Here is a 57671-nt window from a genome sequence, read left to right as displayed (position 1 = left end):
CAGTTGCAGTAGAATCTCTCCATATATTGCTTGGGGAAACTTATCTATAAGACAAGTGTTTCAAAAAGCACAACACTTAAAAGCAGAAACTAAAGACAAACTTCATATTGGTGCATTTATTTCGCGCTTACGCTGGCAAGCCCACTTTATTCAAAAGTTTGAAATGGAACATACCATGGAAAATGCAAGCGTCAATAAAGGCTATCACAAGCTAAAGAAAAACTTATCTAATAGCTATCAAAAAGCATGGAAAGAAGGCCAAACAGGATTTCCTTTAGTTGATGCTAGTATGCGTTGCTTAATTGAAACAGGTTACGTAAATTTTAGAATGCGTGCCATGTTGGCATCTTTTTTTACACATATCTTATGGCAACCATGGCAGTTTGCAACCACTCATTTATCACAGCAATTCTTAGACTTTGAACCAGGCATACATTTTCCTCAATTACAAATGCAAGCTGGTGAAACTGGCATCAATAATCTAAGAATTTACAACCCTACTTTAAATGGATTAAAGCACGATCCTGATGCTGTTTTTATTAAAAAATGGGTGCCAGAATTGGCACAATTAGATACTGCATTTATTCACGAGCCTTACTTAATGACAGAGTTAGAACAAGGTTTTTATAACTTTAAACTTGGTGAAGATTACCCAATGCCTATAGTAGATATAAAGGAAAATCGTAAGCGCGCAAGTGATATTCTATGGAATATGAAAAAAGATCCTGAAGTCATTAGTGAAAGTTTTAGAATACTAAAACGACATACTTTACAAGACAGAAGGCGAATGTTAAGAAGTGATTAATTCCTAAACCACTACAACCTAGATTTTATAGTCATAATTATCTGTTAATTTTTGTTTAACTATTTAAATAAATAATTAAACATTGTGTATATTTGGATAGTTATGATATTAAACACTACACATTATAATGCTGAACACAAACAAATTATTGCTGACCTCGTTGGCAGTTCTTTTAGTTTGGTACAAAAATTGAAAATGAATGGTATAGGATCTAAACGCATGATTATTGATGAAGTGAGTCCAAATATGCAGTCGATGATGAATTTGGTTTCAGATGTTAATTATGGAAATATTGAATTAAGACCTAAAGGAATTCTACTAAGAATTAATAAAGGATTAAAAAACTTTACTTGGGTTATTCCTTATTACCATCTTGTTATTTATAAAATCAATGGTTCTAGTATACATGCACAAGGGAAATTTGTGCATTTTAGAGCTAATAAAACTTTTAAAGAAAATAAGAAGTTTTTTGATAAGTTATTAGATGAAAAAGTAAAATACGATATGAAACACGCAATGCCTCAAGGACTATGAGTTTAGAACTAAAAGACATTGATAGAATTATTGAAATGGCATGGGAAGATAGAACACCATTTGATGCTATTACGTTTCAATTTAACTTAAAAGAACAAGAGGTTATTAATTTAATGCGACGCGAATTGAAACCAAGTAGCTTCAGATTATGGAGAGCCAGAGTGCAAGGCAGAGCTACAAAACACAGTAAAAAAAGAACGTTTGACGAAGGCAGATTTAAATGCTCTAGACAAAGAACAATAACAAACAACTCTATTTCAAAACGTTAACACGTGCTTTGATTTAAGCTTGGAGTACTTAAAGACAGCACATTAAAAAGATTTTATGAATACAGAAACAATTTCCAAAAAAAATGGTCACCAATTAAAAGGCTTTAGTGCAGAAGATATTGGAGACGACCATTTATTTACAGGTTTAGAAACACCAATGAAGCCTAACGCTTTTGAAATGTCTAACACTGAAAAAAAAGAACGCATTTCCATTTTATTTTCTGAAATAATGGATGTTATGGGTTTAGATTTAACTGATGACTCCTTACAAGGCACACCAGATCGTGTAGCCAAAATGTATATTGAAGAAATTTTCTCTGGATTAGACCCTAGAAACAAGCCAAAAGTGGCATTATTTGATAATAAATATCAATATAATCAGATGTTAGTAGAAAAAAATATTACCTTCTACTCTAATTGCGAACATCATTTTGTTCCTATAATAGGAAAAGCACATATTGCATACAAGTCATCAGGGAAAGTTATAGGGCTTTCAAAATTAAACAGAATAGTGCAATATTATGCCAAACGTCCTCAAGTACAAGAGCGATTAACAAATCAAATCGCTAACGAATTAAGGACTGTTTTAGAAACCGAAGATGTTGCCGTAATTATAGATGCTAAACACTTATGTGTATCTTCTAGAGGTATACAAGATGATACATCTACAACAGTAACAACATATTATGGAGGCGAATTTAATAAGGCCTCAAAAATCGCAGAATTACAAAACTATATAAACAATTAAGCTATGAAAACAATAGAAAAAGCTTTAGAATTTGAAAACAGAAAGTTTGTATTTAAAACAACAAGTGATAGAATTTTAGCAGCAAGAGAAGCTAAAGATTTAATATTAGAAGTCAACGAATTATACAAAGAAAAAAAGGATTCTAAACTTATGGATCTTATGAAGCGCCTTACGGTTATTAAGCAAAAAATAGAAAAACGATTAAAAGGACGCCCTTTAACAGCATCGTAGATATGAATACTATAATCGTAATTGGAGGAAGCAAAGGTATAGGCAATGCAATTGTTACATCTTTGCTTTCTTCGCATAAAGTCGTAAATATTAGTAGAACAGAACCTGAGGTTTCGCATGAGAATTTAACACATTACCATTGTGATGTGCTCAATGATGAACTGCCAAATATTGAGGCTGCAGATGGTTTAGTTTATTGTCCTGGTAGTATAAATCTTAAACCAATTAACAGATTGAGTTTAGATGATTTTAAAAATGATTTTGAAATCAACGTGCTTGGAGCGGTAAAAGCAATTCAAAAATATTTACCTATTCTAAAAAATGGTAATAAGCCATCTATATTACTATTTAGTACAGTGGCTTCTAAATTAGGTATGCCGTTTCATGCAAGTGTAGCAGCTTCAAAATCTGCAGTAGAAGGACTTACAAAATCTTTAGGCGCAGAATTAGCACCAACTATTCGTGTTAATGCCATTGCGCCAACTGTAACTAATACAGAGTTAGCATCAAAATTGTTACGAAATGAAAGGATGATTGATAATATGAATGAAAGACATCCGCTTAAAAAATACTTAGAACCACAAGAAGTTGCTGATATGGCTACATTTTTACTTTCTGAGAAAGCAGCCTCTCTTTCAGGTCAAATTTTTGAAATGGATTGCGGTATTGTAAGTTTCAAAATATAAATATGAATCCATTAAAAGCATTTATAAGTACATTATCAACTACAGACGTTAGTGTAAAACAGAATGCGCTAAAATCTATTTATGATGTCAAAATAAATACTCTTCAAGGTCAGCCAATTCAGCTCTCTGAGTATAAAGGCAAAAAGATATTATTTGTTAATGTGGCATCAAAATGTGGGTTCACACCTCAATATAAAGAGTTACAAGAGTTACAAGAAACTTATAAAGATAGCTTAATTGTCATTGGCATACCATGTAATCAATTTGGTAAACAAGAACCAGGACAAGCCGATGAAATTCAAGAATTTTGTGAGGTGAATTATGGTGTATCTTTTCTAATGACAGAAAAGATAGACGTAAAAGAAGCTTCTCAACACCCACTTTATCAATGGTTAACGAAGAAGGCTTTTAATGGTAAAAAGAACTCTGTTGTTAAATGGAATTTTCAGAAGTATTTAGTAGATGAAGATGGTGAATTTTTAGACTACTTCTACTCGATTACAAAACCAATGCATTCACGTATTACTAAATATTTAAAATAACATATTATGTTCGGATTATTTAAGAAAACATCTGAAGTAGAGAAACTTCAAAAAAAGTATAAAGAACTCATGGCAGATTGGCATAAGCTTTCTACAACAAACAGGTCTGAAAGCGACAAAAAATATGCTGAAGCCCAAATAGTTGCTGATAAAATAGATAAGTTAAAAGTATCTTAAGTTGAAAAAATTATATCTCTTCATAGTATTCTTAATCATCAATTTTGGTGCACTAGCGATTGGCAGCTGGTTAATGGGAGATGCAGTTTCAGGCGAATGGTATTCTAATTTAAACAAAGCACCTTGGACACCTCCAGGTTGGGTTTTTGGAGCGGCTTGGACATTAATTATGCTTTGTTTCTCAATTTACTTAAGTTATTTATTCTCCATCCGTAATTCAAAATTTGTAATTGCCGTATATACTAGTTCTGTTTTATTAAATGTAAGCTGGAATTACTTTTTTTTCAATCAACAATTAATAACATTAGGATTAGTAAATATCGTTTTACTAACCTTGTTAATTATATACTTCTTTATCACTTTTGGTGATGATAAATTGAGCCGATTAAAATATCTCTTACTGCCTTATATCATTTGGCTGTGTATTGCAACCTCTTTAAACGGTTATGTTGTATTTAACAACTAAATAAAATAGCGGTTGTACAGTCTTATTTAAAAAATTCTAAAGTCATAAACTTCCATGAAAATATATACGCTACACAAAAAACAAAATTTACCCATTTCAGTTGATGAAGCATGGAAATTTTTATCAGATCCTAGAAATTTAAAAACCATTACCCCAGATTATATGGGTTTTAATATTCTTTCTGGTGCAGATAGACCTATGTTTCCTGGGCAAATCATTCAGTATATTGTAACACCTGTTTTAGGCATTAAAACAAAATGGGTTACAGAAATTACACATGTTAAAGACAAAGAATATTTTGTAGATGAACAACGCTTTGGACCATATGCGTTATGGCATCATAAGCATTTTATTAAAGAAATTGAAGGTGGAGTTGAAATGGAAGATATAATAGATTATAAAGTACCTATGGGAATTCTAGGCCAAATGGTTCATCCCTTTTTGGTTAAACCAAAACTTGAAGAAATTTTCAATTACAGAACAACTAAACTTGAAGAACTTTACGGAAAATACTAATTTATGAATTCTACTATTAATATTTTTTGGTTTAGAAGAGACTTAAGGTTAGACGATAATGTTGGTTTTTATGAAGCATTAAGAAGTGAAAAATCGGTGCTTCCTATATTTATCTTCGATTCTGAAATTTTAGAACAATTGCCTAAAGATGATGCTCGTGTTACTTTTATACACCAGACTCTTCAGAATATGAGGCAAACATTACAAGACCAACACGGAAGCAGTATTGCATTGTATCACGGTAATCCACAAGATATCTTTAAAAATTTGCTACAAGACTATAAGATTAATACCGTTTTCACAAATCACGATTACGAACCTTATGCAAAAACACGAGATGAAGAAATTAAAGCGCTTCTAAATAAAAATGACGTAGAGTTTAAAACCTTTAAGGATCAAGTTATTTTTGAAAAGGATGAAGTTGTAAAAAATGATGGTAAACCATACATGGTTTATACGCCTTACATGCGTAAGTGGAAAGAAAAATTTAAAACTATTGACTTAGAAATTTACTATACTAATACTTTTCTAACTAATTTGGTTGAACACTCCAGATTACCAAATTTAAGCTTATCAGATATTGGATTTAAAAAATCAATTCAAGAAATACCTTCTTTTGATGTAACACCAACTTTAATTCAGCAATACGAAGACACCCGAAATTTCCCAGCTAAAGATGCGACTTCTAAATTAGGACCACATTTACGCTTTGGAACAGCAAGTATCCGTAAAATGATAAAAAAAGCCATTGCAGAAGACAATGAAATATTTTGGCAAGAACTCATTTGGAGAGAATTTTTTATGCAAATATTATGGCATTTTCCACATACACCAGACCATGCTTTTAAACCAAAATATGACCGTATAGAATGGAGAAATAACGAAGCTGAATTTAAAAAATGGTGTGAAGGCCAAACAGGATATCCTTTGGTAGATGCCGGAATGCGCCAACTTAACGAAACTGGTTTTATGCACAACCGTGTGAGAATGCTAGTTGGTAGTTTTCTTTGTAAACATTTATTAATAGACTGGCGTTGGGGAGAAGCTTACTTTGCAGAAAAACTACACGATTACGAAATGGCAAGTAATGTAGGTAATTGGCAATGGGTTGCAGGTTCTGGCGTAGATGCCTCTCCTTATTTCAGAATTTTTAATCCGACTACTCAAATTCAAAAGTTTGATAAAAATTTAGAATACATAAAAAAATGGGTGCCAGATTTTCAAGAGTTATCTTACCCTCAACCAATAGTTGAGCATAAAATGGCCAGAGAACGCTGTTTAGAAACTTATAAATCTGCATTGAATGAATAAAATTGCTCATATTAAGCAATAAATCAAACTATATACCGTTGCTAAGTACAAGACCACTAAGGTCTTAACTGAAATAACCATTTTCAACAAACAATTTTCTAAAGCTCTGATTAGTCATCAGAGCTTTTTTATTGAATTTTGTTTAATTTATCATAAGTCATTAAAGTTTTTGTTAACTTTAAAGCACTAATATAAAATCAGAATCATTATGAATACTTGGGGAGTTGCTAAAAAATGGAAAGAAATGTGCGAAAAAGGTAAAAACTTGGAGTGCATTAACGAGCTTTATGCTGATAATGTGGTTAGCAAAGAAATGCCAGGTATGCCTGGAGAAAGTATTACAGGAAAGCAAAATGTATGGAATAAAAACAAAGAATGGTTAGATAATGTTGTAGAATATCATAGCAGTTCTATAAGCGCACCTATTGTAGCTGGAAATCACTTTTCAACAAAAATGCATTTCGATGTTACGTTTAAAGACAGAGGCAGACAACAATTAGAAGAACTTGCTGTTTTTGAAGTTAAAGATGGCAAAATTACTAATGAGCAGTTTTTATATACTATGGAATAATCTCTACATTTTAAAACATAAAAAAAAGCTTCAAGATTACACTTGAAGCTTTTTTAATTTATCATATCCCGTTTTAATTATTGTTTCCAAAAATAAACCGGGTTTTCTTTTTTAATTTCCTTCTAATCGTTCAATTTTTGCACCAATAGCTCTTAAACGTTCTGCAATATTCTCATAACCTCTATCTATTTGTTCAATATTATGAATAATAGACGTTCCTTTTGCAGATAACGCAGCAATCAATAAAGATACACCTGCTCTAATATCTGGAGATGTCATGGTTGTTGCCTTTAATGTCGATTTAAAATCGTGACCAATAACGGTTGCTCTATGCGGATCACAAAGAATAATTTTAGCTCCCATATCAATCAATTTATCAACGAAGAACAAACGACTTTCAAACATTTTTTGATGTACTATTGCGCTTCCTCTGGCTTGAGTTAAAACGGTTAAAATTATACTCAGTAAATCTGGAGTAAATCCTGGCCAAGGTGCATCAGAAATAGTTAAAATAGAACCATCAATATAACTTTGTACTTCGTAACCATCAGTATGTGCAGGTATATGGATATCATCTCCTTGTCTTTCAACAGTGATTCCTATTTTTCTAAATACATTTGGTATTACACCCAAATCATCCCAACTTACATTGGTAATTGTTAATTCACTTTTAGTCATTGCTGCCAAACCAATCCAGCTACCAATCTCAATCATATCTGGTAACATTCTGTGATCTGTACCTCCAAGGGAATCCACACCTTCAATCACTAAAAGGTTAGAGCCAACACCAGAGATTTTTGCTCCCATGCGGTTTAACATCTTACATAATTGCTGTAAGTATGGTTCACAAGCAGCATTATAAATAGTAGTTGTTCCTTCTGCTAAAACGGCAGCCATAACAATATTAGCTGTTCCTGTAACCGAAGCTTCATCCAAAAGCATGTATGCGCCTTTTAGCTTTTTTGCTTCAACTCCATAAAATAAATCTTCTCTATTATAACGGAATTCTGCTCCTAGTTTTATAAAACCTTCAAAATGCGTATCTAAACGACGACGACCTATTTTGTCACCTCCAGGCTTAGGAATATATCCTTTACCAAAACGCGCTAATAAGGGACCTACAATCATTATAGATCCTCTAAGTCCTTTACCGTCTTCCTTAAATTCAGCAGATTCTAAATATTTTAAATTAACCTCGTCTGCCTTAAACGTATAACAACCTTTACCTAGTTTATTGATTTTAACACCCAACTTTTTTAATAGTTCGATGAGTTTATTAACATCAATAATATCTGGAATGTTGTCTATTTTTATTTCTTCTGCAGTTAAGAGCACTGCACATAAGATTTGTAAAGCTTCGTTTTTTGCTCCTTGAGGCTGAATTTTACCTTTTAATTGGTGACCTCCTTCAATTTTAAATGTACCCATACATTTTAGTAACGTTTTCTGTTATTGGAATATTTCTTCTTATTTGTGTTGTTGCTCTTTTTATTTGAATTGCTTTTACCTCCGTATTTAGATTTAGTACGCATCAAACTTGTAGCATCACTAAGATCTTCTTCAGTATTTTTTAGGTCTATTTTACCTCCCGAAAGTTCAAATAAATGATTGTAAATAACATCATCTTCAACAGTATCTTTATTCCAATTAAGGAAACACTTTTTCATGTGGTTAGCAATGGTGTAGGTTAAAGCTTCTTTTAGCTCACCATCTTCCCATCCTACAGCAACATCAATCATCGTCTTTATGTTATTACCATAAAAACGATATTTCGGAAAATTCTGAGGATATTTTAAAGGTTCTGGTCTTGCCTGAATTTCTTCTCTAGAAGGTTCACCATAAGGAGAATCTACGTCGATATTAAAATCAGCCATAATAAACAACTGATCCCATAATTTATGTTGAAAATCTGGAACATCTCTTAAATGAGGTTGCAAATTTCCCATTACCGAAATAATAGCTTTGGCTACTTTATTACGTTCTTCTTTTGTTTCGCGAGTCTTAGCATAATTAATCATCTTTTGTAGATGGCGTCCATATTCTGGAATTATTAAATGCTCGCGCTCTGTGTTGTATTCTAAATCGTCAATCAAAATTGTAAAATGTGTGTAGTATATAGTTTTAAACCTGAAGTCTCTAGGTTTTGTTGCAAAATACAAAAAATTATGAAGCCTAAAGGGAAATTTATAAGGAAATTACACCTTCTACATTTTCTGCAATACTTTTATATTTAGCAATGACTTCTTCTGGGTTTTTCATTCTTACATTAATAGAAACACTTGTGTATTTTCCATTCTTAGATTCTGTGGTTGTAATCACAGCACCTAAATTGTCAAAAAGCGCCTCAATATGATTAACTCCAGAGCCATCTGTAAGCACTATAAATTTATATAAATATTCCGTTGGCCAAAGCGCTGTATCGTATAATTGTACTTTAAGTTTTTCGTAAAATTCTTCTGTTTTTCCTGAATTATCCATGTTCATTTTTTTTCAGTTGCTAAGATACATTAACTTTAGATTTTTTGGTTTAATTTATTATCACGAATTTTACATCATAAACATTATCAATTTGAATCCAAAAAAAATCGTCATTGCAGGTGGTCCTGGCACTGGTAAAACTACCATCATTAATGAATTAAAGGCACGTGGTTATTTATGCTACGATGAAATTTCTAGGCAAATTACCTTGCAAGCCAGAAAAGATGGTATTGAACAACTTTTTTTAACTGAACCTTTATTGTTTAGTGAAAAACTTCTAGAAGGACGAACAAAACAATTTTCTGATGCAGCTAAAGAATCTGAGTCTATCGTTTTTTTAGACAGAGGTATACCAGATGTTGTTGCTTATATGGATTACATTGGAGATACTTATCCAGATCAGTTTGTAGAAGCCTGTGAAAATCATAAATATGATTATATCTTTGTTTTAGCACCTTGGCAAGAAATTTTTACAAGTGATAGCGAACGCTACGAAAACTTTGAAGAAGCCATTGAAATTCACCACCATTTAATGCAAAGTTATATTCGTTTTGGTTATCTTTTAATAGATGTTCCCTTCGGAAGTGTTAAATCTAGAGCTGATTTTATTCTAGAGTCCTTAAATTTGCAGTAATGCATCCTATAGAAGTTTTAGAACGGTATTGGCAGCACACGTCTTTTAGACCGTTACAAGAAGAGATTATCACTTCGGTTTTAAACCAAGAAGATACCTTTGCCTTGTTACCAACTGGAGGTGGAAAATCGGTTTGTTTTCAAATTCCGGCTTTAATACAAGATGGTATTTGTATTGTTGTTTCTCCTTTAATTGCTTTGATGAAAGACCAAGTGAATACCTTAAAAGAAAAAGGTATTAAGGCCATTGCCCTGACTTCTGGTATGTCTTACAAGGATTTAGACACACAATTAGACAACTGCATTTATGGTAATTATAAGTTTCTATACCTATCACCTGAGCGCTTACAGCAAACATTAGTACAAGAGCGCATTCAACAAATGAAAGTAAATTTAATTGCCGTTGATGAAGCGCATTGTATAAGTCAATGGGGAAATGATTTTAGACCTGCATATAAAAATATTACCATATTACGGCAAATGCATCCTCATGTTAGTTGCATTGCTTTAACAGCAACAGCAAAACATAACGTAGTAGATGATATTGTTGAAAATTTAGATTTCATAAATCCTAAAATATTTAAAGCTTCATTTGCTAGACCAAATATTGCTTATAATGTAATCCATACAGACGATAAATTATTTCAATTAGAACTATTATTAAAAAAATACCAAGGGTCATCTATTGTATATGTGAGAAATAGAAGAGCAACTACAGACATTCATAACTTTCTTAAAGCAAAAGGGTTTTCTTCAAGTTTTTATCATGGAGGCATTACCAATAAAGAAAAGCAAGAACGCTTATACCAATGGTCTAACGGACAAGTAGATATTATGGTTGCAACTACAGCTTTTGGAATGGGAATTGATAAGGCTAATGTAAAAAACGTTATTCATTTTAATTTACCAGAAAGTTTAGAAAGTTATTACCAAGAAGCAGGCAGAGCTGGAAGAGATGGAGAATTGGCACATGCTATAATTTTAAAACAGCATATCGATGAAAACCATTTACGTAGTCAGTTTTTAAATACGTTACCTTCGGTAGCCTTTGTAAAAACAGTTTATAATAAGTTGTGCAATTATTTTCAGGTGTCTTATGGAGAAGGAGAAAACACGTTGCATCAATTCGATTTTAAATCGTTTTGTAACCAATATAAATTAAGTGCAAGTATCACCTATAATGCATTATTGTTATTAGACCGAAATGCAATTATTACATTAACGCAACTTTTTAATTTTAGAACAAAAATTCAATTTGTAACCACAAATGCTGTTTTGTTTAAATATTTAGAAACGCATCTAGATTTAAATATTTTAGTTAAAGTGCTTTTAAGGACCTATGGTGGCATTTTTGATTATGAAACGAAAGTTAACCTCAGTTTAGTAATTAAGAAGTCTAATCTATCCGAAAAACAAGTTATAGCGCAGTTACAGCGTTTAGAAAAAGACGAAGTCATTAGTTTACAAATGGCAAACACAGATTCTGAAATTACGTTTTTAAAACCACGTGAAGATGATATTACCATAAACCCTATTGCTAAAACCATAGAGCAGCAACATACTTTAAAACATCAACAAATTGAATCTGTTTTGAGTTATATACAGAATGATTCTGTTTGTAGAAGTCAGCAACTCCTACTCTATTTTGGAGAAACATCTAAGCAACCTTGTGGTTTATGTTCGGTTTGTGTAGCTAAAGCTTCTAATTTAGATAACACATCAAATGAAGCCATATCGCTTCAAATTATAAAAATTCTAGAAACTGAAGCCTTGTCATCGAGACAATTATTGCTTCAAATAAAATGTTCTGAAACAGTTTTTTTAGATAGCCTTTCAGAATTAATAGCACTCAAAAAAATAAAATTAACACCAACTAATACTTACACACTTACATGACTAAAAAACGTGAATTACACATTGTTTTTATGGGCACACCAGATTTTGCCGTTGCCACTTTAAAATCTCTTATTGACCATGATTATAATGTGGTTGGTGTCATTACAGCACCAGATAGACCTGCTGGTCGTGGACAAAAACTAAGAGCTTCTGCTGTTAAAGAATTCGCATTAGAGCAAAATTTAAATATTCTGCAGCCCACTAACTTAAAAGCAGAATCTTTTATAGAAGAATTAAAGGCACTAAATGCCAATTTGCAAATTATTGTAGCGTTTAGAATGTTACCAAAAGTAGTATGGCAAATGCCTGAGTATGGTACATTTAATCTCCATGCATCTTTACTACCGCAATATAGAGGTGCGGCACCAATCCATTGGGCTATTATTAATGGTGAAACTAAAACGGGAGTGACCACATTTTTTATAGATGAAAAAATTGATACAGGAGCCATCATTAAAAGTGAAGAAACTGCTATAGGAAATAAAACAACAGTTGGTGAATTACATGATGATTTAATGACTATAGGAAGTGCCTTAGTTATTAAAACAGTAGAACAAATTGAAAGTGATACTATTGAAACTAAAATTCAGCCACAAACCGAAGATTTAAAAACAGCTTATAAGCTGAATAGAGATAATTGTAAAATAGATTGGACACAGCCTATTGATACAATATATAATAAGATTAGAGGCTTAAACCCGTTTCCTACAGCTTGGTGTTATTTAGATAATAATGAAAATAAGCCTTTATCTGTAAAAATTTATGGTGTAGAGAAAGTAGAAGAACATCATACTATTGAAACAGGAAAACTAATTGCAACGAAGGATGAGTTAAAGGTCGCATGCCAAGGAGGTTACATCAATTTAATGGAAATTCAACTACCAGGAAAGCGAAAAATGGATGTAAAATCACTATTGAATGGGTTTAATTTTTCTGAATCTGCTAAACTGCTCTAAACCCTTATTATCATTGGTTTTACAAAAAACCCGATGAAATGCATAACCTTTATTAACAAATGTTAGAAGTTATTAACAAAAAGCCGTATTTCCCTTGCTATTCCTTGTATAGCTTAATATTCCTAATAATTTTGTCTAAGGATTTTAATAACAATAATTTTAAAACCGATTTTTTAACAATTAAAAATTAATATTTATGAACAAAACAGATTTAATCAACGGAATGGCAGAGAATGCTGGAATTACTAAAGCAGCAGCAAAAAAAGCATTAGACTCTTTATTAGTTGATATCGAAGGATCTTTACAAAAAGGGAATAGAGTATCTTTAGTAGGATTTGGTTCTTGGTCAGTTTCTAAAAGAGCTGCAAGAGATGGAAGAAACCCACAGACTGGTAAAACTATCAAAATCAAAGCTAAAAATGTAGTAAAATTTAAGGCAGGTTCTGACTTAAGTAGCGCTGTAAACTAAGACAGTTTTTATTTAAAAATACATAAGTCTGCTCATTGAGCAGGCTTTTTTTTTGCTTTAATGTAATGCGCTTCTTTCTCTGATTATTATAATCCAAGTTATAATATATTTTGAAATAAGAAAACAAATGCTTCAAAGTGATTGAAATTCTCAACCTAAAATGAGAACCTAAATTAAATTATAAAGAAAATTATATTGCACAATAAATTAGAATTAGTTGTTTTTTTAACAAAAAAAACATAGATTTAGTAATCTTTAAAACAGAAAAACCAAAATGAACAAACCCGAAAAAGGCAATTTACTAATTGCTGAGCCATCTATTATCGGAGATCTTTCATTTAATCGTGCTGTGATTCTTTTAGCAGATCATAACGCGCTCGGTTCGGTTGGTTTTATATTAAATAAACCCTTAGATTATAATCTTAAAGATCTTATTGAAGGAACCGACTCTGAATTTCCTGTATATAATGGTGGACCTGTAGAGCAAGACAACCTCTACTTTATTCATAAATCACCAGAACTGATACCTAATAGTGTAGAAATATCTAATGGTATATTTTGGGGAGGTGATTTTGGCGTGGTGATTAACCTAATAAATGATGGCGAGATTTCCGCACAAGATATTCGTTTCTTTTTAGGATATTCTGGTTGGAACGAACAGCAATTAGATAACGAACTACAATCTAATGCTTGGTTAGTTTCCGAAAACATATACAATAAAGAGATTATATCTAAATCTTGTGTTTCCTTTTGGCGAGAAAAAATGCTAGAACTTGGTGGCGACTATAGCATATGGTCTAATGCACCTGAGAATCCTAGTTATAATTAGACAAAACACTTCTTAAGGTTTAAAACTTATAACTACAAATTTCACCAACTTAATCACATTGTTACAAAAAGCATCTAGGCACTAATACATAAACATTATGCTATACCAACCTCAACTTAGCATTGAGTTTAGCAACAAGACTTTGTGCAAACTCACTCTCATAGGTTTTTTTACGATACTTGGTAATAGGGACAATGCCTTTAATAACATTTGTCACAAACAATTCATCTGCCTTTTGAAGTTCAAACGGACTTATAGAAGCTTCTTCTACAATGACATTAACATCTTTTGCTAATAATTCTAAGATTTGCTTTCGCATCACACCTTTAAGACAGCCATCTTCTAATGGTGGTGTTTTTATTGTATCACCTTTCACTACAAACAAATTACCGTTTAAGGCTTCAATGACACTTTTATTGGTATTTAAAACTAAGCAATTATCGAAGTCATTTTCCTTGGCGTAAATGCTTCCAATAACTTGAATGGCTTTATTGTTGGATTTTAATCCTGATAATAATCCTGGTGCAACAAAATAATCTTTATATAAATCTACAATGTAACTGTTATCGCTATCAATGCTGTAAAATGGATCATTATGTGGCTCTACACTAATATTAAAATGAACTAGCGCTTCTTTACTAGGAGCATATTTGCCACCTTCTCCTCTATCTACATTCAATCTTACACGTGCGGAAGCGTTTAACAAGACATTAGCCTCGAGTGTTTTTAAAATTTCAGATTCTAGAAATTCCATAGTAAAGTTCATCGGAATATCCATTCTAAGAATACGCATTGAGGACATTAATCTAAAATAGTGATCTTCCCAAAAGAAGATTTTACCATTAACGACCTTTAAGGTTTCAAAAAGGGCATCACCATATTTGTAACCTCTATTATTAACTGTGAGTTTTGAATCTGTTTGCGAGAGCAGTGTACCGTTAAAATTTATCATAAAAAAAGTCTCGATTTAGTTTTAAAATTAAATCGAGACAAATATATAATAGAATATCTTTTTATACCATTTATTAGCTCAATTAAACCAATAATAGCATTTAGATTTTATGCTGATCCTAGCACTTGCTTAAGACTAGAAATTTGGTTGGTCCAAAGCATTTTACCTTCTTCAACCTCATCATCTTCAGCAAAATCTGTAATCATTAAAGACACATCTTTTGTAATTTCATCAACTTGTATACGAATTTCAAAATAGCAAGTAGAACCATCTTCGTCATCGCTTAACCAACGAAACTTAATACGTTCACCACTTTTTTTACTTAATAATTTTGCCTGCTCTTCTGAACCGTCCCAAATGAAAGTGAATAGTTCTCCACGAGAGTTAACGTTATCTGCAAACCACTCTGACAAGCCAGAAGGTGTTGATATGTAAGTATATAGTAGTGCTGGTGATGCTTGGATCACAAACTCCATTTCAAATTTTTCTTTATCGTCCATAATTGTTAATATTATTTGCTCAATATATACATTTTATGGCTCAGATTTAAAGATTAAATTAAAATTATTTTTTTTAGTTTTTATTGTTTGCTGTCGTAGAAAATGTTTTTATATTTGCAGCCGCAATTACGTGTATGTTCAGATTGCTTATTTGAACTTCTATATTATAAATTGCGAATTATGGCGAGGTAGCTCAGTTGGTTAGAGCGTTGGATTCATAACCCAGAGGTCACGAGTTCAAATCTCGTTCTCGCTACACATCTTAATTGGTTGCAAATAAACGGTTTAGTTCACTCTAAACCGTTTTTTTATGCTTACAATTAATGAATTCCTTACCTTTGAACACGATTTGGAACACGATTTAGAACACGATTTGGCACACAAAAGAGATTTTTCACCACCTAAAATTTACACCGCAAATGGTGATATATCTAAGCGCTGGTATGTGTATTTCTCATTCAGAGATCCTAAGACAAATAAGCTCAAACGTCAAAAAAATATCTATGGCAATGCTAATACCTTTAAAAATAAAGAAGACCGTTTAGCCCTATTAACACGTTATCGTAGAAGACTTTTAAAATTACTTCAACAAGGTTTTAATCCATATATCAATAACACTGAACTTTATAAAACTAAAATTTTAAAAAGCCAATCCGCTAATCTAAATAATATACTAAAACCTAATAATGAGACTCGAGTTGAGGATCAAACTATAACTCGTTTACAGAACATAATACAGAACACGAAGCCGAACACGGAAAGCTCAAAACCGAAAACCGAACCTATTGAGGAAAAAGGGATGACTTTGCGTGAAGCTTTTGATTATAGCTTAAAGTTAAAAGAGAATCAAATTAGCCCAAGATCCCTAAAAGACTATGAATATACGACAAATGCATTAGTGAAATGGGTAGCAAAAAATTGTCCTGATATAAAGACGATTAACCAATTTGATAAAAAAATAGCTTCAAACTTTTTGAATTCTATTTTAATGGCTACGAGTTCACGCAATAGAAACAATTACAGACTTAATTTAAGTAGTTTGTGTCAAGTGTTAGAGAACAATGATATTATTCCATCTAATCCTCTAAAAAAAATAGATGCGTTACGTAGCATTCCTAAACGAAATAAATCATATACCTCGTCAGAACACAAGAAAATATTTGAATACTTAAAGAAAGAAGACCCTTTACTTCTACTCTACATTAAGTTTATTAGTTATAATTTTCTAAGACCTGTTGAAGTGTGTCGTTTAAAAATAAAGGATATAAATATTGAAGATCAAACCCTTCAATTTAAAGCGAAAAATAGTCCTTTAAAAACAAAATTGATTCCTCAAAAAATAATTAATGAATTACCTGATTTGTCTAAATTAGATCCTGAATTCAGTTTATTTACGCCAATAAAAATTGGAGGTGAATGGGCAACTAGTGAAACCAATAAGACTAATTATTTTTCTAAACGCTACAAAACAGTTGTAAAAGAACACTTTAAATTAGATAAGGATCAAACGCTTTATAGCTTTAGGCACACATTTATATCCATATTATACCATGCGTTACTGAAAGGCTCATCACAATTTGCTGCCAAAAGTGAACTTATGGAAATCACTGGTCATACTACTATGACTGCATTAGACAAGTATTTAAGAGGGATTGATGCTAAATTACCTGATGATTATTCAGACTTATTATGAGCCTAACTAACGACATATTAGAATTAAGTACCCAAATATTACGTCCTATTATTTTTTATATTTCTCAAGAAACGTTAAAAGATTTAGAAACGGAACATACAGAAATACTAGAGAAAATAGAATTCACAAATTCATTAATACTCCTTGATATTAATGGAGACCCGCATTTCTTTGAAGATAAAATTGAACAAATAGAACTTCTAAAAAAAGAAAAAGTACTAAAATCGAATACATTAAAACTTATTGAATTTAAGGCAAAATATGATATTGAAACCTTTAAATATCATTTTGAAGAATACATCAAAGATTTAGAAGCTTGGATAGAAGTCTCAGATTATATTAGATTAAATGCAAAAACCGAAGCTAGAAATTATTTTAAGGAGATTCAACTTTACCTTCAATTGCAATACGACAATTTAAAACAACATCATACCGAGCTAAAACAGCGCTTTGCAAACGTAATATTTAAACCATTACAAACAGAAGTACTCGTAAAAACCAATATAAATGTCCCTAAGTTTCAATCTTCAGAAAAACCTAAAAAAGGAAAAAAGAAACGGATATTACCTAATGACAATGAAATTGATAATTTCTTGTTTGAAAGCGTTTTCGGTTTAGATTTATTGAAAATAAACAATAAAAAAACGAAATAAACCGTAATTTTACGTCAAACAAACGTTTATTTGACGCAAAATGAAAAATCTAAAATTTTACACTTGCGAGTATTGTTATAAGGAATTTGAGCCAAAACGGAGACGTGTGCAGAGATATTGTAGCAATACTTGTCGATCTAAGGCTTATCATGCTCGAAAAACAAACACTCTAACGACATCAAAATCAGAAGACATTGCTATCACTAATAACGACAACAGTTCGCAGAAAGAAACGATGTCTTTAGCAGGTATTGGGAATGCAACAGCAGGAACATTAGCTGCTGATGCTATAAAGTCTTTACTTACCAAAGAATCAAATAAACCTGCTACTAAAGGAGATCTTACTCAACTCTTAGAAAAATTGAATGGCAGATATCATTTGGTTAAAAACATGAATCCAAATATTAAAGGTGAATATCCTTATTTTGATATGGTTGAGGGTAATGTTGTTTATTCACCATACAATAACTAGACAAAAAAACACCTGTTTTTAGTATTAGATACTATTTAACTTCCAAAAAAAGAAAGATTAAACCCACTTTTAAATATGATAAAAAAAAAAAACAGAATTCAATTCTGTGCCCAATCAACCAACTTATTAAATGAATTTCTCATATTCCCTATCCCTAAAATTTCAACATCTAAAGTGTTTTTTTTATGAATTCCCAAATTATATCTAAACTGCGCATCATATGTTTGAAAAATTGGATTCACTTCATTAAACCACCTGCATTTTTCAATTCCTTTTGAAAAAAGAGATTTATAGCCTTTTTCTTTGGCTAACCAACCAAAATTAAAACCATTTTTAAAGAAAGAACGATAGTTATTATTATATAAGTGTTTGTTTATTATGTAATACAAATATAACTGTGTTTTTACATCCCTTATTTCTTCGAATACATCATACTTTTTAAGTAGTTGAAAAATAAATTCCTTTTCTAGTTTTATTAGGTACTCATCCAAAACTAGGTTACTTTTCAATAACATATAATCTTTTGCGAAAAGAATAATAGCAGCACATTTATCATAATTTTTATCATAGACCAACCTAGATTCATTTGTTTGGGTATAAAGACTAGACGTAATTAGATTACCCCAAACTAAGTTAAAATCATCTTTAGAGATCTCTTTATAAGTTATTAATGTATTTTTAAATTCTTTAAAATTAAAACGTTCTATATCTAAATCCTCAAACTCTAATTTTTCATACTCTTTTTCATTTATTGAAAAATTACTAAATATTAAACTTGAAATATTGCCTTTAAAGTTTTTATTATTTTCTGCCTCTAAAACGATTTTCTTTTCTGTAGAATATTTTAGAATAAGAGCAGCTTTAAATACCTCTTCTTTTCTTTGTGGAACATAAAAACCATCTAAAGAATCTGAAAAATTCTCAATTAATAAAGCTTCATAAATGTTATTACTTACAATCATACTCTCTACGGAATTAATAAGTTTAGACCACTCACGACGAGAATTATCATTTGTATTACTAATTAAATTTCTAAGAACCCTTATAAAGTCATAAAAGTCATCTGATGATTTATCCTGATAAAAATACGAGATACTTGAAAATAAAATAAAGAAATCATTAATGTCAGGTTTCCCATTAATCACTTTAATAAGAACATCTTGTAATGTTGAATTTACTTCCCAAAGAATATCAACTTTATTATGATTCTCTTTAACTTCCTTAATAAAATCTAGAGCAAAAATCAAAAACTTTAAATTATACTCTTTAGAATAAATCAATTTCAACAAATGAAAGTCTAAGAAATCAGATTTGTATTTAGCTGATGATCTAAATTCTGCTTGCTTAAAATATAACATTTCCGTAATGAAGCTTAAGTACTTCATAAAAGGCATATCCACTACATAAACATCCTGTTCTTTAAAATCCCATAAGTTTTCTACCCAATCATATTCAATTTTTTCTTTTACGATATTTAAAAGGGAATGATTCTTATTTATAATCTTATAGAATTCTGATTTAAAATTTTCAAACTCAGTTAACATTTTACCTCTAGCATTCATTCTAATGTATAAGTTTTCTGTCAACCCAAATTTTTCTAGAGGAATAAAGTAAAATGAAATTAATTGATTATCTTGATTTATTAGAGAGTTTAGCAATTGCTTCTTAGAAGATATTAACTGTTCATTTTTAGCAAAAGTATCTAGCATATTTAACATACCTGAAACTGTAGGGTCATTCTTCCACTCCTCATTATACCATTCAGAATCAATTATTTCAAATTTAATATTCTTTAAATCTTTAACATCAAACATCCTAATTAATTTCGTGCAAAAATCATGTGCAGAAGGTCTTGTTTCGTAGGTAAATTTGTTTAATACATGTCTAATCTCATTTATTTTTTTTTCTTTTAATGCTATAAAAAAATGTAATAAAAACAATGTAGTTAGTCTCTGCTGTCCGTCTAGGGGTATAAAAATATCCTTGTTTTCTCCATCTTTATTTTCTGATAAAATCGAGCCATAAACAAAATCTAATTCCACCTTTTCCCCATTTAACAAAGAGGTAATTAAAAATTCATTTATAAATTTATTCCTTACCCTAATCACCTCTGGAGTGTTTCTTCCTTGAGCGTAATCTCTTTGAATAATTGGAACTTCGATTTTATCATATATATTACATAAGGTCCAAAATGTATGTTTATTACTCATTGAATGTATTGTTAATTTAAATAGTCACTAATAACCTCTTTGATATTGTTAAAGTAACTTTCTTTATCTGATTTACTCCAGTAAAATGGTTGTTGATCGGAATTACTGTAAAACTTTAAGAACATATTTCTTGTGCATATTGGAACATACCTACCCCCTTTCTCCAATTGAATAATTTTATTCCTTTTAACAGGAAAGATTGAATTATTTAAAGTAGAATTATCTATTTTTGATAGTAGAGCTAAATTGTCTAATTCATGAACAGACTCAGATTCAAAAACCATGATTAACTCATCCTTTAATAGATTAAATGATTCTATATCAATATTTTTAGATTGAATTAGTTTTTTTAACTGTGGTTTTATACTAATATCAAGGTCTATAACTTCTGTAATGGGATTTTTAGGATTTTGGCTATAATTGACTTTTTCAATAATTGAAATGTTATCTATTGCTTTATAACTTTCATTTAACCAAAACCGAATTGCTTTCTCATCCTTCATTAGTTGAGATTGTTGCGCGTGAATATGCTCTATACTCCAACCAGAATCATTCTTAATTTCTTTATATAAATGAAAAGGAAACTTTTGATTTTGAGAGCTATTAAGTTTTTCTGTGGTTAAAACATTATGAAGCAGAAAGATTTTAAGAATATCAGGATTATTTTTATTATAATTTAAGTCTTCTAGATTAATACCTACTAAACTTTCTTTTACTTTTTTTATCACCCAAATTTTAAAATCAGATTTTGAACAATTAGAGTTATTAAGAATATTTTTTAGAGTGTTTTCACTATTACTAGATACAGATAGTAAATAACCAATAAAATGGTACAATGAATTATCATTATACCAATATTTTATTTTATTGTAGAAATCTTTGGTTTTACTCCATAATGCAATAGCATTAGCTCTTTCTTCATTTTCATTATTATCTGATCTAATCTGTTTTTCAAACCACATATAAGTTGAATATTTCTTAGTGCTATCCTTAGCACTAGCTTTTGCCATCAAACTAAATATTTGCTCTATAGCTGATGAAATATTATCTTTTGATTTGTTATTAATAAAATACCAAAGCTCATCTGTTCTTAAATCCGTTTCTATCTGATGCCATTCATTAGATATTTCTGCTTGTCTCATTATTGACTCTCTTTCAGACAAACCAAATTTAATTTTAGATAATAATAAAGCTCTTATTAATTCTGCATCTGTTAAAGGTATTTTACCAATGTTTAGTCTATTAAAAATATCAATTTTCTTGTTTTCAATTTCATCAATGGAATCGTTATTTTCAGAAAAAACTAACTCTTTCACTTCATACCAAATAACCTGAACTTTTTTGGTAATACTCGAATAAAAATCATCAATATAACCAACATCATTTCTCGTCTTTATTTCAAACCATTCTTTAACAACTCTATAAGCCTCACTTATAAAATGAAAATCTGGATTATCATGATTATATGTATTGTGATTTAAATTCTTTAAAAAAGAAGTACTCTTATTTCTTTGACCAAAAACTACTGAATATCTTGGTTTATTCAAATATTGAAAAATTATATACATGGTAATTAATCGTTGTTGACCATCTATCACCTCCCATATATTGTAACCTTCTTCATCTTTATTTGAAACTACTACAATAGGTTGTAAACAATAGTTTTCTTCTTTGGATTGAATAAAATTATGAATATCATCTAATAATGCCTGAACATTTTCAATATCCCATCGATACCCTCTTTGATAATATGGAATTAAATAGTGCTCAAATCTCGACTCTCTATCTGCTGTATTTTCGTTTAAAATTACTTTTCCTATAGATTTTGTTTCAATTAGATTCATAACTTTATTTCTAATGTTTATATTTTACTACCTGCCAATCCCTCTAACTTCACGATCATAAAACTCTTTAAACATCATCGATTTAAAAAGCGTATTGGCTTTATCATCTGTCATTTTATTATAAAAATCCAACTTGGTATTTATAAAATCTAAAAACTCACTATCAACTACTTCTTCAAACTTATCTTTGATATTACTTTTAGAGTTTTGTTTATTGAAATAAGACATTAACTCTTCGTTGTCATAAAGGTTTTTCTTAACACGATTAAAGTCAACTTTGTCTTCTTCTGATAGCTCTAAACCAAAAGTATCATTCAATACTTTTATTATTTTAGTCAAGAAATCTATTTCTTCTTCTTTTTCTTGACCAGCTCCTCCAGGTGTCATTCCATAATCTTCTCCATCTTCTGAGACTAGGTCTAGACTTGCTGTAAACTTATGTTGAATTTTATAACTATCTAATTCAATATCATTTACGACATCTACAGGTAAATCACTTTTAACGTACGGTAACTTTTTAAGTAAAGCAGAAAGAAACACGTACTTTTTTTCTAAATCCACATCTGTAAACTGAATAATCTGACTTAAAAAGCGATAGATTTTAGTATAAGACTTTGCAGCTGCTTTAAACGCGTTTTTATCTTCATCCTCAAGCTCATTATCAAAACGTTTAGCAATGTTTCCTAATATAGGCTGAATAGCCTCCATGTTGTCATCTGGCTTAAAGAATACCTCTGCAAATGCTCCTACTTCTGTATCATAAAACACATTAAAGCTATCTACTAGATCTAAAATGGTATATAAACTATTAGGATCGGTTTCATTTTCTTCTTCCATATAGTTTTTTCCATAGAAATGCTGAAAATCTGCACGTACTAATTCTGGATCATTAACAAAATCTAAAACCATAGTAGAGTCCTTTCCTCTTCGGTTTCTGTTTAATCGGGATAAAGTTTGTACCGTACTTGCTCCTCCTAATTTTTTGTCTACAAACATGGTGTGCAGTAAAGGCTCATCGAAACCTGTTTGAAATTTATTAGCAACAATTAATAATCTATTTGCTGGCAACTTTAGAGCTTCAGGTATACTTATTTTACCTTCTAAATTATTCATACCGTTTTCTGTAAACTCTTCATTAGAGTCCGGATCTTTTACAGTTCCTGAAAATGCTACCAACGCTCTGTAAGGCAAATTCATTTCTTTAAGAATAGTATCAAACTTCAGCTTAAAGCGTACGGCGTGTAAACGCGATTTTGTTACCAACATGGCTCTAGCTTGTCCCTGTATTTCGTTTTGCGTTTGGCTTGTAAAATGCTCTAGCATAATACGTGCTTTTTTATCTATAGCATGATCTTGAAGATCTACATAATTTCCTAAAACGCGTACTGTTTTCTTCTTATCGTATTCCTTATCTTCAATTTCTGTACGTTTCACTAATTTGTAATAGCGTTTAAAAGACATATAGTTTTGCAATACATCTTTTATAAAGCCTTCCTTAATGGCTTCCTCCATGGTGTACTCATCAAAAGGTTCAATTTTACCATTTATTTTTGTACCAAATAACTCTATTGTTTTTTGCTTTGGTGTTGCTGTAAAAGCAAATTGCGAAATGTTTGGTTGTTGTCCTTTTTTAGAAATTTCTTCAGCAATAATCTCATCAGCGGTTTTAATATTAGCTTCGTCTTGCTCTGCTTCCTCTAGGCTTAACGCTTTACGCATTTGTCTTGACGATTCTCCCGATTGTGAGCTATGTGCCTCATCTATTAAAATAGCATATTTTCGATCTGGATAATTAGTTACATTTTGTGCTATTACTGGAAACTTTTGAATGGTTGTAATTATAATTCGTTTTTTATCTTCAATTGCATCTTTTAAATCTTGAGACGTTGATCTTTCGTCTATATAAGCAACAACACCAGGCGTGTTATCTAGTTGACGAATATTATCTTGTATTTGCTTGTTTAACACACGTCTATCTGTAACTACAATGATAGAATCGTATAATGCTTTTTCATCGGTATAGTTTTGATAAAAATTAGCTAATCTATATGCTAGCCAAGTAATGGTATTTGATTTTCCTGAACCTGCAGAATGTTGCACCAAATAGTTTTTACCCGTACCATCTGTTTTTAAAGCTTCTATAATGCGTTTAACTGCTCTACGTTGATGAAAACGAGGAAACAGTAATTTGGTAGATTTTTTATCTTCTAGCTTCTTTGTTTTTGGGTTATATACTTTTTCCTTATCGGTTTGTACACTAATAAAGTTTTGCACTAAATCTAGTAAAGAATCTTTGCGCAATACATCCTGCCAAAGGTACTCTACTGCAAAACCAGTATCTGAGTGATTTGTTAACCCAGTATTAAATGGTAAAAAGTAAGTCGATTTTCCTTTTAACTCTGTTGCCATAAACACTTTTTCTGTACCTACTGCAAAATGAACTAAGCAACGTTTAAACTCTAAAAAAGGTTCGCCTTTAGGTTGGCGATCTTGCATAAACTGTTTAATAGCATTGTGATGGTTTTGACCTGTTAAAGCATTTTTAAGTTCTGCGGTAACAACAGGTAGACCATTTATAAATAACACAAAGTCAATCTCGTTATTATTACGATTAGAGTATTTTAGTTGACGTACAATGGCTAAACGGTTTTTAGCATATGCGACTTCGTGCTCTGGTGTTTTATTATTGGCAGGTTTAAAATAAGCTAAATCTAGTTTTTGACCACGATCTTTAACACCATTACGCAGCACCTCTAAAGTTTTATTTTTGGTAATATTTTTAGCTACGTTTTCTACAATTTTGGTATCTACTAAAGCGCCGTATTGTTTAGCTAATTCTTCATACTTTTTAGGTTGTGTATCTTTTACAAATGCAATAATTTCTGAAGGAATAACACACAAGTCTTTATCATACAAATTAGGTAAAACAGTATGGTATTCTTTAACTGTATTAACTAAGTAATTTTCTATATGTGCTTCGAAATGGATTTCTTTAGTTCCTGATGCCATTTTAATCTATTTTTACTCTTGTTCTATTTTTTTTGGTCCAATAAAGCCACTGTTATTTTAACTTGCTGGACCAAGTGTGGCTCCATTATGAGCCCTTTATCAATTTAATAATTCTACTTTTGAGCCCTTTAATACATACGTAAACCCTTGTCTTTACTAGGATTATCTTATGTTGAGCATTTTTAGTTTAAAATATTGAGCCCATTATGAGCCCTTTATTTTTAATTTATGAGTCCTTATTGAGCCCTTTTAAAATGTATATGGTACCAACTCCTGTGGTACCCACTTTTTCAATAAAACTTTTTTCTAAATCATTTAAATACCTAGTCGCTGTAGCTTTGCTTACATCACATAATTTTTGAACATCAGTATTTGTTATGTTTTCATTTTCTTGCAAGTACAATACAATTTTTACCAATTCTTTTTTCAAACCCATTTTACTGAGCCCTTTCTCTGAATAACTAATTAATGTTACTTGAAAATCTGGTGCTGTATTTGCAAAAATTGGAGGTGCAATGTTATGTGCTTTACACGCGTTTATGATTTTTATAGTACCACGTCCCCAAGATTCTATATATCCTGCTCTAAATAAAGTGTTTGCTATATCTGGGTTAAATGGTTTTGATGGGTGTTTCTCTGTTAACCTATCTACCGTCCAATTTTCAGGTAACTGACCTTCGTTCCAAAATATAATTTTATTGTTGTAAACACTTATTTGAATAGGAATACCACTGCTGTAATCTTTATGCGCAATAGCGTTTAACAAAGCTTCTCTAACTGCGTCTTGTGGAAAAGTGAATTTCTCCTCACGTGCGCCATCATCTGTATATGAAATAGCCGCTTTATCATATTTTGTTTTAAGCAAGTCTAAAGCTTCTTCGGCTTGTTCTAGAAGGTTGCCTTTTATTTCATCTTGGTATTTTAAATCGTCATCATCTTCAAAAAAACCTATTTTGATAAATGCCCCTGTAATATATTTTTCTGGATTGGGATGAAATAACAATACCGCAGCTCTTTTAAGCATGGTGTCATTATCTGCATACAGGTTTAAGCTTTCTAATAGCTCTTTATTGTTGCCTTCTAAATCTTCGGTAGATAAACGTTTACTTTTTTCTGCTTTGACCTTAAAAGCAGAAAACGTACTTTCTTTTAAATCTTCTACTGAAATACTTGGTACAGGCACGCCATCCCATTTTTCACCTTGGCGTTCTAATAAAAATTTAGTTAAAGCAGCGCCTTTTAATTCTTGTAAGGTACTACCAGAACGGTAATAGTATTTACCACGTAAACTTATAGGGAACGGATAATGCTCCACTATAATCTCTAAATATTCTAAGCCGTCTTTTGTGTGCAAATTTACTGCAACCATTACCCCTAACACATCGCGTATTTGGTTGGGTAAATCTTCTAGTAGTTTTCTGGCATTATCTATGCCCTTAACAACCCCATTATCGTCAATACCAATATATAGGGTGCCACCTTGTGCATTAGCAAAACCAGAAACCCATTTTAGGTACTTCTCGTGCCAAGATTCTTTCCACTCTATATGTTGACTCTCTGCCATAATTACAAGTTAGTTTTGAGTTGGTGCTTGCCAATCTCTTACATCTATTTTACCGGTTACCGCTTCGCTAATGATAGATTGACGATAGGCTTTTAGTTTTTGAATCTGAGTAAATAATAAACTTGTTGATTGATTAATCTTATCAATAATTTGACTTAAATATTTCATAATTAAGTCTTGTTCTTTTACTGGTGGCACAGGAATAGAAATGTTAACTAAAGCATCTTGAGTTAATTTAGGTTGTGCAGCACCAACAATTAGAGGTGTATAGTCAATTAGTTCTAACATTTCAGCCATATAATTTATGTTACCTGTTTTAGGATGAATTATGTGTGCGTGATTGTTAACCCAATATTGTCCTTTTGCTATAAATGCAAGTCGTTTTGAGCGTGTTAATAAATTAGCTCCATCTTCTCCAATTAATATATTATCATCATCAAATAAATAGTTTTCAACTTTATCAATAACTCCAGAAGCACCATAGTAATCATATATTTTATTTTTCATTACACCTCTTTCTGAAGAACTTAAAGGAACTCTAATTTTATTGAGATTATCAAATTCGTGCTTTATTTTCTTCACTGACCAATGCTCAGGAATTTCACCCAACCACTCTATACCAGAATCTTTTAGTTTGGTATTTGGGTTTAAACCTTTGGTAACCGCTTCGTTAATTATGGCTTGGCGTTGTGCTTGTAGCTTTTTTATTAATTGCTCCTTTTTTTCTATTAAAGCATCAATAATTTGGGTTTTGTGGTCTAGGTAGTTGGCTATTTGGGTTTGTTCTTTAAGAGTAGGCAAAATAAAAACGCAGGATTTTACATCTTCTTTGTTTAACTTTGGTTGAGCAGAAGATGTTGCTTTGTCTAATAATTGTGAATGCAAATAAAATGAAGTCAAGGATATATAGGCAAACCTTTTATTTAGAACATCCTTAAATTTCAATAAAAACATATTTGGACCTAAAGAAGCTTTTCCTTCTATACCTTCATAAATCCAAGCTAGACCAGCATAAGCTCCAACATTTGCTAAAAGAATCTCGCCTCCAAAAAGTTCTGATTTTTTTAAATAATTATGAGAAGCTTCATCGAGGTATATTCCTTTATTTTTAAAATCCGCTCTTAAATCAGTCAATCTAACTAACCTTGAAGTTCCTTCTTCTAAATAGTTTACATTTTTAGCCAAATCACCAAAGGAACCATTCGATGTAAAATCAGTAAGAATATCTATTAAATATCTAAAATTTACAATTTTCCAATCTTTGGGTACTTCATTAACACCCAAAATACCACTTTCTTTATACGCTTCGTATGTCTTCATTAGGCTAACAAATCATTTAAAAGGGTTGAAATATCTTTTTCAAGGTCTACAATTTCGGCTTTAATTTCAGCAGCAGGCTGTAAGCCTTTATACTCGTAAAAGTATTTGGTAAAGTTAATTTCGTAACCAATACGTGTTTTATCGTAATCTATCCATGCTTCTGGTACGTGTGGTAATACCTCGTTAGTGAAATAGGTTTCTATATCGTCTGTTAAGGGTACGTTTTCTTTATCGCGCTTTTTAGAGTCGGGTTTTGGGTTACCTTTACTCATCACTATTTTACCATCTTTGTATAGCGGTTGTTCTATTGTGAGTTGGTAATAGCCAAAATCGTCATTATTAAATATTTTACAATATTCGCTCTCTTCAAAATTGGTATATAAATCTAACAGAGCTTCAATATGAGCTTCGTTAAGTTCATTACGTTTGTTACCTAAACTCTTTTTGTTAGAGCGTGCAAAAATATGCTCGCTTTCTTCTTTTCCTTTGGCATTAGTGCCAGTTACTTTACTGGCATTACCATTAATTAATTGCACTTTACCTTTACGGTTTTCGGCTTTTTTATTGGTTAAAAACCAGATATAGGTGTTAATACCTGTGTTGTAAAACAAATCTTTAGGTAAGGCTACAATACACTCTAGCCAATCGTTTTCTATAATCCATTTACGTATGTCGCTTTCGCCACTTCCGGCATCGCCTGTAAATAATGGGGAACCGTTGGTTACCACACCAATTCTAGAACCGTTGGTTTGGTCCATTTTAGCAATCATGTGTTGTAAGAACAATAATTGTCCGTCGCTAGTACGTGGTGTTCCTGCATAAAAACGACCTGCCGGATTTAAGGCTTCGTTTTCTATAAAGTTTTTATCTTTTTTCCACGTTACACCATATGGTGGATTTGCCATCATGTAGTGAAATTGCTTGCCTTGAAATTGGTCGTCTGTAAATGAGTTACCATGTTTTACATCTCGTGGATTTTCACCAGAGATTAAGGCTTCAGATTTTGCAATAGCACAAGACTGCTCATTTAATTCCTGACCATAAGTTAACATGGTAGGTTTGTTGTTGGAATCTTTGCAGATTTCGTCTAAAACATAGTTTTTTCCTAGATTAACCATACCACCTGTACCACAAGCAGGATCAAAAATGGTACGTATAATACCAGATTTACTAAGCTCTTCTTTTTCAGGTGTAAAGATGATGGCATTCATTAATGCAATAACATCACGTGGTGTAAAATGCTCTCCTGCTGTTTCGTTAGATTGCTCGTTAGAAATACGGATTAACTCTTCGAACACGTAACCCATAGAGTGGTTATCGATAGTATCTTGATGCAAGTCTATTTTACAGATGGCATCAATCATTTCATACAACAAACGGTTTTTTACCAATCGCGCTATAATTTTATCGAATTGAAAGCTTTCTAAAATATCGCGTACTTCTGGATTAAATCCGTTTAAGTAGTTATTGAAGTTAATTTCAATGTATTGCGGTTCGTCTTTTAACGAATTAAGCGTGTGTTTTGATGTGTTGTAATACGTTAAACCACCTGCTGCTTTTTTAAGGATTGGATCTAACTTGTCTTCGCTAACCTTATCTTTAAAATCGTTGTAGCTTTTACGTACATTTTCGTTTACGTTTTCGAGCATACAATCTAGTCTACGTATTACTACAAAAGGTAATAGCACATCTCCAATTTCATTTTTCTTAAAGGCATCACGTAAGACATCGTCTGTGATTTGCCATATGAATCCTACGTCTACTTTGTTGTTTATGTTACTCATTATTTGATTTTTGTTTTAAGGCTTCACTTAATAAATCTCTTGATAAATGTCTTAAATTGTCATGCACTCCATTTAACCTAAGCACAAATAAATCTCCAAGAAACCACTTAATTACTCCAGATTCATTGCAGCACATATAATTACCATCTTTAGGTTCTATATTAGTTTTGAAGAATAGAGAATCTTCTTCGTTACAAAAAAAGCGAGCATCTACTTTTAGATAATCAGAAGAAATCTTATTGCGTATCATGTTGATTTTACCCTCTATTTCGCATTTTACATTTGCCATAATTTAGTTATTTTTTTCTTAATTTATAGAAGCGATCGTCCATCTGTATATCTCTTAATATTTGAAAGCTCGATAAGTATGAAACCTCACTAGCTTTACTAAAATCCTTAAACAGTACAGAAGTCCGAACAGGCCCGCAACTTACTCCTTCTTTAGTGTATGTTCTGTTTTTAACATAAGGATACACAATATTTACACTTAAATCAAGGCGCTCTGCTATATAGTAAGCTGATTTCCCCTTGTGGTAATCAGCTCTAAATACTTTTAGTTCGCTATTAAGACCTAATAGATGCTTTTGACCAACTTCATTAATGTCGTAATAATCACTTACTTCTGGACCAACAGGTTTATCTCCATTTGACATATAGATTAACAGTTCTAATTCAAAGGCACGCATGAACTTTTTAATAACACCATTGGTACCAACCAACTCTTGTTCTCTAAACTTATCAAAATTTGTTATTATCATAGTTTGATTTTTCTTTAACAAATGTAGGCTCTATTTGTGTGGTGGTTGTGTGTTGTTAAAAATTGATGATATTTTCTTTTTTATCGGGGTTACTTAACAAGCATCTATTTTCAAAATTTTGAATAACTTCATTAGTAATTTCATTTAACTTAGTAACTAAATTTTGAGTAGAATCTCTGTATTGCTTTTGAGCTAATGAATAAATATCAAATTCGTTACTTGTTGTAATAATTTCTTGATTTTTATTAAAATAAATTAAAGTATCTCCACTTTTTATTCTTAAATAATTAGTTATAATATGTCTATCATGTTCATCTCCAATTTTACCTTTTGGAACAGGAATAAAATTAATATTTGGTTCTGGACAATATTTATTTATACTCTTAACTGCACTTTTTATTTTTTGTTTTAAAGACTGTAAATCTGGGCCTTCATCATACTTTTCACTTAATTTGTCAACAAAGGGATTAATCTGATAAATAAATGTTAAACTTGGTCGTTGAGTCTGATTTTTAAAAAGTGCACCTAATATTTTCTTCAAATTAAATTCAAATAAACCCAAATTGCCTCCGACTGTCGACCCTTTAAACATATATCTATCTACAATGACAATAGAAGAAAATGGTCTATTATAAATTTCAATATCATCCCAAGACTTAAATTGAGCACCTCCTATTCTTATATTTTCTTGTATTGACACCTGTGTTTGATTTAAAAACAGTTTTTTTAAAACCTCTATTTCTTCTCCTACTTCCCCTATGAGAACTTTATTTGCTTGCTTAACCTTTTTAGTCACTGTTCTTAGTAAATAAACATTATTATTGTTATTAATGTCATCAATGCAGAATGTTTCTTCTAAATCTATTTTTTTAATAAATATGATGTTAAGTTCATTTTCCTTTCTGCCACCAGTTTCAATAAATTCCAAAATTTGCAACTCTAATGCTTCATCTATTTCGTCAAGTTCAAAATTGAACTGTAAGTTAATTTGTCTTTTTAACAATTTATGAATGTCATCTCCTATCTCATAATTGTCCAAGTTTTTAAAGAAGCTAATAGCATTCTCTTCATCGAAAATTACAGTCATATTACAATAATTTTCTAGTTAATTTTCTAGAGACATCAAAGAAACCAGAACCAAAATCTTCAATAAATTTACCCTCCTCGTCATATTGCATTTTATATGGTCCTTTATTCTCATCAAAATAGTACACCCCAAAAGGAATATTCTTAACATCACATTTTTGTTTTTCTATTAACCCTTTTACACAATTTTGTGACTGTCTCAACATATATTCAGAGTGCGTTTCTATAACAAACCTAACACCGAACCGAGTATAAGTATCAAGAAACAAATCAGTTAACTTAGATTGTAAAGCTGGATGAAGGTTGGCTTCTGGCTCTTCAATTATAACAACTTGGTTAGCATCAGATATTTGAGGGAAATAAAAATTCTTTTTTAAAATCACTTTTTTCTCATTAATTTTTTGTGCAATCTTAAGTAGAATTGTAAATATTTGTCCTGCACCAAAACCTTTGTCGGCAATATTAATAGGCTTTTTTATTCCTTTTTCAAAAACATTAATGATACTTGCTTGTCCATAGATAGATATTATTTCATAGTTTGTTCCTATATCAAATTCATCCATCCATTTTATAATAAACATATCAGCATCAGATCCTTTTTTAATCTCTTTTTTAATCTCTTCTTTTGCTAATTTACTTATATCATCCGATGATTCTTTATTTAGAATTAAACGCTCCTGATTATATCTATGAGGAGATAAATGATCTATATCAAACTGAAACAAATCCATTAATTCATCACTAAAACTACTCAGTTTTATAGTTTCATCCTTTACATCAATCTTCCCGACGTTTATCTTACTGTTTCTGAAATATGGAAGTAAAATTCTATTAAAAATGTTGTTTAGATTTAAATCGTTCTGAGATAATTTATCTAATTCAAATGATGGTGAAAAAATTACTTCTTCTGCATCTTTAATGGTTTCACTTCCTGTATCTCTTAATTTCTTATCAAGTAATTTCAAATCACTAACTAATTTTTCTAGTTCTGTACTTAAAGTTACTCGTGATTTTAAATCTAAATCTTTGATTTTTTGAAACGTAGAAAGGCCAACTCCAGCAGCTAAAGTACTTCCGATCATCGGGAAAGGAGTTCTTAGCAATGTCATCAAACTAGTCGTTTTAATTGACGAATCTAGTTGAAGACCAAGCTTATTTTTAATTTCCGACTCAGTTTCCCCAATCTTTTTCTCAATCCTTCTTTTTGCTTCTATTAATTTTTTGTTTTCAATTGATGCATTTGAATAATTCTTTCTATTCAAGAATCTATTATTAAAAGACATACCATATGAATGACCTCCCTGTCTATTAAATTCAATTTTAGAATCGTCTTGTCTATTAATTATCGCTAACGATTCCAATATTCCACGTTGAAAATTTTCTTGTTTAGCAATTAATCTTGGAGAAAACACTAAGGAAAACAAGTGTCCATGTCTTTCAAATTCAAAAGAAATATTTGATTTTGTATTATTCTTCCAATTTATACAATTAGAATAATTCTCAATCTTATGATTGCCTGAGTTATCTCCTAAAAAATCTAATTCAAAATGATTTGTTGAATTAGTGTAATCACTCAAAACCATAAGTGCTTTTAAGACACTTGACTTTCCTGAATTATTTTTCCCAGTAAAAAAGGTGATTGGAGCCAAATCAAGTTCCCAAGTATCCTTGATTTTTCTGAAGTTTGATATTTTAATTTTTTCCATTACTCAATTTTAAACGCATTATATAATCAAAAAATTGGCAGACATCTTTACCTACCAATTTTTTAATACTACTGTGATAGATCACAACTGAGGTCAATGCCTTACTTTTTTTCCTCATTTGATGCACCATTTTTTAGTGCCTCCAAAATAACAGGAATTGCTGCTATAGCAACTCCTATTAAAACTTCTTTAAACTTATTCATTTCGAAAAATTTAGGTTATGCCTACATAATTGCTTTTAAATTGACATTGTAGACTTATATCAATTGCCATTAGACAACTTATTTCTTAATGACAATGCAAATATTAGAACTACTTGTGCAATCAAGGCGCACACGTCTAATTATAATTATTTTTCGATAGAATAGCTATTCTAAAACATAAACATGGTTAGAATTATCCACGTCAAGTTTAAGATAATTTACTAATAAAAAAGACTATTTCCTCTCTTTTTTATAGGATTTCTTCTTTTTATTTTCATCTAAATTATTGATAAGAACAAGTATTACTTATACAGATATACTTCATAGTGTTTTAAAATTAATGATATTAAACAATCTCCACTACTTGTTTTTTTTATTGGCTGTTTATATAGATACTAATTGTGCGCCTATTAATATAAATAGCCTCTGTGTAAACTAATAATTTTCAGCCATTTTTATAATTCGGTCTCTTATCGTTAGTTTTAAAGCTTCTGGTTCTAAGATACGTACTTTCTCTCCGTGCTCTAAAATTTTGGTTTCTATCTCATAGTTTAAAACAACATTTATGGTAATATCGATAAAACCATCTTCTAAGGTTCTAAGGTTTTCAATGCCACCTGAAGACTGGGATTCGTGTAACGGCTTACTATTAATATATGGCCAAAGCTCTTTATTTATTCTTAAAACAACTTTAGATGGCTCTTTTTCATGATTTATAGTAACACCTATTACATTGTTAAAATACTCATTAAAATTAATTTTGGTTTCAATATATGGCACTTGCAGTTCTTGGATATTATCTATTCTATCAATAGCCTTCTTGTAAATGGAATCTAACTCTACATTGTAACCAAATAAAAACCATCTATTATTATATTGTTTTAAATAATAAGGATGAAGTTCATAGGTATCTATTGAATTCGTTCTAAAACTTTCAGAAGTTATTTTTAGAGGTTTTTTATAAATTATAGCACGATATAAATTTGAAATATGCTCTAACCCCTTTAAATATGGGTTACTTTCGAAGTCGATAACAGGTGTACCTGCTTTTATTAAACCAAAACTTGACTCCAGTCTTGTTGTAATATCATTAATCCATTCAAATTGAGGCATACCTTTAAAACGTTTTAACGTCATTAACGCTTCTTTAAGCTGATTAGCTTCTTCGTCATTTAGAGGCTGATTGTTAATTGAAAATGAACTATCTTCATATCTATAATACCTTCTCCTACCATCTTTAATTTTTTCTAAGGGAATAGACCAGCCTTGCTCCGATTCCATAAACCTGACATCATCGTAAAGCTGTCGTTTTTTTATGCCTTCTGAATTGCCATCAAACTCATACAATGAGGTATTACAAGCCTCTAATAAATCTTCTATATAATATCGTCTTCCTGTATTTTGAAAACATTTATCTAAAGTTTGATATCTAATTATAGCGTGTTTATTTGTTGACATAGCTTCAAAATTATTTTACAATGTAAAAATAGAAAAAACATGTGCACTACAGCTGCAATGAATAAAATTATAATTGCAGAAATAAAAACGGCATGCAAACTATTAGTGATTTAAAGAGAAACAAAAATAAAGATGAGATTACCAATGTATGGTTAGCTATAATGAAAATGGATCTACATGAACTAAATCTGCTATTAGATGAAAACATTGACTATGAAGATATAGGGAAAACAAAGTTTATTGACAAATTAGATAAAAATTTTAATAAGTATAAAACTTTTGGTGATTCTGAGTTTTACTTAGACTTAGATATCTGTGAAGGTTGTAATTGTAATAAGCCCGTTTGTAAATTTACTGGTAATCATTCGAACCTACACTTTGCGCTTTATTTTAAAATTGAGAAAAATCAAATATTAGACATATATCATTGTAACTGGTACGGAAATATTAATTTTTCAAATCCATTTTAGAAGTTTATATTTATCAACGCAAATACAGTGCACTGTTAGCACCATTATTTGCAGAGTTCTTTGAAACAACCGAAATTAAAATATTGATTAGCCTATTCTTCGGAATAGGTCGTCTGCCGCATTCGGCAGATAGTTGTAGCTTGCTACAACAAAATGTTTAAGATGTAATTTGTAGAAATCTATAAAAACATCATTAAAGAATATACTAGCTTTTATTTATATATTATTTTATTATAATTATTAAATTTTAAATGCTACAATTTAGATATACATAAAGAAAGAATATAAAATTTCGGTTGCTTTTCAAAGCATAATTACTTATGAAAACAAAACCAAATCAAAAAAAAGAAATTAGGAAGCTATTCAATGAAATGAATAGTAAAACAGATTTTTTAAACCTACTCAATTACACTAAATCTCTAATTTATGGAGTTAAAACATTTCCTTTTACAGAAAAGCAACTCAATTTCTATATTAATATTGATAGGATTCAAAAATCAAAAAGTGTAGAGACCTATAAAACTTTTGAGATAAAAAAGAAATCTGGTAAAAAGAGAATAATTCATTCTCCCTGTAAAGGCCTCAAAGAATTTCAAAAATGCCTAAATATTATATTAAGTACTATTTATAAACCTCATACATCTGCTCATGGTTTTGTTATTGGAAAATCGATTGTTGATAATGCTAAAAATCACGTCACTAAAAATTATGTTTACAATATAGACTTAAAGGATTTTTTTCCAAGTATAGATTCTAATAGAGTTTGGGGCAGATTAACGGTAAAACCCTTTAATCTTGGAACTACTGAAAGTAGAAAACAGATTGCTAATATGATAAAAAGCATTTGCTGTACTCCAATGAAAGTTGAAAGGCATATTGAAGGAGCATGGATAACCAAAACCCTTTCCGTTTTACCTCAAGGCGCTGCAACATCTCCTGTTTTAACTAATGCCATATGCGAACGATTAGACATTCAATTAACTGGATTATCTAAGCGTTTTGGACTTGATTATTCTAGGTATGCTGATGATATTACATTTAGTAGTATGCATAATACATATACAACTGACAATGGAAAACAAGAAACCATTTATAAAAAGGATAATACATTTGATAAGGAGTTAAGACGTATAATTAGTACTCAAAATTTTTATATCAATGAAGAGAAAGTTCGTTTACAAAAACGAGGTTATAAACAAGAGGTTACTGGCTTAATTGTAAATAAAAAGGTAAACACTCCTAGTCACTACATAAAAGAAATAAGACAATGGATTTATTTTATAGAATCCAAAGGTTATGATAAAGCCTATGAGTTGTTTTTAAAAAAATATATTAAGAACAAAGGCGAGATAGGTAATTCAAAGCCAAGCATGCTTTTGGTTATTGAAGGCAAATTACTTTATTTAAAAATGGTAAAAGGCGATACTAATGCTACTTATTTGAAATTGAAGTCTCGTTTTGATGAGTTAGCTCAATGCACACCTTCAAAACTCGAGTATAATCTAGAAGATGACGAAACTGTTCTAAATGTTGAGGAAAAAGAAACGATTTATAATAGAGATATAAATGTTATAATAGATGCTATTTTCAACGAAGGTTTAGAAAAAGCAATGAATTTATATAAAGCGAAATAATGAGTAAAGAAAGCAAAGAGTCTTTAGAAAAATTATTGTTATTTATCTCTGATATATGTGAGGAAGATGAAAATGAGTGGTTTAGAAAAGAATTACTCGAAAATTTATCTAAACTAGATACTTCAATACCAAAAAAAACAAACCATGAGCAATTCGATAAAATTGAAAAATATTTAAAACTTGATGGCTTTAAAGTAATCGACTATTCGGATATAAAAAATGAAAGGGTAAGAAATCAATTATTTAGAGATTCTGTAGAAATGTCTAAATATCGCCTTGGTAAATTTAATGATAAAGTGAATTTCGATGAATTTTGCAGATATGCATGCCTTCAAACAGAAGAACTTTTAAATTATTTTTTTAATGAAAAATTCCAAAATAACATAATCAAAGCGAATAAGTTTATCACTAAACATTGGTTGGAATATAGAGCTCCAAATAGTAGTAAAATTGCTGCAATATCCATGCACGCTAAATCTACTGGTTTTTTAAGTGAATACGGTTTTAAATACACCTCTTTATCCAGAACATTAGATTTCTTAAGAGATTTTAGAAATGAATTAAGTCACAGAAATAGTTATGAATTAAACAATGAAGATAACATTTTATCTTCATTAGCATTAAAAAAACTTGATGTCTCATCTTCTTTTATTGACTACCAAAGTACAACAAAACGAGACCAAGAATTGTTCTATAAAGGACGATTTATTTATTTAAAAAGAAGACAAGATTATTCTGAAATTATTGATGCTTTAGAAATTTTAAAAGAAGCTGTAATTACTGTTTTAAAATAACTTTAATCCTGTGCAGATACAATGCACAAAAACACACTTTATTTGTAACGTTGAACAATTAAAACGATACATTATGAAGAATACAATTACCATTTTAGACCATTTACAATTTGATTGTCCTACCACTGAGCAGAAAGCTGCTTTACTTGGAATGTCAGATTTCGTAAAAAAAGAAAATAAAGATGACTTCTTTATTTTGTGTGGAGCTGCTGGAACAGGTAAAACTTCAATAACCACAGCACTAATTGGTTACTTAAACTCAAAGTCTGTAGCGTATAATATCGCAGCGCCAACTGGACGTGCTGCCAGAATTTTAGGTAGAAAATCTAAAACGGTAAATAGTACAATTCACTCACTTATTTATAATGTAACGTCAAACCCTGATACTGGGCAAGTAAATTTCATTTTAAAACAAAACGACGTAAAGGATTATAATATCTTCATTATTGATGAAGCTTCAATGATTGCTTCTAAAGCTCCAAATGATTCTAAAAATTTGTTTCAATCTAAAAATTCTCTATTATCGGATTTAATTACGTTTGTTAAAAGTGGTAACCCACTCAATAAGATTATCTTCTTAGGAGATAATAATCAACTACCACCTGTTAATGAAAAAGTGTCTTTAGCTCTTTCAAAAGATTATTTAATAAATCACTTTAATTTAAAAGGAGAAGTAAATTTATTAACAGAAGTAAAACGGCAAGAAGATGGCAGTTACGTCTTGAAAAATGCTAATATTCTTAGAGAAGGGATTGCTAGAGATAAGAAATATGTGAATCTTGAAAATATTAAAAAACAATCTGTAGAAGATGCTGCTAGAGATTATGTTTTAAATTATTTGGCTAACGGAGAAGACTCAATTATATCCATTGGCACTACTCATAACATGAATAAAATGTTCAATAATAATGTTAGATCAAAAATCTACGGTAGAAATGCAAAAACAATTGAGAATGATGATTTACTACTAGTAACACAAACTTGGAAAAGGAATGGTTTTCAGTTATATAGTGGAGATCATGTAAAAGTTAAAGAGGTTGACCTTAATTCAATTGAATTTGTTGCTGGATTACAGTTTGTCCCTATAAAAATAAGTTCAAAAAATCTAAAAGGTGTTGAGGAGATTATAGATGACTATTTACTTTTAGATTCTGTCGTTAATCCGTCTGGACTTACTCCTAAACAAGAAAATCAATTACGTCATGAAAGGTTTAAGAAAAATAAGGTCTACAGAGAATCATTAAACCCTTGGGATGATAGATACATTGGTGCTATTAGAATGACTTATGGACATTCCATAACATGCAATAAAGCACAAGGTGGCGAATGGGATAAAGTATTGGTAAATTCTTTTTATATGCCTTCGTTGAGATATCAATATACTGCTATCACTAGGGCTAAAGAGAATGTTAGCTTTTATTAGAAATCAAATAACACTTAAAAAGAATACTATGAAAGTTGACTATCTAATTCATCAAATTGCAAATGACCGAAAGGTTATTTACTATAAAAATAAAAAAACAGGATGCTTTTTTTATCAATTATAGATCTTAAGTAACATCTTTAATTTTAAGATTGACTGCTTTTGTAGTCATTGAGTGAAATTTCCAACTAAAATTAGTGTTAAAATTAATCGAGGCATTTCTCAAGTTTTAGTTTTGTAAAAATCAGCTATAAAAGGAATTAAAGTTGCCAAAGAAATTAATAGCGCAATACATAACGAAATACCTTTAAAAAAAGAGTCATTTTCTATCTTGCTGAGATAACTCAAGGCTATTGGATAACCAGAGTTCTCATCTCTTGGCCCTGGAGTTAAAATACGACCTTCCTTTCCTATTACTTTATAAGCTACAGTCATTCCTACATTTTCATTAACTGTCGCAAAACCATAAGCTTTACTTTGAGGCTCAACGATTCTAAACTCATCACCAATATTTAATTCATGGGTTGCAGATTTATAATAATCATTACTTAATAATGATTTTCCAATTACTACTACTCTACCTTTTCTTAACAAGGCTGTAGGACTGCTCAACGTTTCAAACGATACATTTCTGCCTAACTCAACATTACCTGTAATAGGCACAATGTAGCTTACACCTTCTAATACATTGCTCTCAATATTGTTATAAACAAATTCTATAAAATCTGAGGCGGGTTTTGACCTTTGTTCGTCGGACAAATATTTAAAATTACCAGCACTTTGCCCATTTTTTCCTTCTATCCGAATTGATATTGGTCCAAACCCAATACGCTGAATATTAACAGTAGAACCAACAGCCAGTTTAAAAGTGCCGTAAAAAACCCCAATACTATCAGTATCGCTGTTGTACATTACAGCATGTTTAATTGGCAATTCTGAATTTACTTGATCTGTAACTTCATATTCTAATAGTTCAGTATTTACAGATAGATTAAACGTGGTAGCAATTGGAATACTTAATAATATAATTAGACAAATTGGAAGCATAAAAATCAGCACCAATAATATCCATTTCAAAACACGACGTTTGTTTTTCTTTTTTTTACTCAAAGCTTAATAGGTTTTACAATCATTTTATGCTTCATAAAATTTGTTCGGTTACCACGCCCTATTCGCTCTTTAATTATTAGTTTACTCGCTGAATTATAATCCTCTATCGGAATAGTACATTTTTTACTATAGGCTACTTTAGGAAACTCTACTGTACTGCATTTAAACTCTAGGAAATCATTATCCTTTTTTTCTACAATGACTGAAGTAGGAACCATAGAATTAACATAAACTGATACACTTTTTGATTCAACTGTTTCGAGCCATCCGCTAACTAAATAAGCCTCTACCTCTCCTTCACAATCCTGACTTAACGTTGATAATATAACGACTTCATTTGCACTATAATCTTCAAGCTCTGATTTGTATTTTGTAGGTAATACAAACTCTTGAATTCCTGATTGTAACTCAGAAATATCATAGTTTATATTAGCAGAATAACGACCGTCTTTAGAGCTTAGTTCTACGCAAAGATTAGCCGTTTCTGTTTCTGGTATTAATACATAAAATGAAGATGGATCAAAATCTTTTTCTTCTTGATCTAGCATTAAACCAACACGCACATTACCACTTACAGGTACTTTATCTTGCCATTGTTCCCAATTAGCATCTAATGCTTTTTCATCTGGATAGGTTTGAGCGAATAATAAAGTAGTAACTAAAAATAATATAATGGTTGAGAACGTTTTCATTATTTAATAGTAAATGTTTTTTCGGCACAAGCTTCTACCATTATTTCGCCTTTGTCTTCAAGATATTTAATATACATCGGATGAGTTATTTTAACCTCAACACCTTCCAAATCGTCAGTAAATGTCTTAAATTTTACAATATAATATTCCGCTCGTCTATCATACAACTCATAAAGACATTTAGTTTTTCCAGCATCTAGAATTAAGGTCTTAGTCAACATTGTTCTACTTTTGACGTCAGCAACTTTAAAATACCTAACAGCAACTATCATTTTTTCATTTGTAGTATTATGAAAACATAAACTACCTTTATCACTCTCACAATTATTAGAATTATCTGTTGTTCCTTTTGTTTTCGTTCCACCAGCATCATAACTCGTATTTGCAATATCCTTTAAATCCTCACTCAATGGTAGTAAACCCATTTTAGCTGCAAATTGTAATGCACTTTCTGTATCCAAAACTTTCACTCTAACCTTAACTTTATCAGCGCCAACCATAGAATACGTGCCAGTAATAATAGCATCAGCAGCTGTAATTTTACCAATCTCCTTTGCTGTATCGTTATCTATAAATCCTTCTGCATTTAACTTATGTTCTTTTAATAATAAATCTAAATGGTTGCGATCAATAATCTCAAAATCATCTCCAAAATTGGTAATATAGACAGAAAAATCTTCCGTGATATAATTACCTAAAGCAGTTTGTTTTCCGTTAGCTTCAAAAAAGCCCCAAACTGCAATTTTCTTTTTAGAATTTTCAGTGATTTTACTTGCTGTGTCTTCTGCTAATTTTTCGAGTTTAGAATCAAAATCTTGACCCTGTACATTTGATAGAAAAAACACTAATGATATTAGAAATAATAGAGATTTAATCTTCATAAAATTGGTTTTTAATTTTAGTTAATATTGATTTAATAGCTTGTTCTTTTGCCGAAGCTCTTTTAAAGCCTAGGCCTTTTGTAGTAATACTCATCGATTTTATTAGGCTAGAATCCTCACTTAAATAGAGTCCACCTTCAAAAGTGATATAAACAAGCTGCATGTTCTTCTCATTGCTATCATAAGAGACAGACAACTTTCCTAAAAGCAATTGATCTGTTCCATTTTGAATTTTAGTAGACATGTCATCAAAAAAATTTCCATTAATTATTCCTTCTAGATGTTTGTCTATAAACTTAGGATCTGGCAATCGGTTAAGTAGTGTATAATCATTTACTGTTTTTAATGTGGACTTAACGCGATTAACAATTGATAAGTCATCTGAATTATCAACACTAATCTTTAAGCCCAGTTTAACAATTTTCTTCTCTATATCTTCTTCAATAAATGAAGCTACGGTTGTAATAATATCATCCCATTGATATATAAACCCATCAACTGATCCTTCTTCTATTGACATTAACATACCAGCAAGTATTTTTTTACTATTATGCATAATATAAAAGGGACTACCACTCATACCCTTTTTAAAAGTATGATGATTTGATTGTGGTGTAACCGTAAAGCTACTCTGGTCTTTAGATGTAATATTTACATGTATATAATTAACTATACCTAAACCATCTAAATAGGCAACAAAGCCTGAGCTAGCATTAGCAATAGCTTCTTTATATACCTTAGCTAACTTAAGTGTTTGATATTTTGATTTTTTATTATTTTCTTTAACACGCAGAATGGCTATGTCGTTTGTATAAGTTTCTAATAATGTTGCATGAGAATTTGATTTACGATTATCGCTTAATACAATATCATCAATAGAAGTGTCTACTACATGAGCTGGCGTTAATACAAACGACTCCCCCAACCTATCAAAACCGATACCATTGCCTATTTCAGAAGCATGCACAAAAATAGGTTCTTGACTATAACCGAACTTGATAAAACAATAAAAGAAAGTAAGAACTAAAAGTTTTTTCATTAAATCTACAGCAGTTATTAAAGTAGGCTCATTTAAAAAACTTAGTGTTTGGGAAGCTAAGCATGTAACCCTCAAAAGAGTAATCAAATATAAATACTTATCCTTAGATATAAACACCTTATATCGAATATATTAGCTTTATAACACTAATTTTAATTTAGTAAGGTAAGTAACAACTATTAATGTAAATTCAAACTTTTGACTAAAACTAAAGTCATAAACCTAAAAATTGACATAATCTGTAGTCATTTAAATTGATGTTTTTTCACCTTATGACTACAAATGAAATCATCAAAGTCTAATGTTATTTTCAAATTAATTTTTAGAAATATTTATTTATTAAAAACATTTATTTAACTTTGAATAACAGAAAGTTTTAACAAAAAGTGAACACAAAACTGAACACGTTTTGGAACACGATTAAGAACATAGTGAATTTTTAAAAGTCTTAAAATCAATTATTTAAGATTTTAAAAAAAGTGCTTTTTAAAATTCATAACCCAGAGGTCACGAGTTCAAATCTCGTTCTCGCTACAACAGTAAAAGTCTAGTACGAAAGTGCTGGACTTTTTTTATGCGTTGCGCCGAAGCTCGCTTCAAAGCGCAAAAGCATGAAAAAAGGCTATAACAATGCCCTAGCATTGTAGACTTTTACTATTGTACAGCTCACCTTGCGAAGATTCTATAAATCTCGTTCTCGCTACAACAGTAAAAGTCTAGTACGAAAGTGCTGGACTTTTTTTATGACTATACCGTACGATGTGCTAAGCCTTTATTTTTCTACACTATTTTATTTAGGCGGTTGGTTTGTTTTTCTACTTATCTCTTTGGTTCTGATATGCTTTACTTCTGCCATTGATACGGGATATACCCGAATGATACCTAAAGCACATACGCTATATACACGCTATACCTATTTGTTATATCGCTAAAAATCATTACTTTAGTGTTTCCATGGCACGACAAAAAGGACTATTAAAATTTACAGGAACCTTAGGTGGTATTAATTTTTACGTTGTAAAAGGTGTTGGGTTTGCGCGTAATGCTGGTGGTGGTTTTAACGGTGATGCCATTCGTCACCAACCTAATATGCAACGTGTACGTGAAAATGCGAGTGAATTTGGGCATTGTAGTACAGTAAAAAAAGCTTTTAGATTGGCCTTGATGCCTTTTTTACATGGCTATAAACATTCTAAGTTGCATGCACGTATGATGACCTTATTTACGAGTATAAAGGCTTTGGATGCGACTTCTGAACGTGGCTCTCGTAGGGTTGGTGAGGGGTTACAAACTGCTAAAGGTAGACTATTGTTGCGCACTTTTGAGTTTACACCTCAGCATAAGATGCTGAATGCTGTACTACGTCACTCTAATTTTAATTGGTCTTTGCAAGGTCTTAGTGTTACGGATTTTAGTGCTAAATTATATCCGTCTCCTAAAGCGGCAACGCACGTAGGTTTAACTTTAGGGATTTTGGACTTTAACTTTGATACTTTAGACGCTCCATTAATGGTTGCTCCTACTTATTTTTTAGACGTGTCTTCTGCGTCTTATTCTTTTGAGATTGCCATGGATGCGGTTGTGGTTACTGATTTTGTAGGTATTGCTGTTCTTGGTTTACGGTTTTATGAGGTTATTGATGATGAGGTTTATGGGTTGGATGCTATGGTTGGGGTTCGTTTATTGGATGTTAGGGTTTCATAAAAATTCTCTTTTTGTGAATCTTTATTTTCAAAACGATTTATTCTATAATTATATGTATTCATTTTTTTCTTGATAAAAAAACGAACCAAAAAAATCAAGACTGCCAATTATTTAGCTAAACTTTTTGTTTGCTGCGGCGTAAAAATGGAGGGCAGTGGTTGAATTAATAATAGCATTTCCCAAGTATCTTATTAAAATGGTTTATTGTTTATGTCTACCATCGATTTTTACTACTCCCTTTGCTTCACTGCATGTTTTACGCTAAATAATTGAAGGTCAAGTTTTCCGACTTTGTCGAAATTGGGGAGATGATTGTTTATTGCTTTTCGCTGTTAGTAAGGTTAAATTTAATTACTGGTATTTCAATTTTATTACATAGGACGTCGTGAATCTTTGGTTTCAAAACGATTTATTAGGAGTTACTCATCCATTCTTATTGTTTAAATAGGTTTTCGTGAATGCTACGCATTTTCTAAAGCACCATTCGCTGATACATTGTTATTTTAAGGACTTTATAAAACTTGTTTTCCAATCCTTGATATGATAAATTAACAATAAGTCTTGCTCTTTATTTCTGAAAATCGTTGCTTCAGACAGTGTCGGAATTTGGGTAATGCATATTTTCTTGCGCAGTTCTATTGGACCTCTATTTTTAACTATTTAGGATTGTCCCCTAGAGGATTAATGAGAAACAAAATATTTTGTTATGAAACTACCGAGCGCAGCTCTTAGGGGTGTTTGCCGTATGAAATCTTTTTGTTTTTTATGTTCATTTTATTCCTGTTATTACTATTTTATTTAATAGGAAGTCATGAATGCTATCGCATTTGTATTCGTGGATATCTATTTTTCGGATACTCATGATGTGCTTTGCAGTTGTTGATATAAGCACGAACCAAAAAATATCAAGACTACCGATGATTTAACTAAACATTTTGATTGCTTCGTCTTAAAAATAGTAGGTAATGGCTGTATTAATAATTGCGTTTCCCAAATATTTGATTAATTTCAATTATTGGTAGATCTGCCCATATTCGTTCCAAATGGAATCGGTATCATAACTATTGCAGTTAAGACAGCCTAGATACTGTTTATTATAATTGCCTACATATAAGTGAAGTGTTTGACCAAAACTTAATTGAGCCCCAACAATTAGAAAACTAAATAGAAAGAATAATCTTATCATAAACATTTTTGTTCCTTGGTTTTATTAATATTAATTTGAAAGGCCATCAATCTTCTCTTTAGCTTCAATAAAAGATGCCTTAATGATTTCAGCATCCTTTAAAAATAGTGTCTTATCTGAACCATATTTTTCTAATATCAAATACCAAGTACTTTTTCCTTTGCTCACATAATAACCAACTTGAAATCCATCTTCAGTTACAAACTTATTTTCTAGATAATCAGGATTCATAATTACATCTGCTTCTTCTTGTACCTTTAGACTTTCCAATGCTTTAATTAATTCTACTAAATCTAAATATGCTATTGATGCTGTTGATTTCGAATACTTTCCTGGCTTTTCAATTTGATAAAAATAACCTTCAAGGTCTCCACTATTTATTTTTCTAATTCTAGTTTCTGTTTTGACTCCATAAGAAGACTTTATTCCTGTAAGATTATAATCTGTAAATTTTGTAATTATGCCAGTTTTAGACGCAAAAACATCCATTTTAGTTTTAACTGTTTCAGAATCCTTTTTCGCTTCTTGTGCATACATTGTTAATGTGCATAATAAAGTAATTACCACTAGTCTTAGTCCTTTCATATGTTATCGTGTTATTATAAATGATCTGAATTAATTATACTAACTCATCTAATTTCAAAACTAGGACTTTATGAAGAACAAATGTTGAGGAAATCCGTAATGAAAAGAACTAATGCTGATGGCACCTACCATTAACATTTTTAGTTTTCCTTTTACAACGTGCGCCTGATTGCGTTTTACCTGTGCATTGGCTTGCTACCGCTTTTTTAGACGGCGTTGTGTTTTCAGATTTTGGAACAATTGTATTGGGTTGCGTTGCAGCACTCGTATTTCCTTTATTAGGTTTACAAACTGAGCATGCTGAAAAACCTAGCGCTTTAGCTTTATCTAGGGTATATTCTTTTTTAGAATACTTTAGATACCTACAAGCTGATTTGTGATATTTCTCACCTGTTTTTGTGGTGTACACGGTTTGTGCCAGCACTGTATTTGCAAAAGTGAAGGCTATAACTACTAAAAGAATTCTTAAGGCTTTCATTCCGTTTTGGGTTTTACCACTAAAGAAACCACTAAAGAAATACTTACTATAACATCCACAACATTCCAAATGGTTCTACCTAAGGCGATTTTGAAAAAGGGCTGAAACAAAATGGCTAGAGCTACATATATAAAAACGGCATTGGTATTATTTTGTTTATTGGCCATAAGAGCCAAATAACCAAAGCCAACTAATGCCACAAAACGCACCAATTGATAGAAGCTGTAAGGCATATCTAACAAGCATAAGATTAGTAAAAGCGCTAGTATAATTTTGATGGGCTTCTCCATAAATTAAATAATGTTTATCTCATATTAAAGAAAGATTTAATCTTTACCCATTTGAGAAATATTAAATTCTAAGAAAACAGGTAAATGATCAGAAATCAATCTTGCTGCTTTTAAGTTTTCGCAAGTTTTGATATAATCAACAACTCCTGAATTTTTCAATTCTATTTCTTTAGTATAATATATATTATCAATACTATAACTAAGATATTGCCCAAAAGTACATTTTCGTTTTAATGTAGTTTGCGAATCTTTAACAGCAGACTCAAACCCTTGCTTGTAAAAATCATCCCAAACCTTATGTTTCTCATTTAAATTGAAATCACCTACGATTAATAGCTTATCTGTATTTAATCGCTCTTGATAATTTTTGATATTACTGATTTCTAATTCTGGATTATCGTCGTGCTTCCGTGAGTGAAAATTGACAACATGAAACTTATAACCTGTACTTATTTCCTTAAACTCTGCTATATATGGTTCTCTAACTATTACTTCGGCCAACTCCTTATCTAAATAAGCGCGTCCTTGTATATCTATTTTGCTAGTTTTCCATAAATAAGCATAGCGCTCACTCATATAAACCGATGGACTTTTTGTTGGATCACTTATTATATAATCCCATTTAGCACCTTTACGATTTAATTCATCTGCTATTTTTGCCACTTTTTGTGCCCCAGCAGGATGTTTGGCCACCACCTCTTGAATGGCTACGATATCAAAATCTTTTAAAACATCTACTATAAAGGCAATTTCTTCTGTGTTTTTAGTTTGCCCTAGGTCTTGGATGTTCCAAGTTATTAGTTTTATGGAATTTTTATCAAGTGAAATATGAGTTTTAGATGCTTGGGAAGCTAAATTATCTACTGAAATTATAGATTCAATTTGCACTTCGGTAGCTGATAAATTAAAATTATTATTACTTAAAAAACATGAAATAAGTAATACAATTGAAAAGAAAATGAACTTAGACTTCTTCATGAAATTTTAAACAGATTTGCTTAACGTAAATTAGTATTGCTATATAAAAAACATCAATTAATTACATAGGACATTCTACATGATACCTCCAAATAGATTGAATATTACCACCACCAATCACCTCGACTGTAATTATTTGACTTGTAAAACCTATAGTAAGTGATTTATCACCACCTGAGGCTTCATTTATACTCCAAATAGGCTGTTCATTATGCATATTAAGTTTAGAACAATCATATATTCTAATAATATCGGCATGTGTACCACCTGTATTATATGAAAATATAAACGTTCCTTTGTTTTTTATAAGATTAAATTCTTTTACCGAATTACCACCTGCGTTATGAGCATCACCTCCAGAATTACAATCTTCGATTGGTTCTTTCCTTTCTGCTAATTTATTTAAGTAAATCACACTTTCAGTCGTTCTAAAATAAGTTAAGGGAACATTAGCATTTAAACTTTCATAACCCGATTTACTAACAAAAATATCTGTTGATGTATTTTTAAACATTTGTTTGAATAACCGATACTTACCATACTCTAAGGTTAAATTACCCAAACTATCGGTTTTGTCCTCAAAACTCTGAACTTGATATTTACTAATTTCAGAACTCGATACTTCTGCAAACTCAATAGGTAGTTTAGTGTTTTTATCTAACACAGTATAGTGATGAGTAACTTGCGTAGGTATTAATAGTAAACACAAAAAAAAAAGGAAGAAAGGTAACCATAACCATAAAAAACGTTTCTTTTTAACAATAAAAGTGTATCTGTTTTTATCAATATGTGTAAACTCGGTTTTCCAACTTGTATTTTTAAAATTCATAAAAATACCATACTCAATATCTCTATTTAGAGTATCTAAGTAAACTATCCCATTATCATCGGTAATATAATTCTGTTTTCCATTTTGACCATAAATACTAACCGACTTATTTGTTATAGGTTTACGACGCCAATTTAAAAACTCTAACTCAATGCTTTTTTTAATTATTGGCTCTTCCGCATCATACAATGAATCGTGGTTTGTATCTACAATCGGTGGATCGTAAATAATAGTATATTCATTATCTTCACTAGGTAATTTGTCAGATAACAACTCATTATTTTCGTTTGAAAATATCTGAAATTCACCTTCTGATTCAGGGTGTTGAAAATTATAATTACCAGCTCGATCTGTTAGAAAAGATTTGCTTTTATAAATTTCTGACTTAAATAAAAAATAGCAATTAGAAACAGGTTGATTATTTGAGTCAATGACATTAAAAAATAGAGTATGATTTCTCTCAACAATTATCGTGTACTCATCTATCTCTTCAACTTTTAAATTAACATCTTCAAAATTTCCATCAACGTTACTTATAGCAATTATGTTTCCCTTTTTTAAATTATTTATTTTAATTACCCCCTCGCTATTGGATGTTGCTAGTAAATTTAAATCATCTGAAGAAATTGAAGCATTTATACCCTGTAAAAACTCATTTTTATTGGATTTAAACTTTACAATAAGTGATTTCATTGATGCTGAAAATATCTTCTTTAAAATTCCTTCTCGTTTGACATGTTCATCTTTTACATATCCCCATTCTGTAAGAATTATATTGACATTATTATTTGAATCTCTAGTATAAAAAATTGAATTTTCGTCAGGCACTTCAATAATATCTTGTAAAAAATCTTTGTCATTACTATTTCCTATAATAGCTGACATCTCATTAAAAGAACCTCTAATTAGGGTGTCTATATGCTCTTTATTTTCTCTATCTAAACTCGTATAGTTAAGAAATGGCCCCTCAAAAGTAGTTTGCCAAACAATACTCCCCTGGTTAACTTGAATAATAGGCTTAGCAAATTCTAAGTTTTTAATAATGCCATGGAATGTTTTATTTATAATTTTATAATAATGTGAATTAGAAGCATTATCATTAAAAACAGATTTAACACCACCCAAATTAGATTCATTTACTATATTCATAATGCCTTAATTTTTAATAATAGTTGGTCTATTTGAATTAAATTATCCCTTCCATTAAAAGTTTTACCTGTTTCATTCATTAACCTTTTTATATCAGCGATAGTAAGATTTTTATCTACAGACATAATTAGCGCTACACAACCTGAAATTATTGGCGACGCCATAGATGTACCATCCATCTGCTTAAATTGTTGATTTGGAACGCTACTATAAATATTGACTCCAGGTGCATAAATATCTACACCTTCACCATAATTAGAAAATTCAGCTGTTTTTTCGTTTCTGTCTGTAGCGCCAACAACTATTGTTGCTTTTGATCGTTTCATAGGATCTAATGAAGAAAGTACTGCAGAATTACCAGCGGCTTGTACAATTATAGTTCCTTCTTTAGCCGCAATTTCATATACTTCGTTCCACATTGCGGCTTCATCCAAATAAATTTCGTTTGCGTAAACTTCTTGTTGCTCTTCTGTCAGGCTTCCAAATGCTTTGGATAAATCTATACCCAAAGACAAGTTAATTACATTAGCCTTATTTTTTAAAGCATAAAAAATCCCATCTAAAATAGATGAGGTTGTCATCATTCCATTTCCATCTGCTATTTGAATTGGTATTAGTTTACTCCTTGGTGCTACTCCCGAGATTCCGAAGCCATTATTTATTTCCCCCACAGCAGTTCCTGCAACGTGAGTACCATGTACTGATTTTGAGTTGTACACCCTAACCTTATCCGAATATTCAAACACATTCCATGGCTTTTCAATTTGATTAACCAACTCTTCGTGATTGGGATCGAATGAATCATCAATTACCGCAATTTTAATGCTAGGGTCACCCATTGTTTGATTCCAGGCACGATAAAGTCCTATCTGTCTATAAAACCAATCGTACTCTAGGTTACTAAATCCTGGATCTGACTTGGATTGATTGTTAGAAATAATTGATTCATAACAGACAAATTTAACTAATTGGAAATCTTCTTTAATTTGTGTTTTTAATTGTTTTTGTCTATTCGGTGGTACCTCAAACTGTACTCTTTTATAGGCATCTGCAAAATAAGTCACACTGATTGAGTCATCAATGTATGTATTGATTACAGCCTTAGAAAATAGCTTTAAATTTGTGGTATCTTGAACATAAACGTTCAATAAATTAGATAGTATAGGTCTTTTTAATGGATCGTCTGGTATTATAATTTTTGTAGTATCAATAGGTTTTAGCACATTAGGTTTGTCAGGAAAAATAGGTGTTATTTTAGAATAATTAGGATAAGATCCATTCCAAAACTCATTAGGTGAATTACACTTTCTTAATAAAAAAACAATAGTCAATATGCACAAAGCGGCAATAATAAATGGTAAAATTGTTCCGCTTTTTCTAAATTTTTGAAACTCAAATTCTTCTTTGCTCATATTGCTTAGAATTTATAATGACTGTATAGTCGTAATTATAGTCCCTATTTCAGCATTTATCTCACTGTTAAAATCACTTTCTATTCCATATTCTTTTTTTACATTTTCTTTGAATAATTCTTTTACACCTAATGAAAATTCTAAAATATATTTTTTTGAATTTCCGCTAATGATTTCTTTTGTAATAATAGATTTATCGTTTAAACATGATACATTTGAAAAAATAGGATGATTGTTTTGTTTGTGAATAGGTTTACTCTCTTGTTCATTAAACAACCAGGTTGCGGAGAATACATAACGGTTTAAAATACTTGTTATACAACTAGCAATCAGATTAAACTTTTCTTTTGTTATTCCGTCCTTTAATTCCTCATCGATTATTTTAACGATCTCATTTTTAATCTGTTGTTTTGAGCTACTTTTTAAAATTTCTGAAAAGATAGTTCTGAACACTTCACTATTACTTTCTGTCGATTTAATATTATTCTTAAAGGTTATCGATGTTAGTTTTCCTGCCCAATGGTTTAAGACTAAATCTGAGAATAACTCACTTATGTTTTTAGATTTTAATTTTGTTGACAATAATTCATCTACAGTAACTCCAATTTGACTTTTTAAAATAGCGTTTAAATCCGTTTCTCCAACTTCGTAAAAATCTAACAATTCTTGTTTTACTATAGATTTAGATGTTTTACTTTCTAAGTTTATCCCAATGTTAGCCAAAAATGATTTTACATTTGTAAAATCAATATTTTCCTCAGTACTTTCCTTTTGAACGTTAAATTTAAATTCATATAGCAAGCGCCAAATCTCATTTTCTGTAGTTGAAATTTGTTTTAAGTAATGGCTTAATGGGCTGTCAAAATTATTACTTAAACTTAGAATAGAAGTAAATGCCATAGCTCCTTTTATTTTAGCCTGCTTAAGGTCTTCATCCATATTTCCAGATGAATGTTCACTTTCTAAAATATCTAAGATACTCTTAACTGCAACTTCATATATTGTTTGCAATTGTGCCAACATATTTATAGGGTGAGAGGATGGCTCTAAATATTTACACAAATAATCAATTCCTGTTTTATTTGGCGAGAGTAATTCTTCCCACAGTGCGCTTTTATCAAATATAAAATTATTAACTACACTAGAGTTCATAAATGATGTCTTCATATCATTTATAATCCCTATTTTTTCTGGTCTTAATTCCTTTTCTAACTGCGCTAAAGGTTCATATCCATTAAAAAATGTTCCCGAAAACCCGGGATCACGAATTGGAAATATAAATTTGAAAGAATCATTTTCTCTAGTCCAATTTTCAGTCCATTTATCCTCAACTGGTTTACTCATATAATTGCTGAAGTTTTCTTTGAAACGCGCATGCCATTTAGAGTTATGAGAGTCTGGATCGTTTAAGACTTCTGCACCCCCTTTACCACTGAGCTCCACATTAAACTTTGTCATCGCAATTAATAACGGTGAAATACTATTAACATCACATTTGATATTCTCAGAATTCAGCAGTCGTAAAACTTTTTCTTGATGGTTATTTCTGGCTTCAGGACTATTTCCAATATACCGTTTGATCCATTTATCTAATAACCCTGGAGACTCAGAAACTAAAGGCGGTTCATTATCCATACAATATAATAAAGTTGAAATACCAATATCTCTATTATATAAATAAAACAAATACGAAACTTTACCTCTCACGTACATCGATAACTTGGCGTCTTCAATATTTGAATTAAATACGGATTCGGGAATTTTGTCTCTACTTTTACTACCAGGAAAATCTAATAAATCTGTATTTAAGAGAAAAGATTTATCTTCAGTGTCTTGAAAATCATTTGGGATTTCAAAATGTAATTCTTTTATTAAGGCACTAAATTCACTAACAGCTACATTAGTTATTACTCCTTCAGTATTACAAACTGAAAGCTGTTCTAAACTGGGTTGATAGAACATTTCCTTAACACGTTCTACATCTAGGATATTTGTTGTATTACCAAACTGAGGGTCTTTTTTCCCATTAATAACTGCTTTATCATTCACATAAGCAACCTTAGAAAAACCGACATCATACAACGCATCACTCAACCTATTAAAAACCGTTGTTAAAAATTCATTCTTACCCCAAAAATAATGTAACAACTCCCATCTTCTATTATGAGCTATTTTAGGAAGTAATTCTATTAGGTCGTTAAAAAAGTCAATACTTTGGCAGTATTTTATTCTGTACTCGTCTTTATAAGTATTAATAAGGTAATCGTTAAAATCGTAAATTTCATCTTCATGAAGATCTGTTTTTTTTAGTGTATTACTCTCACTTTTAAGTGAAGCTACTTTTTCTAAAATCTCTTCTCTGTCTAATTCCTCATTATAATCTTGTATATCTTCCAAGTAACCATTAATTAAAATTGAAGCGATATCTAATTGACTTAGCAACTCGACTTTATAAGGATAATCTGGATTTACATTTACAGGCTTACTCGTTGAAAAGCGCGTAATAATCCCAGTTGATTCTCTCCCACCTGGAGGATTTATTTTTTGTAAAAAATCGATACGTTCGTCTGTAATGGAATTTAATATTTCTAATTTAGAAGTCTTAGGTGATTTAGCTAAACTTCTCACTAAAAAAGATTTACCTACTTGGCTTTGTCCAAAAATAGCAACTGATGGTCTCTTTTGAGTTGCATTTATTACTCTATTAAGATTTCTTTTATTTTCTTGTAATAATTTAATCTTTGACTCTTTAGTTGCTAGATCTCCATTAGCTTTCATCCACTTAATTCCATCTTGCAAAGCATTAACTGCTTTTTCTGTATTAGTGTTTATAGTATTGAATCTATTATTAATGTTTTGCATACTTAGATGGTTTTAATTTGTCCAAATTTTAAAACTTCTTCATTAGTTGAATCTAATAAAATGTAACTGAGACCTCTTGCTATACGTTGGCCACTACCCGACACTATTTTATGGAATTTCGGATCGATAAAACTACCATCCTCAGGTGAAATGAAAGTATAGCTTTCATGATTCTGATTTATTAAATTTGCGACTGAACGATAGATGTACTTTTGTTGTGTTATATTATAATTCTGTAATTTCTGCAACATAACACTTAATGAATCATATAGATTTTCAATATTTAACGGCTCATTTTTCAATTCATTATCAACCCCTTCTAATGTATTAATTAATGTTTTTATAAATAATGCACTCTCTTTCGTATTATCTTCTATTATTTCAGTAATAAGAGGTTCTAATTCCTTGAAACGTTTAGGCAGAACTGATTCCGATTGAAATACCTCATCTTTTACTTCTTTATTTTTCTCTAATTGCTGTCTAGCTATATTAAATAACTTTGTTATTATTTGATTAGAATCATCTAAAAACATGTTTACCCTTGCTTTATTAGCTTCTTGAAATTTTTCCAAATCCTCCTTAGTAAAATCAGTATCCTTTTTGTTTAAGAAAAATTTAATATCATCTTTTAAACTTTTAGATGATACAATCGTTGATGATTTATCATTATCTAAACTAGTGCTTTTATGAGGATTATTACTCCTTGGGTTAATTCTAAGTTTATTCATCTGAGAAGTTTTTTAGTAAAAATGACCCGTTGTCTTTCCAATATTCTAAACCATTAGGTAACGTTTTAAAAAGAAGTTTGAAATAGTTTTCACCTTCTACTTCATAACCATTTTTATCAACAATAACCATTTCATCTATAAGCAATTCTTCCTTATCATCTTCATCTCTAGAGATTGTAATAGTAAATGGATATTCAAAATCTTCTTTAGCTAATAAATCCTTATGATAATCATCAATAAAATTAAAGACGTATAGTGATGAAGCGATCCAATCTTCAGAAGGCAACTGTCTCATCCCTATAGATACTGGTGCTCCAAAAAACATAAACTTACCTTCAAATTTATTTTTCTCAACTATTAATTTTGAATCTTTTATTCTTGAAAAATTATCACTTAACACACCAAGATATTCAGCCGTAGATTGTATTCCTGAAAGTTGATTCAAATCGATTCTGAATTTATCTAATTTATTTATGGAACTTAAAAATGCAATTAAGGCACCAACACTTACCGTTGTTTTTGGATCTTTTACTTCACCAAAATTTGCAAAAGGGTACCAATCCCCAAATTTATAATTTCCAAAATTTATAATTTTATCAGGACTTAATACCAAAGATTTTTCAAACAATTCTCTAATAATCGCTAAATTACTGGACTTACCTGATAGTAATAAAACATCACAATCAAAAACACCAATTAATTTTGTCAACTGATCTACCACAGGTTTAATAATATCTGCAATAGCATAATTTATTAATTCCGTATGAAAATCAATTAAAACGTCAAAAAAGTTAAATGTAGCCAAATGACATTTCCTCTTAATAACATCTTCGATATATGGAATTAAATTGTTTTTAGGTTTTGGATAGATTTTAAATACATCTCCAATTGTTTTTTTTCGATTGACACTATTAGTATTAACATGATTAATAGCTTCATAAGCGCAATATGTTGCTATTTGATTGGCAAATTGTTTTCTATAAATTCGATGTGTAGCCGCTTGATTTCCTAAATTACTACCAAATAAATAATTAAGAGTTTCATCTACATTTATCCCTTCCTGTTCTTTTAAATATTTTTCAAAACTAGGAAGAATAACAAATTCTATAATACGTTTAACAATATCATCACCAGCCACATTGAACCCTTCCCAAAAAACAGGAATAGGTTTAATTATTGGTATCTCTGATTCTGCATCTGCTTGGTAGTTGCAAATCATTAAATCTGTAGTACCACCACCAATATCAACAGTAGCAATAGTTACAGACTCTTTGCTTGGAAATAAAGTATTTTTGCGTTTTTTTCCTTTGTACTTAAAAAACAGCTCGTGCCTTCCTTTAAATTTATCAACCATCTCACTATATAAATAAGTGATTTGAGAACATGTAGCTTCATCATATTTCCATGGTTTTTCAGAATCTTCAAAAGAGATCTCGTTTTCAAAAGGATGAATTTTCAGCTCTTGGTGTAAACTATTAGGATACTGCTTTTTCACTAAGAACACGGCTGCTTCTATTGACTCTTTAAGGTATATTTGCTCCTTTGCTGTCATGGCTGTTGGACAGGTAATTACAATGTTCTTTAGAATTCTACGAAATGAAGAATTACCCATATCTTTTCTATAGCTATGATTGTTTATCTGAGTTAACGCTTGATATAAAATTTCCACTAAGGCAAAAGTCATTAAAGATGCTCTAGAATAGTTACTTTCTGTAGTAGGAAATCCGCTTTTACTAACTGTACCATCCGTATTTAGATATTCTGCAATTCCAAAAAGGGCGGCTTTTCTAAGATTTTCATGCTGGTTATAACCAATATAACCATCTTTATCTACCTTAATCCAAGGTAAGCTAGATTCACTATAATCCCACAAATAACGTTTTGGACTACTCATAGTTGCTTGTGAATCTTCACTTTCGAAAATTGAAGTTAATCTTACGGCTTCTTTACCAATTCTTAAAAGACTTGGCCACTGAAAAACATCACTAAAGTAATCACTAGCTTCATTTCCAAACTTTTCTTCGGCAAAAGCAACTTGCATTTCAAAAGGTTCTTCATTTACTTGGTAAGGAATAGATAAATCTCTTATTTGCAGTTT

General features: G+C 30.7%; 54 protein-coding genes and 1 tRNA gene (2 of these 55 cut by a window edge). 26 read left to right on the top strand and 29 right to left on the bottom strand.

Translation table 11 applies throughout. From position 1 onward, the window contains the following. The 12 genes from ACJJVO_RS03030 to ACJJVO_RS02975 form a co-directional block, all read left to right on the top strand. On the top strand, positions 1–805 hold the 3' portion of the coding sequence (locus ACJJVO_RS03030; RefSeq protein WP_405570273.1) for a deoxyribodipyrimidine photo-lyase/cryptochrome family protein. It extends 689 nt beyond the left edge of the window; only the last 805 of its 1494 coding nucleotides appear in the window; the start codon falls outside the window, past its left edge; its stop codon occupies positions 803–805. Positions 806–907: 102 nt separating this feature from the next. Continuing rightward, positions 908–1339, top strand: coding sequence for a hypothetical protein (locus ACJJVO_RS03025; protein WP_405570270.1), 432 nt, complete (start codon positions 908–910; stop codon positions 1337–1339). Next, complete coding sequence (locus ACJJVO_RS03020; RefSeq protein WP_115818082.1) at positions 1336–1608, top strand: TIGR03643 family protein; 273 nt, start codon at positions 1336–1338, stop codon at positions 1606–1608. Before ACJJVO_RS03025 ends, ACJJVO_RS03020 begins: the two co-directional genes overlap by 4 nt. Before the next feature lie 55 nt (positions 1609–1663). Next, positions 1664–2356, top strand: a complete 693-nt coding sequence (folE, locus tag ACJJVO_RS03015; RefSeq protein WP_405570267.1) for a GTP cyclohydrolase I FolE — start codon at positions 1664–1666, stop codon at positions 2354–2356. A gap of 3 nt (positions 2357–2359) precedes the next feature. Then, positions 2360–2587: a hypothetical protein gene (locus ACJJVO_RS03010; RefSeq protein WP_405570265.1), complete on the top strand. Its 228-nt coding sequence runs from the start codon at positions 2360–2362 to the stop codon at positions 2585–2587. Positions 2588–2589: 2 nt separating this feature from the next. Further along, positions 2590–3273 (top strand): SDR family NAD(P)-dependent oxidoreductase, encoded by a 684-nt coding sequence (locus ACJJVO_RS03005; RefSeq protein WP_405570263.1) that lies wholly within the window; start codon positions 2590–2592, stop codon positions 3271–3273. A gap of 2 nt (positions 3274–3275) precedes the next feature. Beyond that, positions 3276–3815 carry a glutathione peroxidase gene (locus tag ACJJVO_RS03000; RefSeq protein ID WP_405570260.1) on the top strand — a complete coding sequence of 180 codons (540 nt, stop codon included), beginning with the start codon at positions 3276–3278 and terminating at the stop codon, positions 3813–3815. Between the two features lie 6 nt (positions 3816–3821). Further along, positions 3822–3992: a Lacal_2735 family protein gene (locus tag ACJJVO_RS02995; protein WP_405570258.1), complete on the top strand. Its 171-nt coding sequence runs from the start codon at positions 3822–3824 to the stop codon at positions 3990–3992. Between the two features lies 1 nt (position 3993). Further along, complete coding sequence (locus ACJJVO_RS02990; RefSeq protein WP_405570256.1) at positions 3994–4458, top strand: TspO/MBR family protein; 465 nt, start codon at positions 3994–3996, stop codon at positions 4456–4458. Positions 4459–4512: 54 nt separating this feature from the next. Beyond that, entirely contained in the window at positions 4513–4974 is a 462-nt protein-coding gene (locus ACJJVO_RS02985; protein ID WP_405570254.1) for a cell division inhibitor, read from the top strand. Between the two features lie 3 nt (positions 4975–4977). Continuing rightward, the gene (locus tag ACJJVO_RS02980) at positions 4978–6285 is read left to right on the top strand and encodes a cryptochrome/photolyase family protein (RefSeq protein ID WP_405570251.1); all 1308 of its coding nucleotides are present in this window, start codon (positions 4978–4980) and stop codon (positions 6283–6285) included. Between the two features lie 208 nt (positions 6286–6493). Beyond that, positions 6494–6856 carry a SnoaL-like domain-containing protein gene (locus ACJJVO_RS02975; RefSeq protein ID WP_405570248.1) on the top strand — a complete coding sequence of 121 codons (363 nt, stop codon included), beginning with the start codon at positions 6494–6496 and terminating at the stop codon, positions 6854–6856. A gap of 111 nt (positions 6857–6967) precedes the next feature. Here the strand turns inward: ACJJVO_RS02975 and murA are convergent, their stop codons facing one another. From murA to ACJJVO_RS02960, 3 genes are all read right to left on the bottom strand, one after another. Next, the gene (gene murA / locus ACJJVO_RS02970; protein ID WP_405570247.1) at positions 6968–8284 is read right to left on the bottom strand and encodes a UDP-N-acetylglucosamine 1-carboxyvinyltransferase; all 1317 of its coding nucleotides are present in this window, start codon (positions 8282–8284) and stop codon (positions 6968–6970) included. Between the two features lie 5 nt (positions 8285–8289). Beyond that, complete coding sequence (locus ACJJVO_RS02965; RefSeq protein WP_405570244.1) at positions 8290–8949, bottom strand: DUF4290 domain-containing protein; 660 nt, start codon at positions 8947–8949, stop codon at positions 8290–8292. Between the two features lie 91 nt (positions 8950–9040). After that, on the bottom strand, positions 9041–9334 hold the full coding sequence (locus ACJJVO_RS02960) for a DUF493 family protein (protein ID WP_405570242.1): 294 nt from the start codon (positions 9332–9334) through the stop codon (positions 9041–9043). Positions 9335–9425: 91 nt separating this feature from the next. Here ACJJVO_RS02960 and ACJJVO_RS02955 point away from each other — a divergent pair, with 91 nt between their 5' ends. The 5 genes from ACJJVO_RS02955 (at position 9426) to ACJJVO_RS02935 (ending at position 14117) form a co-directional block, all read left to right on the top strand. Then, on the top strand, positions 9426–9968 hold the full coding sequence (locus ACJJVO_RS02955; RefSeq protein WP_405570239.1) for an AAA family ATPase: 543 nt from the start codon (positions 9426–9428) through the stop codon (positions 9966–9968). Beyond that, on the top strand, positions 9968–11863 hold the full coding sequence (locus tag ACJJVO_RS02950; protein ID WP_405570237.1) for an ATP-dependent DNA helicase RecQ: 1896 nt from the start codon (positions 9968–9970) through the stop codon (positions 11861–11863). The genes ACJJVO_RS02955 and ACJJVO_RS02950 overlap by 1 nt, the downstream gene beginning before the upstream one ends. Continuing rightward, positions 11860–12819, top strand: coding sequence for a methionyl-tRNA formyltransferase (gene fmt / locus ACJJVO_RS02945; protein WP_405570234.1), 960 nt, complete (start codon positions 11860–11862; stop codon positions 12817–12819). Before ACJJVO_RS02950 ends, fmt begins: the two co-directional genes overlap by 4 nt. Positions 12820–13015: 196 nt before the next feature. Then, positions 13016–13288, top strand: a complete 273-nt coding sequence (locus tag ACJJVO_RS02940) for an HU family DNA-binding protein (RefSeq protein WP_020894395.1) — start codon at positions 13016–13018, stop codon at positions 13286–13288. Between the two features lie 274 nt (positions 13289–13562). Further along, entirely contained in the window at positions 13563–14117 is a 555-nt protein-coding gene (locus ACJJVO_RS02935) for a YqgE/AlgH family protein (RefSeq protein ID WP_405570232.1), read from the top strand. Between the two features lie 100 nt (positions 14118–14217). Here ACJJVO_RS02935 and ACJJVO_RS02930 read toward each other — a convergent pair whose 3' ends face one another. After that, a complete protein-coding gene (locus ACJJVO_RS02930; RefSeq protein ID WP_405570229.1) occupies positions 14218–15069 on the bottom strand; it encodes an aminotransferase class IV in 852 nt (283 codons plus the stop codon). Between the two features lie 107 nt (positions 15070–15176). Further along, a complete protein-coding gene (locus tag ACJJVO_RS02925) occupies positions 15177–15569 on the bottom strand; it encodes an START-like domain-containing protein (protein ID WP_115818099.1) in 393 nt (130 codons plus the stop codon). A 182-nt stretch (positions 15570–15751) separates the two neighbouring features. Between ACJJVO_RS02925 and ACJJVO_RS02920 the strand changes: the two genes are divergently transcribed. From ACJJVO_RS02920 to ACJJVO_RS02905, 4 genes are all read left to right on the top strand, one after another. Further along, positions 15752–15825 (top strand) — tRNA-Met (locus ACJJVO_RS02920). A gap of 54 nt (positions 15826–15879) precedes the next feature. Continuing rightward, positions 15880–17262 (top strand): tyrosine-type recombinase/integrase, encoded by a 1383-nt coding sequence (locus ACJJVO_RS02915; protein WP_405570226.1) that lies wholly within the window; start codon positions 15880–15882, stop codon positions 17260–17262. Then, positions 17259–17915, top strand: a complete 657-nt coding sequence (locus ACJJVO_RS02910; RefSeq protein WP_405570223.1) for a hypothetical protein — start codon at positions 17259–17261, stop codon at positions 17913–17915. The genes ACJJVO_RS02915 and ACJJVO_RS02910 overlap by 4 nt, the downstream gene beginning before the upstream one ends. A 40-nt stretch (positions 17916–17955) precedes the next feature. Further along, positions 17956–18387 carry a hypothetical protein gene (locus ACJJVO_RS02905; RefSeq protein WP_405570221.1) on the top strand — a complete coding sequence of 144 codons (432 nt, stop codon included), beginning with the start codon at positions 17956–17958 and terminating at the stop codon, positions 18385–18387. Between the two features lie 98 nt (positions 18388–18485). On the opposite strand, the gene ACJJVO_RS02900 is transcribed toward ACJJVO_RS02905, so the two are convergent. The 11 genes from ACJJVO_RS02900 to ACJJVO_RS02850 all read right to left on the bottom strand — a co-directional run bounded on the left by ACJJVO_RS02900 (position 18486) and on the right by ACJJVO_RS02850 (position 35329). Continuing rightward, positions 18486–20597, bottom strand: coding sequence for a DUF262 domain-containing protein (locus tag ACJJVO_RS02900; RefSeq protein WP_405570218.1), 2112 nt, complete (start codon positions 20595–20597; stop codon positions 18486–18488). Positions 20598–20608: 11 nt separating this feature from the next. Further along, a complete protein-coding gene (locus tag ACJJVO_RS02895; RefSeq protein ID WP_405570215.1) occupies positions 20609–22441 on the bottom strand; it encodes a DUF262 domain-containing protein in 1833 nt (610 codons plus the stop codon). Between the two features lie 27 nt (positions 22442–22468). Further along, positions 22469–25450, bottom strand: coding sequence for a type I restriction endonuclease subunit R (locus ACJJVO_RS02890; protein ID WP_405570213.1), 2982 nt, complete (start codon positions 25448–25450; stop codon positions 22469–22471). A 226-nt stretch (positions 25451–25676) separates the two neighbouring features. After that, the gene (locus tag ACJJVO_RS02885; RefSeq protein ID WP_405570210.1) at positions 25677–27014 is read right to left on the bottom strand and encodes an ATP-binding protein; all 1338 of its coding nucleotides are present in this window, start codon (positions 27012–27014) and stop codon (positions 25677–25679) included. A gap of 9 nt (positions 27015–27023) precedes the next feature. Next, positions 27024–28334: a restriction endonuclease subunit S gene (locus ACJJVO_RS02880; RefSeq protein ID WP_405570208.1), complete on the bottom strand. Its 1311-nt coding sequence runs from the start codon at positions 28332–28334 to the stop codon at positions 27024–27026. Continuing rightward, positions 28334–30118 carry an N-6 DNA methylase gene (locus ACJJVO_RS02875; RefSeq protein WP_405570206.1) on the bottom strand — a complete coding sequence of 595 codons (1785 nt, stop codon included), beginning with the start codon at positions 30116–30118 and terminating at the stop codon, positions 28334–28336. Before ACJJVO_RS02875 ends, ACJJVO_RS02880 begins: the two co-directional genes overlap by 1 nt. Then, positions 30111–30407, bottom strand: coding sequence for a hypothetical protein (locus ACJJVO_RS02870; RefSeq protein WP_405570204.1), 297 nt, complete (start codon positions 30405–30407; stop codon positions 30111–30113). Before ACJJVO_RS02870 ends, ACJJVO_RS02875 begins: the two co-directional genes overlap by 8 nt. 7 nt (positions 30408–30414) lie before the next feature. Further along, positions 30415–30876 carry a hypothetical protein gene (locus ACJJVO_RS02865; RefSeq protein WP_405570202.1) on the bottom strand — a complete coding sequence of 154 codons (462 nt, stop codon included), beginning with the start codon at positions 30874–30876 and terminating at the stop codon, positions 30415–30417. Positions 30877–30931: 55 nt separating this feature from the next. Next, complete coding sequence (locus tag ACJJVO_RS02860; protein ID WP_405570199.1) at positions 30932–31963, bottom strand: hypothetical protein; 1032 nt, start codon at positions 31961–31963, stop codon at positions 30932–30934. Position 31964: 1 nt separating this feature from the next. Continuing rightward, positions 31965–33668, bottom strand: coding sequence for an AAA family ATPase (locus ACJJVO_RS02855; protein WP_405570197.1), 1704 nt, complete (start codon positions 33666–33668; stop codon positions 31965–31967). 638 nt (positions 33669–34306) lie between these two features. After that, positions 34307–35329 (bottom strand): helix-turn-helix transcriptional regulator, encoded by a 1023-nt coding sequence (locus ACJJVO_RS02850; protein ID WP_405570194.1) that lies wholly within the window; start codon positions 35327–35329, stop codon positions 34307–34309. 92 nt (positions 35330–35421) lie between these two features. Between ACJJVO_RS02850 and ACJJVO_RS02845 the strand changes: the two genes are divergently transcribed. The 4 genes from ACJJVO_RS02845 (at position 35422) to ACJJVO_RS02830 (ending at position 39650) form a co-directional block, all read left to right on the top strand. Beyond that, positions 35422–35799, top strand: a complete 378-nt coding sequence (locus ACJJVO_RS02845) for a hypothetical protein (protein ID WP_405570192.1) — start codon at positions 35422–35424, stop codon at positions 35797–35799. A gap of 320 nt (positions 35800–36119) precedes the next feature. Next, positions 36120–37433, top strand: a complete 1314-nt coding sequence (locus tag ACJJVO_RS02840; RefSeq protein WP_405570190.1) for a reverse transcriptase domain-containing protein — start codon at positions 36120–36122, stop codon at positions 37431–37433. Further along, a complete protein-coding gene (locus tag ACJJVO_RS02835; protein ID WP_405570187.1) occupies positions 37433–38227 on the top strand; it encodes a hypothetical protein in 795 nt (264 codons plus the stop codon). The genes ACJJVO_RS02840 and ACJJVO_RS02835 overlap by 1 nt, the downstream gene beginning before the upstream one ends. 73 nt (positions 38228–38300) lie before the next feature. Continuing rightward, the gene (locus tag ACJJVO_RS02830; protein ID WP_405570184.1) at positions 38301–39650 is read left to right on the top strand and encodes an ATP-dependent RecD-like DNA helicase; all 1350 of its coding nucleotides are present in this window, start codon (positions 38301–38303) and stop codon (positions 39648–39650) included. Positions 39651–39872: 222 nt separating this feature from the next. Here ACJJVO_RS02830 and ACJJVO_RS02825 read toward each other — a convergent pair whose 3' ends face one another. Genes ACJJVO_RS02825 through ACJJVO_RS02810 form a run of 4 tightly spaced genes read right to left on the bottom strand, consistent with a single transcriptional unit; the run spans position 39873 to position 43300 of the window. Beyond that, a complete protein-coding gene (locus ACJJVO_RS02825; protein ID WP_405570181.1) occupies positions 39873–40760 on the bottom strand; it encodes a hypothetical protein in 888 nt (295 codons plus the stop codon). Beyond that, complete coding sequence (locus ACJJVO_RS02820; RefSeq protein WP_405570179.1) at positions 40757–41452, bottom strand: hypothetical protein; 696 nt, start codon at positions 41450–41452, stop codon at positions 40757–40759. Before ACJJVO_RS02820 ends, ACJJVO_RS02825 begins: the two co-directional genes overlap by 4 nt. Then, on the bottom strand, positions 41452–42333 hold the full coding sequence (locus ACJJVO_RS02815) for a FlgO family outer membrane protein (protein ID WP_405570176.1): 882 nt from the start codon (positions 42331–42333) through the stop codon (positions 41452–41454). Before ACJJVO_RS02815 ends, ACJJVO_RS02820 begins: the two co-directional genes overlap by 1 nt. Next, positions 42323–43300 carry a hypothetical protein gene (locus tag ACJJVO_RS02810; RefSeq protein ID WP_405570174.1) on the bottom strand — a complete coding sequence of 326 codons (978 nt, stop codon included), beginning with the start codon at positions 43298–43300 and terminating at the stop codon, positions 42323–42325. Before ACJJVO_RS02810 ends, ACJJVO_RS02815 begins: the two co-directional genes overlap by 11 nt. A 1026-nt stretch (positions 43301–44326) precedes the next feature. Here ACJJVO_RS02810 and ACJJVO_RS02805 point away from each other — a divergent pair. After that, complete coding sequence (locus ACJJVO_RS02805; RefSeq protein ID WP_405570172.1) at positions 44327–45076, top strand: hypothetical protein; 750 nt, start codon at positions 44327–44329, stop codon at positions 45074–45076. Positions 45077–46292: 1216 nt separating this feature from the next. Here the strand turns inward: ACJJVO_RS02805 and ACJJVO_RS02800 are convergent. From ACJJVO_RS02800 to ACJJVO_RS02760, 9 genes are all read right to left on the bottom strand, one after another. Continuing rightward, a complete protein-coding gene (locus ACJJVO_RS02800; protein ID WP_405570169.1) occupies positions 46293–46847 on the bottom strand; it encodes a hypothetical protein in 555 nt (184 codons plus the stop codon). A 109-nt stretch (positions 46848–46956) separates the two neighbouring features. Next, entirely contained in the window at positions 46957–47325 is a 369-nt protein-coding gene (locus ACJJVO_RS02795; RefSeq protein WP_405570166.1) for a hypothetical protein, read from the bottom strand. Next, positions 47322–47615, bottom strand: coding sequence for a DUF6804 family protein (locus tag ACJJVO_RS02790; RefSeq protein ID WP_405570163.1), 294 nt, complete (start codon positions 47613–47615; stop codon positions 47322–47324). Before ACJJVO_RS02790 ends, ACJJVO_RS02795 begins: the two co-directional genes overlap by 4 nt. 36 nt (positions 47616–47651) lie before the next feature. Beyond that, a complete protein-coding gene (locus ACJJVO_RS02785; protein WP_405570160.1) occupies positions 47652–48593 on the bottom strand; it encodes an endonuclease/exonuclease/phosphatase family protein in 942 nt (313 codons plus the stop codon). Between the two features lie 61 nt (positions 48594–48654). Beyond that, positions 48655–50571: a hypothetical protein gene (locus tag ACJJVO_RS02780; protein ID WP_405570157.1), complete on the bottom strand. Its 1917-nt coding sequence runs from the start codon at positions 50569–50571 to the stop codon at positions 48655–48657. After that, positions 50568–51983, bottom strand: coding sequence for a S8 family peptidase (locus ACJJVO_RS02775; protein WP_405570156.1), 1416 nt, complete (start codon positions 51981–51983; stop codon positions 50568–50570). The genes ACJJVO_RS02780 and ACJJVO_RS02775 overlap by 4 nt, the downstream gene beginning before the upstream one ends. Positions 51984–51995: 12 nt before the next feature. Further along, positions 51996–54845, bottom strand: a complete 2850-nt coding sequence (locus ACJJVO_RS02770) for a virulence factor SrfC family protein (protein WP_405570154.1) — start codon at positions 54843–54845, stop codon at positions 51996–51998. 2 nt (positions 54846–54847) lie between these two features. Then, complete coding sequence (locus tag ACJJVO_RS02765; RefSeq protein WP_405570152.1) at positions 54848–55573, bottom strand: hypothetical protein; 726 nt, start codon at positions 55571–55573, stop codon at positions 54848–54850. Then, positions 55566–57671, bottom strand: partial view of a virulence factor SrfB gene (locus tag ACJJVO_RS02760; RefSeq protein WP_405570149.1) — the 3' portion only. Its footprint extends 867 nt past the window's final position; 2106 of the gene's 2973 nt are visible here — the last part of the coding sequence; the start codon falls outside the window, past its right edge; its stop codon occupies positions 55566–55568. Before ACJJVO_RS02760 ends, ACJJVO_RS02765 begins: the two co-directional genes overlap by 8 nt.

This window comes from Winogradskyella sp. Asnod2-B02-A (genome assembly GCF_045063645.1).
In the GTDB taxonomy this organism is placed as follows: Bacteria; Bacteroidota; Bacteroidia; order Flavobacteriales; family Flavobacteriaceae; genus Winogradskyella.
This window is presented reverse-complemented; position numbering and strand designations above follow the sequence as displayed.

Coding starts and splice junctions, on each gene's coding strand:
- ACJJVO_RS03025 (WP_405570270.1), top strand. CDS start 908: ATGATATTAAACACTACACATTATAATGCTGAACACAAACAAATTATT.
- ACJJVO_RS03020 (WP_115818082.1), top strand. CDS start 1,336: ATGAGTTTAGAACTAAAAGACATTGATAGAATTATTGAAATGGCATGG.
- folE (WP_405570267.1), top strand. CDS start 1,664: ATGAATACAGAAACAATTTCCAAAAAAAATGGTCACCAATTAAAAGGC.
- ACJJVO_RS03010 (WP_405570265.1), top strand. CDS start 2,360: ATGAAAACAATAGAAAAAGCTTTAGAATTTGAAAACAGAAAGTTTGTA.
- ACJJVO_RS03005 (WP_405570263.1), top strand. CDS start 2,590: ATGAATACTATAATCGTAATTGGAGGAAGCAAAGGTATAGGCAATGCA.
- ACJJVO_RS03000 (WP_405570260.1), top strand. CDS start 3,276: ATGAATCCATTAAAAGCATTTATAAGTACATTATCAACTACAGACGTT.
- ACJJVO_RS02995 (WP_405570258.1), top strand. CDS start 3,822: ATGTTCGGATTATTTAAGAAAACATCTGAAGTAGAGAAACTTCAAAAA.
- ACJJVO_RS02985 (WP_405570254.1), top strand. CDS start 4,513: ATGAAAATATATACGCTACACAAAAAACAAAATTTACCCATTTCAGTT.
- ACJJVO_RS02980 (WP_405570251.1), top strand. CDS start 4,978: ATGAATTCTACTATTAATATTTTTTGGTTTAGAAGAGACTTAAGGTTA.
- ACJJVO_RS02975 (WP_405570248.1), top strand. CDS start 6,494: ATGAATACTTGGGGAGTTGCTAAAAAATGGAAAGAAATGTGCGAAAAA.
- murA (WP_405570247.1), bottom strand. CDS start 8,284: ATGGGTACATTTAAAATTGAAGGAGGTCACCAATTAAAAGGTAAAATT.
- ACJJVO_RS02960 (WP_405570242.1), bottom strand. CDS start 9,334: ATGGATAATTCAGGAAAAACAGAAGAATTTTACGAAAAACTTAAAGTA.
- ACJJVO_RS02950 (WP_405570237.1), top strand. CDS start 9,968: ATGCATCCTATAGAAGTTTTAGAACGGTATTGGCAGCACACGTCTTTT.
- fmt (WP_405570234.1), top strand. CDS start 11,860: ATGACTAAAAAACGTGAATTACACATTGTTTTTATGGGCACACCAGAT.
- ACJJVO_RS02940 (WP_020894395.1), top strand. CDS start 13,016: ATGAACAAAACAGATTTAATCAACGGAATGGCAGAGAATGCTGGAATT.
- ACJJVO_RS02935 (WP_405570232.1), top strand. CDS start 13,563: ATGAACAAACCCGAAAAAGGCAATTTACTAATTGCTGAGCCATCTATT.
- ACJJVO_RS02930 (WP_405570229.1), bottom strand. CDS start 15,069: ATGATAAATTTTAACGGTACACTGCTCTCGCAAACAGATTCAAAACTC.
- ACJJVO_RS02925 (WP_115818099.1), bottom strand. CDS start 15,569: ATGGACGATAAAGAAAAATTTGAAATGGAGTTTGTGATCCAAGCATCA.
- ACJJVO_RS02915 (WP_405570226.1), top strand. CDS start 15,880: ATGCTTACAATTAATGAATTCCTTACCTTTGAACACGATTTGGAACAC.
- ACJJVO_RS02910 (WP_405570223.1), top strand. CDS start 17,259: ATGAGCCTAACTAACGACATATTAGAATTAAGTACCCAAATATTACGT.
- ACJJVO_RS02905 (WP_405570221.1), top strand. CDS start 17,956: ATGAAAAATCTAAAATTTTACACTTGCGAGTATTGTTATAAGGAATTT.
- ACJJVO_RS02900 (WP_405570218.1), bottom strand. CDS start 20,597: ATGAGTAATAAACATACATTTTGGACCTTATGTAATATATATGATAAA.
- ACJJVO_RS02895 (WP_405570215.1), bottom strand. CDS start 22,441: ATGAATCTAATTGAAACAAAATCTATAGGAAAAGTAATTTTAAACGAA.
- ACJJVO_RS02890 (WP_405570213.1), bottom strand. CDS start 25,450: ATGGCATCAGGAACTAAAGAAATCCATTTCGAAGCACATATAGAAAAT.
- ACJJVO_RS02885 (WP_405570210.1), bottom strand. CDS start 27,014: ATGGCAGAGAGTCAACATATAGAGTGGAAAGAATCTTGGCACGAGAAG.
- ACJJVO_RS02880 (WP_405570208.1), bottom strand. CDS start 28,334: ATGAAGACATACGAAGCGTATAAAGAAAGTGGTATTTTGGGTGTTAAT.
- ACJJVO_RS02875 (WP_405570206.1), bottom strand. CDS start 30,118: ATGAGTAACATAAACAACAAAGTAGACGTAGGATTCATATGGCAAATC.
- ACJJVO_RS02870 (WP_405570204.1), bottom strand. CDS start 30,407: ATGGCAAATGTAAAATGCGAAATAGAGGGTAAAATCAACATGATACGC.
- ACJJVO_RS02865 (WP_405570202.1), bottom strand. CDS start 30,876: ATGATAATAACAAATTTTGATAAGTTTAGAGAACAAGAGTTGGTTGGT.
- ACJJVO_RS02860 (WP_405570199.1), bottom strand. CDS start 31,963: ATGACTGTAATTTTCGATGAAGAGAATGCTATTAGCTTCTTTAAAAAC.
- ACJJVO_RS02855 (WP_405570197.1), bottom strand. CDS start 33,668: ATGGAAAAAATTAAAATATCAAACTTCAGAAAAATCAAGGATACTTGG.
- ACJJVO_RS02850 (WP_405570194.1), bottom strand. CDS start 35,329: ATGTCAACAAATAAACACGCTATAATTAGATATCAAACTTTAGATAAA.
- ACJJVO_RS02845 (WP_405570192.1), top strand. CDS start 35,422: ATGCAAACTATTAGTGATTTAAAGAGAAACAAAAATAAAGATGAGATT.
- ACJJVO_RS02840 (WP_405570190.1), top strand. CDS start 36,120: ATGAAAACAAAACCAAATCAAAAAAAAGAAATTAGGAAGCTATTCAAT.
- ACJJVO_RS02835 (WP_405570187.1), top strand. CDS start 37,433: ATGAGTAAAGAAAGCAAAGAGTCTTTAGAAAAATTATTGTTATTTATC.
- ACJJVO_RS02830 (WP_405570184.1), top strand. CDS start 38,301: ATGAAGAATACAATTACCATTTTAGACCATTTACAATTTGATTGTCCT.
- ACJJVO_RS02820 (WP_405570179.1), bottom strand. CDS start 41,452: ATGAAAACGTTCTCAACCATTATATTATTTTTAGTTACTACTTTATTA.
- ACJJVO_RS02815 (WP_405570176.1), bottom strand. CDS start 42,333: ATGAAGATTAAATCTCTATTATTTCTAATATCATTAGTGTTTTTTCTA.
- ACJJVO_RS02805 (WP_405570172.1), top strand. CDS start 44,327: ATGGCACGACAAAAAGGACTATTAAAATTTACAGGAACCTTAGGTGGT.
- ACJJVO_RS02800 (WP_405570169.1), bottom strand. CDS start 46,847: ATGAAAGGACTAAGACTAGTGGTAATTACTTTATTATGCACATTAACA.
- ACJJVO_RS02795 (WP_405570166.1), bottom strand. CDS start 47,325: ATGAAAGCCTTAAGAATTCTTTTAGTAGTTATAGCCTTCACTTTTGCA.
- ACJJVO_RS02790 (WP_405570163.1), bottom strand. CDS start 47,615: ATGGAGAAGCCCATCAAAATTATACTAGCGCTTTTACTAATCTTATGC.
- ACJJVO_RS02785 (WP_405570160.1), bottom strand. CDS start 48,593: ATGAAGAAGTCTAAGTTCATTTTCTTTTCAATTGTATTACTTATTTCA.
- ACJJVO_RS02780 (WP_405570157.1), bottom strand. CDS start 50,571: ATGAATATAGTAAATGAATCTAATTTGGGTGGTGTTAAATCTGTTTTT.
- ACJJVO_RS02775 (WP_405570156.1), bottom strand. CDS start 51,983: ATGAGCAAAGAAGAATTTGAGTTTCAAAAATTTAGAAAAAGCGGAACA.
- ACJJVO_RS02770 (WP_405570154.1), bottom strand. CDS start 54,845: ATGCAAAACATTAATAATAGATTCAATACTATAAACACTAATACAGAA.
- ACJJVO_RS02765 (WP_405570152.1), bottom strand. CDS start 55,573: ATGAATAAACTTAGAATTAACCCAAGGAGTAATAATCCTCATAAAAGC.